The organism is Caulobacter zeae (genome assembly GCF_002858925.1).
In the GTDB taxonomy this organism is placed as follows: domain Bacteria; phylum Pseudomonadota; class Alphaproteobacteria; order Caulobacterales; family Caulobacteraceae; genus Caulobacter; species Caulobacter zeae.
In genome coordinates this window covers 164,296-219,222 of record NZ_PJRS01000049.1, presented here as the reverse complement: position 1 = coordinate 219,222, position 54,927 = coordinate 164,296, and the positions used below count along the sequence as shown (strand labels likewise).

At 69.5% G+C, this 54,927-nt stretch carries 54 protein-coding genes, 2 tRNA genes and 1 pseudogene (2 of these 57 cut by a window edge); 21 read left to right on the top strand and 36 right to left on the bottom strand.

All coding sequences use genetic code 11. The annotated features are described in order from the left end of the window. Positions 1-1,091 carry the 3' end of a PAS domain S-box protein gene (locus SGCZBJ_RS24405; RefSeq protein ID WP_101720500.1) on the top strand. Its footprint begins 1,579 nt before the window's first position, so the window shows 1,091 of its 2,670 coding nt (coding positions 1,580-2,670); its start codon lies beyond the left edge, outside the window; its stop codon occupies positions 1,089-1,091. Positions 1,092-1,164: 73 nt separating this feature from the next. Further along, positions 1,165-2,832, top strand: coding sequence for an MFS transporter (locus tag SGCZBJ_RS24400; protein ID WP_101720499.1), 1,668 nt, complete (start codon positions 1,165-1,167; stop codon positions 2,830-2,832). Between the two features lie 139 nt (positions 2,833-2,971). Here SGCZBJ_RS24400 and SGCZBJ_RS24395 read toward each other — a convergent pair whose 3' ends face one another. From SGCZBJ_RS24395 to SGCZBJ_RS24385, 3 genes are all read right to left on the bottom strand, one after another. Continuing rightward, positions 2,972-4,708: a heparinase II/III family protein gene (locus tag SGCZBJ_RS24395; RefSeq protein WP_101720498.1), complete on the bottom strand. Its 1,737-nt coding sequence runs from the start codon at positions 4,706-4,708 to the stop codon at positions 2,972-2,974. Positions 4,709-4,717: 9 nt separating this feature from the next. Then, positions 4,718-5,377, bottom strand: coding sequence for a ribulose-phosphate 3-epimerase (gene rpe, locus SGCZBJ_RS24390; protein ID WP_101720497.1), 660 nt, complete (start codon positions 5,375-5,377; stop codon positions 4,718-4,720). Positions 5,378-5,446: 69 nt separating this feature from the next. After that, positions 5,447-6,730, bottom strand: coding sequence for an RsmB/NOP family class I SAM-dependent RNA methyltransferase (locus SGCZBJ_RS24385; protein WP_101720496.1), 1,284 nt, complete (start codon positions 6,728-6,730; stop codon positions 5,447-5,449). 191 nt (positions 6,731-6,921) lie between these two features. Here SGCZBJ_RS24385 and SGCZBJ_RS24380 point away from each other — a divergent pair, with 191 nt between their 5' ends. After that, positions 6,922-7,158, top strand: coding sequence for a DUF1674 domain-containing protein (locus tag SGCZBJ_RS24380; RefSeq protein WP_101720495.1), 237 nt, complete (start codon positions 6,922-6,924; stop codon positions 7,156-7,158). A 263-nt stretch (positions 7,159-7,421) separates the two neighbouring features. On the opposite strand, the pseudogene mscL reads toward SGCZBJ_RS24380, so the two are convergent. The 6 genes and pseudogenes from mscL to aroA all read right to left on the bottom strand — a co-directional run. Beyond that, positions 7,422-7,832, bottom strand: a pseudogene (gene mscL, locus SGCZBJ_RS24375) (large-conductance mechanosensitive channel protein MscL); the annotation flags it as partial. Positions 7,833-7,913: 81 nt separating this feature from the next. After that, entirely contained in the window at positions 7,914-8,195 is a 282-nt protein-coding gene (locus SGCZBJ_RS24370; RefSeq protein WP_058348974.1) for an integration host factor subunit beta, read from the bottom strand. 87 nt (positions 8,196-8,282) lie between these two features. Next, positions 8,283-10,247 carry a DUF3857 domain-containing protein gene (locus SGCZBJ_RS24365; RefSeq protein ID WP_101720494.1) on the bottom strand — a complete coding sequence of 655 codons (1,965 nt, stop codon included), beginning with the start codon at positions 10,245-10,247 and terminating at the stop codon, positions 8,283-8,285. 141 nt (positions 10,248-10,388) lie between these two features. Continuing rightward, positions 10,389-12,098, bottom strand: a complete 1,710-nt coding sequence (rpsA, locus tag SGCZBJ_RS24360) for a 30S ribosomal protein S1 (RefSeq protein ID WP_101720493.1) — start codon at positions 12,096-12,098, stop codon at positions 10,389-10,391. 150 nt (positions 12,099-12,248) lie between these two features. Then, the gene (gene cmk / locus SGCZBJ_RS24355) at positions 12,249-12,881 is read right to left on the bottom strand and encodes a (d)CMP kinase (protein ID WP_101720492.1); all 633 of its coding nucleotides are present in this window, start codon (positions 12,879-12,881) and stop codon (positions 12,249-12,251) included. Between the two features lie 3 nt (positions 12,882-12,884). After that, the gene (gene aroA / locus SGCZBJ_RS24350) at positions 12,885-14,213 is read right to left on the bottom strand and encodes a 3-phosphoshikimate 1-carboxyvinyltransferase (protein ID WP_101720491.1); all 1,329 of its coding nucleotides are present in this window, start codon (positions 14,211-14,213) and stop codon (positions 12,885-12,887) included. Between the two features lie 117 nt (positions 14,214-14,330). On the opposite strand from aroA, the gene SGCZBJ_RS24345 reads away from it, so the two are divergent. From SGCZBJ_RS24345 to SGCZBJ_RS24335, 3 genes are all read left to right on the top strand, one after another. Beyond that, the gene (locus SGCZBJ_RS24345; protein WP_101720490.1) at positions 14,331-14,801 is read left to right on the top strand and encodes a TIGR02300 family protein; all 471 of its coding nucleotides are present in this window, start codon (positions 14,331-14,333) and stop codon (positions 14,799-14,801) included. 210 nt (positions 14,802-15,011) lie between these two features. Then, a tRNA-Ala gene (locus SGCZBJ_RS24340) sits at positions 15,012-15,087 on the top strand. A gap of 170 nt (positions 15,088-15,257) precedes the next feature. Next, positions 15,258-15,333 (top strand) — tRNA-Ala (locus tag SGCZBJ_RS24335). A 159-nt stretch (positions 15,334-15,492) separates the two neighbouring features. Here SGCZBJ_RS24335 and SGCZBJ_RS24330 read toward each other — a convergent pair. The 8 genes from SGCZBJ_RS24330 to rimP all read right to left on the bottom strand — a co-directional run bounded on the left by SGCZBJ_RS24330 (position 15,493) and on the right by rimP (position 25,066). Then, positions 15,493-16,725 carry an aminotransferase-like domain-containing protein gene (locus tag SGCZBJ_RS24330; protein ID WP_101720489.1) on the bottom strand — a complete coding sequence of 411 codons (1,233 nt, stop codon included), beginning with the start codon at positions 16,723-16,725 and terminating at the stop codon, positions 15,493-15,495. Positions 16,726-16,994: 269 nt separating this feature from the next. Then, positions 16,995-17,555: a hypothetical protein gene (locus SGCZBJ_RS24325; RefSeq protein WP_101720488.1), complete on the bottom strand. Its 561-nt coding sequence runs from the start codon at positions 17,553-17,555 to the stop codon at positions 16,995-16,997. Then, positions 17,552-18,064 (bottom strand): DUF2939 domain-containing protein, encoded by a 513-nt coding sequence (locus SGCZBJ_RS24320; RefSeq protein ID WP_101720487.1) that lies wholly within the window; start codon positions 18,062-18,064, stop codon positions 17,552-17,554. The genes SGCZBJ_RS24325 and SGCZBJ_RS24320 overlap by 4 nt, the downstream gene beginning before the upstream one ends. A gap of 55 nt (positions 18,065-18,119) precedes the next feature. Continuing rightward, positions 18,120-18,659 carry a YcxB family protein gene (locus tag SGCZBJ_RS24315; RefSeq protein WP_101720486.1) on the bottom strand — a complete coding sequence of 180 codons (540 nt, stop codon included), beginning with the start codon at positions 18,657-18,659 and terminating at the stop codon, positions 18,120-18,122. A gap of 77 nt (positions 18,660-18,736) precedes the next feature. Continuing rightward, positions 18,737-21,829, bottom strand: a complete 3,093-nt coding sequence (gene infB, locus SGCZBJ_RS24310; protein ID WP_101720485.1) for a translation initiation factor IF-2 — start codon at positions 21,827-21,829, stop codon at positions 18,737-18,739. A gap of 206 nt (positions 21,830-22,035) precedes the next feature. Then, on the bottom strand, positions 22,036-22,686 hold the full coding sequence (locus SGCZBJ_RS24305) for an RNA-binding protein (RefSeq protein ID WP_101720484.1): 651 nt from the start codon (positions 22,684-22,686) through the stop codon (positions 22,036-22,038). Between the two features lie 53 nt (positions 22,687-22,739). Further along, positions 22,740-24,419 (bottom strand): transcription termination factor NusA, encoded by a 1,680-nt coding sequence (nusA, locus tag SGCZBJ_RS24300; protein ID WP_101720483.1) that lies wholly within the window; start codon positions 24,417-24,419, stop codon positions 22,740-22,742. A gap of 2 nt (positions 24,420-24,421) precedes the next feature. Next, positions 24,422-25,066 (bottom strand): ribosome maturation factor RimP, encoded by a 645-nt coding sequence (gene rimP / locus SGCZBJ_RS24295; RefSeq protein ID WP_101720659.1) that lies wholly within the window; start codon positions 25,064-25,066, stop codon positions 24,422-24,424. A gap of 354 nt (positions 25,067-25,420) precedes the next feature. On the opposite strand from rimP, the gene ppa reads away from it, so the two are divergent. From ppa to trmB, 9 genes are all read left to right on the top strand, one after another. After that, positions 25,421-25,954 carry an inorganic diphosphatase gene (gene ppa, locus SGCZBJ_RS24290; RefSeq protein ID WP_058347149.1) on the top strand — a complete coding sequence of 178 codons (534 nt, stop codon included), beginning with the start codon at positions 25,421-25,423 and terminating at the stop codon, positions 25,952-25,954. 124 nt (positions 25,955-26,078) lie between these two features. Continuing rightward, positions 26,079-27,431, top strand: coding sequence for a tRNA (N6-isopentenyl adenosine(37)-C2)-methylthiotransferase MiaB (miaB, locus tag SGCZBJ_RS24285; RefSeq protein WP_101720482.1), 1,353 nt, complete (start codon positions 26,079-26,081; stop codon positions 27,429-27,431). Then, complete coding sequence (locus SGCZBJ_RS24280) at positions 27,428-28,375, top strand: PhoH family protein (protein WP_101720481.1); 948 nt, start codon at positions 27,428-27,430, stop codon at positions 28,373-28,375. Before miaB ends, SGCZBJ_RS24280 begins: the two co-directional genes overlap by 4 nt. 11 nt (positions 28,376-28,386) lie before the next feature. Next, a complete protein-coding gene (gene ybeY, locus SGCZBJ_RS24275) occupies positions 28,387-28,845 on the top strand; it encodes an rRNA maturation RNase YbeY (protein ID WP_101720658.1) in 459 nt (152 codons plus the stop codon). Positions 28,846-28,857: 12 nt separating this feature from the next. Further along, positions 28,858-29,760, top strand: a complete 903-nt coding sequence (locus tag SGCZBJ_RS24270; protein ID WP_101720480.1) for a hemolysin family protein — start codon at positions 28,858-28,860, stop codon at positions 29,758-29,760. Between the two features lie 74 nt (positions 29,761-29,834). Next, entirely contained in the window at positions 29,835-31,355 is a 1,521-nt protein-coding gene (lnt, locus tag SGCZBJ_RS24265) for an apolipoprotein N-acyltransferase (RefSeq protein ID WP_101720657.1), read from the top strand. A gap of 33 nt (positions 31,356-31,388) precedes the next feature. Further along, positions 31,389-31,814, top strand: a complete 426-nt coding sequence (locus tag SGCZBJ_RS24260; RefSeq protein ID WP_101720479.1) for a helix-turn-helix domain-containing protein — start codon at positions 31,389-31,391, stop codon at positions 31,812-31,814. Between the two features lie 151 nt (positions 31,815-31,965). Continuing rightward, the gene (gene metK, locus SGCZBJ_RS24255) at positions 31,966-33,189 is read left to right on the top strand and encodes a methionine adenosyltransferase (protein ID WP_101720478.1); all 1,224 of its coding nucleotides are present in this window, start codon (positions 31,966-31,968) and stop codon (positions 33,187-33,189) included. Positions 33,190-33,314: 125 nt separating this feature from the next. Next, a complete protein-coding gene (gene trmB, locus SGCZBJ_RS24250; protein ID WP_101720477.1) occupies positions 33,315-33,995 on the top strand; it encodes a tRNA (guanosine(46)-N7)-methyltransferase TrmB in 681 nt (226 codons plus the stop codon). 68 nt (positions 33,996-34,063) lie between these two features. Here trmB and SGCZBJ_RS24245 read toward each other — a convergent pair whose 3' ends face one another. The 12 genes from SGCZBJ_RS24245 to SGCZBJ_RS24190 all read right to left on the bottom strand — a co-directional run bounded on the left by SGCZBJ_RS24245 (position 34,064) and on the right by SGCZBJ_RS24190 (position 45,907). Next, on the bottom strand, positions 34,064-34,471 hold the full coding sequence (locus SGCZBJ_RS24245) for a Fur family transcriptional regulator (RefSeq protein ID WP_101720476.1): 408 nt from the start codon (positions 34,469-34,471) through the stop codon (positions 34,064-34,066). A gap of 47 nt (positions 34,472-34,518) precedes the next feature. Further along, complete coding sequence (rimI, locus tag SGCZBJ_RS24240; RefSeq protein WP_101720475.1) at positions 34,519-34,971, bottom strand: ribosomal protein S18-alanine N-acetyltransferase; 453 nt, start codon at positions 34,969-34,971, stop codon at positions 34,519-34,521. Beyond that, complete coding sequence (gene tsaB, locus SGCZBJ_RS24235; protein WP_101720474.1) at positions 34,968-35,612, bottom strand: tRNA (adenosine(37)-N6)-threonylcarbamoyltransferase complex dimerization subunit type 1 TsaB; 645 nt, start codon at positions 35,610-35,612, stop codon at positions 34,968-34,970. The genes rimI and tsaB overlap by 4 nt, the downstream gene beginning before the upstream one ends. 2 nt (positions 35,613-35,614) lie before the next feature. Further along, the gene (locus tag SGCZBJ_RS24230; protein WP_101720473.1) at positions 35,615-36,286 is read right to left on the bottom strand and encodes a DUF1131 family protein; all 672 of its coding nucleotides are present in this window, start codon (positions 36,284-36,286) and stop codon (positions 35,615-35,617) included. 72 nt (positions 36,287-36,358) lie between these two features. After that, entirely contained in the window at positions 36,359-36,946 is a 588-nt protein-coding gene (locus SGCZBJ_RS24225) for a malonic semialdehyde reductase (RefSeq protein ID WP_101720472.1), read from the bottom strand. A 193-nt stretch (positions 36,947-37,139) separates the two neighbouring features. Then, positions 37,140-37,712 carry a NifU family protein gene (locus SGCZBJ_RS24220; protein ID WP_101720656.1) on the bottom strand — a complete coding sequence of 191 codons (573 nt, stop codon included), beginning with the start codon at positions 37,710-37,712 and terminating at the stop codon, positions 37,140-37,142. A gap of 218 nt (positions 37,713-37,930) precedes the next feature. Beyond that, positions 37,931-38,974, bottom strand: a complete 1,044-nt coding sequence (gene trpS, locus SGCZBJ_RS24215; protein WP_101720471.1) for a tryptophan--tRNA ligase — start codon at positions 38,972-38,974, stop codon at positions 37,931-37,933. A gap of 173 nt (positions 38,975-39,147) precedes the next feature. Beyond that, complete coding sequence (gene murJ, locus SGCZBJ_RS24210) at positions 39,148-40,785, bottom strand: murein biosynthesis integral membrane protein MurJ (protein ID WP_420808195.1); 1,638 nt, start codon at positions 40,783-40,785, stop codon at positions 39,148-39,150. 230 nt (positions 40,786-41,015) lie between these two features. Continuing rightward, the gene (holA, locus tag SGCZBJ_RS24205; protein ID WP_101720654.1) at positions 41,016-42,065 is read right to left on the bottom strand and encodes a DNA polymerase III subunit delta; all 1,050 of its coding nucleotides are present in this window, start codon (positions 42,063-42,065) and stop codon (positions 41,016-41,018) included. A 10-nt stretch (positions 42,066-42,075) separates the two neighbouring features. Continuing rightward, positions 42,076-42,570 (bottom strand): LPS assembly lipoprotein LptE, encoded by a 495-nt coding sequence (gene lptE, locus SGCZBJ_RS24200; RefSeq protein WP_101720470.1) that lies wholly within the window; start codon positions 42,568-42,570, stop codon positions 42,076-42,078. Positions 42,571-42,573: 3 nt separating this feature from the next. Then, positions 42,574-45,165: a leucine--tRNA ligase gene (gene leuS / locus SGCZBJ_RS24195; protein ID WP_101720469.1), complete on the bottom strand. Its 2,592-nt coding sequence runs from the start codon at positions 45,163-45,165 to the stop codon at positions 42,574-42,576. 214 nt (positions 45,166-45,379) lie between these two features. Then, on the bottom strand, positions 45,380-45,907 hold the full coding sequence (locus tag SGCZBJ_RS24190) for a DUF3576 domain-containing protein (RefSeq protein ID WP_101720468.1): 528 nt from the start codon (positions 45,905-45,907) through the stop codon (positions 45,380-45,382). A 251-nt stretch (positions 45,908-46,158) separates the two neighbouring features. Between SGCZBJ_RS24190 and SGCZBJ_RS24185 the strand changes: the two genes are divergently transcribed. Continuing rightward, positions 46,159-46,581, top strand: coding sequence for an NtrZ family periplasmic regulatory protein (locus tag SGCZBJ_RS24185; RefSeq protein ID WP_240621631.1), 423 nt, complete (start codon positions 46,159-46,161; stop codon positions 46,579-46,581). Positions 46,582-46,591: 10 nt separating this feature from the next. On the opposite strand, the gene SGCZBJ_RS24180 is transcribed toward SGCZBJ_RS24185, so the two are convergent. Beyond that, positions 46,592-47,218: a thiamine phosphate synthase gene (locus tag SGCZBJ_RS24180; RefSeq protein ID WP_101720466.1), complete on the bottom strand. Its 627-nt coding sequence runs from the start codon at positions 47,216-47,218 to the stop codon at positions 46,592-46,594. On the opposite strand from SGCZBJ_RS24180, the gene SGCZBJ_RS24175 reads away from it, so the two are divergent. Continuing rightward, a complete protein-coding gene (locus tag SGCZBJ_RS24175) occupies positions 47,217-47,861 on the top strand; it encodes a YggS family pyridoxal phosphate-dependent enzyme (protein WP_101720465.1) in 645 nt (214 codons plus the stop codon). The two genes, SGCZBJ_RS24180 and SGCZBJ_RS24175, sit on opposite strands and share 2 nt — an antisense overlap. A 147-nt stretch (positions 47,862-48,008) precedes the next feature. Here SGCZBJ_RS24175 and SGCZBJ_RS24170 read toward each other — a convergent pair whose 3' ends face one another. Continuing rightward, positions 48,009-48,530 carry a L,D-transpeptidase family protein gene (locus SGCZBJ_RS24170; RefSeq protein WP_101720464.1) on the bottom strand — a complete coding sequence of 174 codons (522 nt, stop codon included), beginning with the start codon at positions 48,528-48,530 and terminating at the stop codon, positions 48,009-48,011. Between the two features lie 67 nt (positions 48,531-48,597). Here SGCZBJ_RS24170 and SGCZBJ_RS24165 point away from each other — a divergent pair, with 67 nt between their 5' ends. After that, a complete protein-coding gene (locus SGCZBJ_RS24165) occupies positions 48,598-49,284 on the top strand; it encodes a response regulator transcription factor (protein ID WP_058347127.1) in 687 nt (228 codons plus the stop codon). Between the two features lie 81 nt (positions 49,285-49,365). Here the strand turns inward: SGCZBJ_RS24165 and secB are convergent, their stop codons facing one another. Then, positions 49,366-49,860, bottom strand: coding sequence for a protein-export chaperone SecB (gene secB / locus SGCZBJ_RS24160; RefSeq protein ID WP_101720463.1), 495 nt, complete (start codon positions 49,858-49,860; stop codon positions 49,366-49,368). A 165-nt stretch (positions 49,861-50,025) separates the two neighbouring features. On the opposite strand from secB, the gene timA reads away from it, so the two are divergent. The 3 genes from timA to SGCZBJ_RS24145 are packed head-to-tail and all read left to right on the top strand — an operon-like array spanning position 50,026 to position 52,368. Continuing rightward, positions 50,026-50,628, top strand: coding sequence for a TIM44-related membrane protein TimA (gene timA / locus SGCZBJ_RS24155; RefSeq protein ID WP_101720462.1), 603 nt, complete (start codon positions 50,026-50,028; stop codon positions 50,626-50,628). Beyond that, positions 50,628-51,788 (top strand): murein transglycosylase A, encoded by a 1,161-nt coding sequence (gene mltA, locus SGCZBJ_RS24150; protein ID WP_101720461.1) that lies wholly within the window; start codon positions 50,628-50,630, stop codon positions 51,786-51,788. Before timA ends, mltA begins: the two co-directional genes overlap by 1 nt. Before the next feature lie 4 nt (positions 51,789-51,792). Further along, positions 51,793-52,368 (top strand): Smr/MutS family protein, encoded by a 576-nt coding sequence (locus SGCZBJ_RS24145; protein WP_101720460.1) that lies wholly within the window; start codon positions 51,793-51,795, stop codon positions 52,366-52,368. Positions 52,369-52,476: 108 nt separating this feature from the next. On the opposite strand, the gene SGCZBJ_RS24140 is transcribed toward SGCZBJ_RS24145, so the two are convergent. The 4 genes in view from SGCZBJ_RS24140 to hisH are tightly spaced (each overlapping or abutting the next) and all read right to left on the bottom strand, a layout consistent with a single transcriptional unit that may run on beyond the window. Then, positions 52,477-52,800, bottom strand: a complete 324-nt coding sequence (locus SGCZBJ_RS24140; RefSeq protein WP_101720459.1) for a phosphoribosyl-ATP diphosphatase — start codon at positions 52,798-52,800, stop codon at positions 52,477-52,479. Beyond that, complete coding sequence (gene hisF, locus SGCZBJ_RS24135) at positions 52,797-53,579, bottom strand: imidazole glycerol phosphate synthase subunit HisF (RefSeq protein ID WP_101720458.1); 783 nt, start codon at positions 53,577-53,579, stop codon at positions 52,797-52,799. The genes SGCZBJ_RS24140 and hisF overlap by 4 nt, the downstream gene beginning before the upstream one ends. Further along, positions 53,579-54,313 carry a 1-(5-phosphoribosyl)-5-[(5-phosphoribosylamino)methylideneamino]imidazole-4-carboxamide isomerase gene (gene hisA / locus SGCZBJ_RS24130; protein ID WP_165799427.1) on the bottom strand — a complete coding sequence of 245 codons (735 nt, stop codon included), beginning with the start codon at positions 54,311-54,313 and terminating at the stop codon, positions 53,579-53,581. The genes hisF and hisA overlap by 1 nt, the downstream gene beginning before the upstream one ends. Then, a protein-coding gene (gene hisH / locus SGCZBJ_RS24125) for an imidazole glycerol phosphate synthase subunit HisH (RefSeq protein ID WP_101720457.1) crosses the window boundary here: on the bottom strand, positions 54,301-54,927 show its 3' portion. The gene runs 15 nt beyond the window's last position; only the last 627 of its 642 coding nucleotides appear in the window; the start codon falls outside the window, past its right edge; the stop codon is at positions 54,301-54,303. Before hisH ends, hisA begins: the two co-directional genes overlap by 13 nt.

The window sequence follows — 54,927 nt, the reverse complement described above, 5'->3', positions numbered from 1 at the left end:
CCAATATGAGCCACGAGATCCGCACGCCGATGAACGGGGTGCTGGGGGTCATCCACCTGCTCAAGCGCCAGGGCCTGTCGGCCGAGGCCGACCACCTGCTGGGCGAGGCCCTGGCCTGCGGGCGCATGCTGTCGACCCTGCTGGACGACATCATCGACTTCTCGCGCATCGAGGCCGGACGCCTGGACGTCGCTCCCGAGCCCATCGACCCGGCCGACCTGGCGCACAGCGTCGCGCGCCTGCTGCGCGCCCAGGCCGAGCACAAGGGCCTGGCCCTGGTGGTCGACGCGCCCGACCACGGCGTCGTGCTGGCCGACCCCACCCGCCTGCGCCAGGCCCTGTTCAACCTGGTGGGCAACGCCGTGAAGTTCACCCTGTCGGGCTCGGTGTCGCTGCGCCTGCGCCGGACGGAGGAAGACAGGCTGGTGTTCGAGGTTTCCGACACCGGCGTGGGCATTCCGCAGGAAGCCCAGCAGCGCCTGTTCCAGCGCTTCCAGCAAGCCGACGCCAGCACCACCCGACGGTTCGGCGGCTCGGGCCTGGGCCTGGCCATCACCCGGCGCCTGGCCCAGATGATGGGCGGCGAGGTCGAGTTCAGCTCGGTCGAAGGCGAGGGCTCGACCTTCAGCCTGTCGATCAGCGCCCCGCCGGTGCAGACCGCGCCGCGCGACGAGGCCGCCGGCGACAAGATGCTGGAGGGCCTCAAGGTCCTGGTGGTCGAGGACAACCCCACCAACCGCATGGTCGCCCGCCGAATCCTGGAGATGCTGGGCGCCGACGTCGAGACGGCCGAGGACGGCCTGTCGGGGGTCGAGGCGGCGATGCGCGGCTTCGACCTGATCCTAATGGACGTGCAGATGCCCGGCGTCGACGGCCTGGAGGCCGCCCGCCGCATCCGCGCCCTGCCCGGCCCGATCGGCGCCACCCCGATCGTGGCCCTCACCGCCAACGTCCTGGCCCACCAGCGCGCCACCTACCTGGCCGCCGGCATGAACGGCGTGGCGGCCAAGCCGATCTCGCCCACCGCCCTGCTGGCCGAGATCGTCCGGGTGGCCGAGGCCGCCGGCGCCGCCGAGACCGCCGCCGCCTGACGAGCCCGCAATCGGCGCCCTTTTCAGAGAGCGGCGTTACGGGCTAATCCTCCTGGCGATTAGGGGGATCCGCATGACGGACACGACAGCCGGCGCCGATCAGAAGAAGGGCGCCTCGATGCGCACCGTGGTGGCGGCCTCGTCGGCCGGCACGGCCTTCGAGTGGTACGACTTCTTCATCTTCGGCAGCCTGGCCCAGGTCATTTCCAAGACCTTCTTCACCGGCCTGTCCGACACCGCCGGCTACATCGCCGCCCTGGCCCTGTTCGGGGTCGGCTTCGCCTTCCGGCCGCTGGGCGCCCTGGTGTTCGGCAAGATCGGCGACCAGGCCGGCCGCAAGGGCGCGTTCCTGGCCACGGTGCTGTTGATGGGCGGCACCACCTTCGCCATCGCCCTCCTGCCCACCTTCCAGCAGGCGGGGATCATCGCGCCGATCCTGCTGATCATCCTGCGGTGCGTGCAGGGCTTCGCCCTGGGCGGCGAGTACGGCGGGGCGGCGATCTACGTGGCCGAGCACTCGCCGCCGGGCCAGCGCGGTCGGGCGACCTCGTGGGTGCAGAGCTCGGCGTCGCTGGGCCTGTTCGCGGCGCTGCTCGTCATCCTGGCGACCCGCTGGCTGCTGGGCGCCCTGGTGGGTCCGGAGGCCTTCGACGCCTGGGGCTGGCGGATCCCCTTCGCCGTCTCGATCGGCCTCTTGGCGGTCTCGGTCTGGATGCGACTGAAGCTCAGCGAAAGCCCGACCTTCGCCAAGATGAAGGAGGAGGGCGCGGCGTCCAAGGCGCCCTATGCCGAGGCCTTCGGCCAGTGGAAGAACCTCAAGCTGGTGCTGCTGGCCTTCTTCGCCGTCATGTCGGCGCAAGGCGCGGTCTGGTACACCACCTTCTTCTACATCCAGACCTTCATGGAGAAGTTCCTCAAGGTCGCCCCCGGCACGATCAACGCCCTGATGATGGCGGCCGCGGCGGTCAGCGCGGTGCTCTACGTCGTGTTCGGGGCCCTGTCGGACAGGATCGGCCGCAAGCCGGTGATGCTGGGCGGCATGACCCTGGTCCTAATCTTCTACTTTCCCGGCTTCCACTTGCTGGAAAAGGCCGCCAACCCGGCCCTCGCCGAAGCCTCGGCAAGGGCGCCGGTCAGCGTCACCGCCGACCCGGCCGACTGCGCCTTGCAGTTCGACCCCATCGGCAAGGCCGCCTTCGTCTCGTCCTGCGACATCGCCAAGAGCGCCCTGGCCAATGCGGGCGTCTCCTACGACAACCACGCCGGTCCGGCCGGCTCGCCCGCCATCGTCCAGATCGGCGAGACCCGCATCGTCTCCAGGAGCGCCACGGGCCTGCCGCCCGCCGAGGCCAAGGCCGTGAAGACCGCCGGCGAGGCCGCCATCAAGGCGGCGCTGGCCAAGGCCGGCTATCCGACCGCCGCCGATCCTGCCCGCATGAACCTGCTGGGCGTGTTCGGCGTGCTGCTGGTGTTCGTGATCGGGGCCACGGCCCTCTACGGGCCGCTGGCCGCGGCCCTGGTCGAGCTCTTCCCCACGCGGGTGCGCTACACGGCCCTGTCGCTGCCCTACCACATCGGCACGGGATGGATCGGCGGCTTCGTGCCGTTCAGCGCCTTCGCCATCGTGGCGGCGGTAGGGGATATCTACGCCGGGCTCTGGTACCCGGTGCTCTTCACCCTGATCAGCGTGCTGGTGACGGCGTTCCTGCTGCCCGAGACGAAGGACAGGTCGCTGGACTAACCCTCCCCCTGAAGGGGGAGGCGTCGGCGAAGCCGACGGAGGGGAATGTGAATGCTGAACCAGCAGCCCCCTCGACCTCAGCAGAAACTTCCCCGCCGACCCTGCTGGCCACCTCCCCCTTCGGGGGGGAGGATCTGGGTCAATGATCCGCCGCTCTCGCCAGCTTCCACCTGATCTTGGCGCCCTTCTCGGCGCGGACCTGGCTCTTCAGCACGATCACCCCGGCCTGGCGGGCGTGACCGTGGTCGAAGTGCGGAGCGGCCAGGACGGCGACGTCGGGCGCGTCGTTTCGCAGCCACCAGCCGACATTGGACGGCCCCTTGATCAACACGCTCTTGCCGTCGCGCGCCAGCGAGGCGCGGGCGTTGGGGTGCAGGTGGAAGCTGATCTTGAACGGGTGGTAGCGGCGCGGGCCGTCAAGCTTGGCCTCGGCCATCGGGATCAGGCTGTCCTCGCCGCGTAGTTCGTCGGCGGCCAGATCCAGGAACAGGCGACGGGCGTGCTTGAGGCCCAGCCGTCGCCAGCCGTCGTGGACGATGTCGAGCCAGACGCCCTGCTCGCCGTCATGGCGGCGGGATTCGACGCTGGCGGCCCCGTCGACCAGCCAGGGGCCCAGCGCAGCCGCACGGAAGCCTGACAGCGGCCGCCCGGCAGACCCCTCGCCCACCGACACCGTCGAGGCCGCGTCGGACAGGCGGAAGGCCTGGGCGTTGGCCGCCTCGGGACTCCAGCCGCTGGAGGTGATCAGCCGGTCCTTGCCGCAGACGATCTCCAGCGCCGCCGGCTGGGCGCAGGCCGCCCGGCTGAGCGCGCCGATCGGCGGCGCGCCGGCGTCGGCCAGCACCTGGATCGTGCCGCCCTGCATCTTCTGGAAGCCGGCGTGCGGCATGTCCATCGGCGGACGGGGGCCGTGATCGTCATGGGCCAGGGCGGCGGCGATACGGGTCGGCTCGACGGTCTCGCCGCCGTGGAAGGCCGCCAGCTTGCCGTCGGCCAGGGTGAAGAAGCGCAGGCCCGACGACAGCCGATCGATGGCCCGGCTGACCCCTTCGGGCGTCGGCCGGCCGCGCTGGCCCAGGGCGTCGTCGAGGGTCAGCAGGTCGAACAAGAGCTCCAGACCGGCCTCGGGCGAACGCGAGGCGTGGCCGCCGTCGGCCAGCACGATGGCGTCGATCTCGCGGGTGACGCGGCGCAGGCCCTCGGCCATCAGCCGGTCGGCGGCCTTGCCCACCAGCGCCGCGCCGGCCACGGCGACCACGGTCGCCCTTTCCAGGGCGCGGTCGGGAGCGTCGGAGGCCTTCATCAGCTGGCGGGCGCCGCGGGCGATGTCCAGCGCCAGGGCGGCGCTCTCGGCGTCGGAGGCGCCCGGCGACAGGGTCTTGGCGGCGCAGGCCAGGTGGAACGTGCGGCGCTCCAGGCACTCGCCCGACCACGAGAAGCCGTTCCAGGTTCCGAACACCCGCCGCCAGTCCTGGATCAGGCGCAGGGCCCGGCGCGCGCCCTCGGGGCCATGCACCAGCAGGCCCGGCAGCCAATCGAAGCGGTGCAGCGCCACGGCGAAGGCGCGCGAGGGGCTGGGGGTGTCGAAGGGGTCGCCCTCGGCGCCGACCTTCAGGCTCTCTTCGTGCAGGGTCAGCACGCCGTCCAGCAGCTGGCGGCCGCGCTGGGCGTCGACGGGACGAGGGTCGTGCGGCCGGCCCGACAGGCCCACGGGGCGCGGGTTCGAGATCACGGCGCGGTGTGGCGGCGAGCCGAACCACTCGCGCTCGACGGCCGCGCGGGCCGAGGCGGCGATCGACCGCGACAACACGACTCCGCGCCGCAGGGGACGCCCGGCGGGCCTGGAGGCGGAGGGCGAGGCGGGCGCGCCGTTCATGCGGTGGCGTCAGTCCCCTTTGAGCGCGCGGATGTTGGCGACGTAGGCGTCCGGGCCGCCCTTGAACACCGCCGAGCCGGCCACCAGGGCCGTGGCGCCGGCGGCCACGCATTGCGGCGCGGTGACCGGAGTCACGCCGCCGTCGACTTCCAGGATGATGTCCAACCCTTGCGCGTCGATCAGCTTGCGCAGGGCTTCCACCTTGCGCAGTTGGCCCGGAATGAAGCTCTGGCCGCCGAAGCCGGGGTTCACCGACATGACCAGCACCAGGTCGACGTCCTCGAGGATCCATTCGACATGGTCGAGGCTGGTCGAGGGGTTGAACACCACCCCGGCCTTGGCGCCCAGCTGGCGGATGCGCTTGAGCGAGCGGTGCAGGTGCGGGCCGGCTTCCGGGTGGATGCTGATGATGTCGGCCCCGGCCTCGCGGAAGGCTTCCAGATAGGGATCGGCCGGGCTGATCATCAGGTGCACGTCGAACGGGATCTTGGCGTGCGGCCGGATCGCCCGAACGATATCGGGACCGAGCGTGATGTTCGGCACGAAATGGCCGTCCATGACATCGACATGCACCCAGTCGGCGCCGGCCGCCTCGATGGCGGCCACTTCGGCGCCCAACTTGGCGAAGTCGGAGGCGAGGATCGACGGGGCGATGATCGGCGCGGTCATAGTATCCCTGAATTACCGGTCAAAGGCTCAAGCTACAAGCGAGTGAAAGCCAGGTTTGGCTCCCGCGCTCTACTTCGCCTTCACGAAACGGGCCACGAAGAAGCCGTCCTGGCCGCCCTCGCGGTGATGGGGCAGCAGGCGCAGCGTCCCGCGAGCGGTCAGGCTGGCCTCCGGGGCGCCGCCCTCGCCGGCCGCGATCGGGGCCAGCGAGACGTCCGGATGGCGCGCGAGGAAGGCCTCGACCTGGGCCTCGCCCTCCTCCGGCTCCAGCGAGCAGACGCAGTAGACGAGGCGGCCGCCGGGCGCGGTGCGCTTGGCCGCGCTGTCCAGTAGGGCCGACTGCACGGTCGCCAGGCTGGCCACGTCGCCCGGGCGCGCAGCCCACAGCACGTCGGGGTGACGGCGGAAGGTGCCGGTGGCCGAGCACGGCGCGTCCAGCAGCACGGCGTCGAAGGTGCGCTCGTCGGCCCACGTCGAGGCGTCGGCGGCCACGACCTCGGCGTCCAGGCCCATGCGAGCGAGGTTCTCGCCCACGCGCTTGAGGCGGGCGGCCGAACGGTCGACGGCCACGACCCTGGCGCCGGCGGCGGCCAGCTGCAGGGTCTTGCCGCCCGGGGCGGCGCAGAGGTCGACGGCGGTCTCGCCCGGCCTCACGTCCAGCAGGCGCGCTGGGATGGCGGCGGCGGCGTCCTGCACCCACCAGGAGCCGGCCTCGAACTCGGGCCAGCCGGCGACATCGCCGCGACGGCGGGTGCGCAGGGTGTCGCCCGGCAGCACCTCGGCTTCCATGGCCTCGGCCAGCGCCGCCAGGTCGGTCCCGGGCTTCACGGAAAGGTCGGTGGCCGGCTCCTCGGCCACGACGGCGGCCAGGGCCCGGGCGTCGTCCTGGCCCCAGGCGGCGGTCCAGCGGGCGAACAGCCACGGCGGCACCAGGGCGGCGGGATCGTCGGCCGGCGCGCCATCACGCAGCAGGCCGCGCAGCACGGCGTTGACCAGGCCCTTGAACGGACGGCTGGCCTTGTTGGCGCCGGCCAGCTCGACGCTGGTGGCCACGGCCGCGAAGGCGGGCACGTCGAGGAAGAAGGCCTGGGTCGCGCCCAGGCGCAGCAGATTGCGCACGCGCGGCGGCGGCTCCTTGCTGAGCTTGGCGGCCAGGGCCCGGTCGACGGGCCCCAGGCGGCGCAGGGCGGCCATGGCGAGGGCGCGCGCGAAGGCGCGCTCACGCGGCTCCAGGGCGCGGAACGCGTTGGTCGTCGCGGCCTCGTCGAGGCCGCCGCGGCGCGAAAGAGCCGCGTCGAGTAGGGCGAGGGCCGCTTCCCGAGCGGGAAGGCCGTCGTTAAGTTCCTGAGTCACCGCCCCGCCGTGCCCCGCAATGCGCCAAAGCGCAAGCCCCTAGAGCCTTTTAGCTTCAGGCGAAATCGCCTGAAGCGTTCAAAAAGGCTCTATTTTCTGGGAGCGAGAGCGCGTCAGGCGGCGAAACCGCCTGCACTTTCGCCTGACGCGCTCTTGGATGCCCCAACGACGCTTGCGTGCTATGAAACACCATGTCCGACGATCTTTCTCCCCCGTTTTCCGAGGTTCAGGACCCTGAACTGGCCCGCCTGGGCGCCGCGCCCGGCAAGGATCTGAGCCCCGCCGCCCGCCGCGCGCTGGAAGAGGCCGCCGCCCGCCGCGAGGCCGAGGCGGCCGGCGCCCTGCCCGCCGAAAAGGGCGGCCGCGACGGCCCCGAGCCCACCCGCTTCGGCGACTGGGAGCGCAAGGGCGTGGCGGTGGATTTCTGAGCCGACGCTCAAGAACCTCCCCCTGTGGGGGAGGTGATCGCGAAGCGATCGGTGGGGGGCGTAACTGCCAGGCCTGCCAGAGTAGCGGCGGCTGAAAACTTCCCCCCGCCGGCCTTCGGCCGCTTCCCACAGGGAGGTTCTTTAGATCACCCCTACGGCTTGCGCGGGGCGGCCGGCTTCTTGGCCGGAGCCTTGGGCGCAGCGGCGGCCTTGGCGGCCGGCGCAGGCTTTTCAGCGGCCGGTACAACCGCGGCCACGGCCGGCTTGGCCAGCAGGTCGCGGATCTCGGTCAGCAGCTTTTCTTCCGGCGTCGGGGCGGCTGGCGCCTCGGGGGCCGGTTCGGCGGCGTCGGCGCGGCGGATCTGGTTGACCAGCTTGACCAGCAGGAACACCACGGCCGCGACGATGAAGAACTGGATCAGGGTGTTGATGAAGGCGCCGTACTGGATCGCGACCTTCTCGATCGCCTCGGTGGCCGGATCCTCGGCCCGCAGCACCCATTCCAGCTTGGAGAAGTCGAGGCCGCCGGTCAGCAGGCCGATCGGGGGCATGATCACCTGATCGACCAGGCTCTTGACGATGCCGTTGAAGGCCGCGCCGATGATGACGCCGACGGCCAGGTCGATGACATTGCCGCGAGCGATGAACTCGCGGAATTCCTTGACGATGCTCATGCGCAAAACCCCTCGTGGCTAACCGGAACGCCGAAAGGCTGAGCCGGTTCGCCTAAAGGGGCAAGAGAGTCGCCCGGCCGACTACTCGGCGTTCAGGCGAGCGCGCAGTTCCTTGCCGCTCTTGAAGAACGGCACGTGCTTGGCGCGGACGTCGACGGTTTCACCCGTGCGCGGGTTGCGACCGGCGCGAGCAGGACGCGAACGCACCGACAGGGCCCCGAAGCCGCGCAGCTCGACGCGGCCGCCGGCTTCCAGCGCGTTGATCATCCGTTCGAGGATGACGCCGACCACGCGCTCGACGTCCTTCTGCGTCAGGTGCGGGTTTTCGTTCGCGAGCCTGGCGATGAGTTCGGACTTGATCATCGATATCCCCTGCGCCGAGGGAGCGGCGCGCCGCGACCTTTGCCCAAGCAGGCCGCAATCTTCAAGGAAAAGGTTGCGAGCCGTTATCTAAAGGCCCTTCGGCGCCCTGACGATCTCCACGTCGTAGGCGGCCTTGCGAATGGCGGCGTTGGCCGCCTCGACCTGGGCGAACGGCAGCTCGCGCGCTTCGCTGCGGCTGACCGTCTCGAAGCGGGCGACGCCGTCGGTCACCTTGGCCGACTTGGTCACGCGGTAGCCGGTGGCGGCGTCCTCGCCGTTGACGCCCTTGACGGTGAAGCCCTCGCCCTTGCCCGGCAGCACCACCTCCATCGTCGTCCGGGCATAGGACGGGTAGCGCAGGACGAAGGGCGCGTCGGCGTTGGGGCCCGGCTCGCGACGCGGGAAGGTCGTTCCGCGGCCCTCGCCCCCGCCCAGCTTCAGCTCGCGCACGCCAAGGTCGTCGTTCAGGCGCCATTCCGGCGTGCTGGTCCCGCTCATCACGACCTTCAGCTCGCCATCCTCGGCCTTCGTCCAGTCGACCGTCTCCAGCGTGATCCAGCTGGAGCTCTTGGAGATGCTCTGCTTGAGGGCGCGCTCGACATCGGCCTTGGGCGCGGTTTCCAGCGATCGGCTGAAGGCCCGGGCCGCGTCGCCGCGCATCAGCATCTCGACCCGCACCGGCGCGGGCTTGTCGAGCCCGGCCGAGGCGTCGATGTGCAGCTTGGTCTCGGTCAGGGCCTGGCCCAGCGGCGGCTGCTCGATCGGCTCCAGGCCCGCGCCCTTGGCGCGCACCGGCAGGGCCCAGCGGAAGCTCGGCGGACGCATCTGATCCAGGCCGCCCTTGTCGCCCGAGCGGGTGCCGTCCAGCCAGTAGCTTTTCCCATCGATGCGGGCGCGCACGATGATGTGGTTGAACTGGCCGGCGGCGGCCACGCGCTCGTCCATGCCGTCTCCGCTGGTGGTCGAGACGATGGCCGGCTCGGCCTCGACGCCCAGGCCGCGCAGCAGGGCCAGCAGCAGCACCGTCTTGCCCTTGCAGTCGCCGAAGCGCCGCGCCCAGGTCTCGTCGGCCGGCGCGGGACGATAGCCGCCGTCGCCCATGCTGAGCGCCAGGTAGCGGGTCTTGTCCTCGACCAGTTGCAGGGCGGCGAAGGTCCGCTCCTTGGGATCCTTGGTCTGGGCGGCGATGCGGGCGATCTCGGCCCGCACCGGCGAATCCGGCGCCAGCTCGGCAGCCTTGTCATAGAGCGGGTACATGCGCCGCGAGATCTCGGCCCAGTCGGCATAGGTCGAGGCCTGCAGCTCGCCCACCCGCAGGAAGCGCAGCGGCGCGCCGGCCGGGGCCTTGGGCGCCTCGGCGCCGGTCAGGTCGACGCTCAGCCGCGTGAAGCCGCCCGCCTTTGCGACGGTCGGCTGCGGAAAGCCGGTCGTGGCCTTCCAGATCACCGGGTTGTCCTGCGGCCACTCGATGCGCACCCGATAACGGCCGATCTTGTCGCCCCAGCCCATGCGCTCGAAGGCCTGGCCCCGGTTGTCGAGCAGCGGCTCGGTGCGGTGGACGGTGTAGGCCCAGTCGACCACGTCGCCGACCTGCAGGTCCTTGATCTGGACGCTGGCGGTCAGGCGGCCGTCGAGCATGGCGCGTTCGAGATTGGTCTCGCGGCGGATGACCAGCACGTCCTTGCCGCCCTGCAGGAGGTCGATGACCTGGTCGCCGCGGCAGATGGCCAGGGTGTGCAGGGTGACGGTCTCGGCGGTCGGGTTCCATGACACCGCGCGCGAGCCCGAGCCCGACAGGCCCTCGGTCTTCACGATGCGCACGACCCGGCGGTTGTAGAAGGTTCCGCCCGAGCGCTCGAGCCGGGTCTGGCTGTCGTCGAGCAGCACCTGGGTGGCGGGGGTCTCGGGTCCGGGCTGAAAAGCGGGGATGGCCGCGACGTCCACCCAGGCCGCGGGCGCGGCGTAGACGGGCTTGTCGGCGGCGGCGGCGTGCCCGGCCCACATGGCGGCCATGGCGGCGGCCGGAAGCACCAGCGCGGAAGACTTGAACATGGGGCGCCCCTGCCAACTACTCAGACAAGCGGGACCATACAATCCCAGGGCGCAGGGCCAAGAGTACGCGCAAAAGAAAAACGGCGGTCGGATTGCTCCGACCGCCGCCTGTCTTCAGCTTAAACCCGTGAGGGAGAAAGCTTAGTCCTTCGTGGCGCGCTCGCGCAGAGCGGCGCCCAGGATGTCGCCCAGCGAAGCGCCGGAGTCCGACGAGCCGAACTGCTCGATGGCTTCCTTTTCTTCGGCCATTTCCAGCGACTTGATCGACAGCGAGACGCGGCGAGCAGCCTTGTCCACGTTGGTGATCTGAGCGTCGACGCGGTCACCCACGGCGAAGCGCTCGGGGCGCTGTTCCTGACGATCGCGCGACAGGTCCGACTTGCGGATGAAGGCGGTCATCGGGGCGTCGTCTTCACCGAAGCGGACTTCGATGCCGCCCGAGGTGACTTCCGTGACGGTGACGGTCACGGTCTGGTTCTTGCGGAAGGTGTCGCCCGACATCGGGTCGCCGGCCAGCTGCTTGATGCCCAGCGAGATGCGTTCCTTCTCGATGTCGACATCGAGAACCTTCGCCTTGACCACGTCGCCCTTCTTGTAGCGAGCCATGGCTTCTTCGCCGGCGACGCTCCAGTCGATGTCCGACAGGTGCACCATGCCGTCGATGTCGTTGTCGAGGCCGACGAACAGACCGAATTCGGTCGCGTTCTTGACTTCGCCTTCGACGGTCGAACCGATCGGGTGAGCCTCGACGAAGGCTTCCCACGGGTTGGCCAGGGCTTGCTTCAGGCCCAGCGAGACGCGGCGCTTGGACGGATCGACGTCCAGGACCACGACGTCGACTTCCTGCGAGGTCGACACGATCTTGCCGGGGTGGACGTTCTTCTTGGTCCACGACATTTCCGACACGTGCACCAGGCCTTCAACGCCGGCTTCCAGCTCCACGAAGGCGCCGTAGTCGGTGATGTTGGTGATGCGGCCGGTGAACTTGGCGCCGACCGGGTACTTGGCTTCCACGCCGTCCCACGGATCCGACTGCAGCTGCTTCATGCCGAGCGAGATGCGCTGGGTGTCCGGGTTGATCTTGACGATCTGGACCTTCACGGTGTCGCCCACGGCGAGCACTTGGCTCGGGTGGTTGACGCGCTTCCAGCTCATGTCGGTGACGTGCAGCAGGCCGTCGATGCCGCCCAGGTCGACGAACGCACCGTAGTCGGTGATGTTCTTGACGACGCCTTCGCGGATTTCACCCTCTTGCAGCTGCGACACCAGTTCGGTGCGCTGCTCGGCGCGGGCTTCTTCCAGGATGGCGCGACGCGAGACGACGATGTTGCCGCGCGGACGGTCCATCTTCAGGATGGCGAAGGGCTGTTCCTTGCCCATCAGCGGGCCGACGTCGCGGACCGGACGGATGTCGACTTGCGAGCCCGGCAGGAAGGCCGAGGCGCCGCCGAGGTCGACGGTGAAGCCACCCTTCACGCGGCCGACGATCGCGCCCATGACGGGTTCGTTCTTGGCGTAGACGCCTTCCAGGCGGGTCCAGGCTTCTTCGCGCTTGGCCTTTTCGCGGCTGATCACCGCTTCGCCCATGGCGTTTTCGAGGCGTTCCAGGAACACTTCGACGGTGTCGCCGACCTTGATGGTCGCCTTGCCGGCTTCGTCGACGCCGAATTCCTTCAGCTGGACGCGGCCTTCGGTCTTCAGACCGACGTCGATGATCGCGAAGTCCTTCTCGATCCCAACGACCTTGCCCTTGACCACGGAGCCTTCCGCGAAGTCGCGGCCGCCCATGGAGTCGTTGAGGAGCGCTTCGAAATCGTCGCGCGTGGGGTTGAAGCTCATATCGTCAGCCATGCTGATCTAAGGTCTCTGGGTTGTGGGAAGCCCTGCGATGAGCGCCGTCGGATGACGGTTCTCGGGATTCCGGGTGAAGTGATTTTTGATGCGATCCGGCGCTTCCAAAGCGGCGGCGAGGCGGGCGTTAGATTAGCCCTTGGAGTTTCCTCACCGGGCGCGCGCCGTCTCGACGATGCGGAGAGCCGCATCGAAGGCCTGGGATATAGTCATTTCCGACGTATCAAGCAAGACAGCGTCCACAGCCTGGGCCATGGGCGCGTCCTTGCGGCCGCCGTCGCGCTCGTCGCGCTTGCGGATATCGGCCAGGATCTCGTCGAAGGTGACGTTCTCGCCCTGTCCGGTCAGCTGTTTCCAGCGGCGGTCGGCCCGCACCTCCGCGCTGGCGGTGACATAGAGCTTGGCCGGCGCCTCGGGGGCGATGACCGTGCCGATGTCGCGCCCGTCGAGCACCGCGCCCGGCTCCTGGGCCGCGAAGGTCCGCTGCAGTTCGAACAAGGCCGCGCGCACGCCCGGATGCACGGCCACGCGGCTAGCGGCCTCGCCGGCCGCGCGGGTGCGCACCTCGGGCTTTTCCAGTTCCGACAGGTCCAGGCCGCGGGCCGAGGCCTCGGCCGCCGCGGCGTCGTCCAGGTCGCCGCCGACGTCCAGCAGGCGCACGCCTACGGCCCTATAGAGCAGGCCGGTGTCGAGCATCGGCAAGCCGTAATGGGCCGCCAGGCGCGAGGCGATGGTGCCCTTGCCCGAGGCTGCGGGGCCGTCGACGGCGATCACGAAACCCATGGATCAGGCCTCGACGATCGAGCCGCCCAGGCCCGTCATCAGCGACACGAAGCCGGGGAAGCTGGTGGCGATCATGCCCGGCTCGTCGATCTCGACGGGCTCCTGCGCGGCCAGGCCCAGGATCAGGTGGCTCATGGCGATGCGGTGATCGCCGTGGGTGATCACCTTGCCGCCGCCCCGCACCGGATGGTTGCCGCCCTTCGTGCCGACCACGGTCATGCCTTCGGGCTCTTCCTCGACCATCACGCCGCAGGCCTGGAGGCCCGCCGCCGTCAGGGCGATGCGGTCGCTTTCCTTGACCCGCATCTCGCCGATGCCGCGCATGACGGTCGGACCGTCGGCGAAGGCGGCGGCGACGGCCAGGATCGGATACTCGTCGATCATCGCCGGCGCCCGCTCGGGCGGCACGACGACGCCCTTCAGCTGCGAATGGCGGGCGGTGATGTCGCCGACGTCCTCGCCGCTCTCGACGCGGACGTTCGAGATGGTCAGGTCCGCGCCCATTTCCTGCAAGGTGGTGAAGAGGCCGGTGCGCAGCACGTTGAGCATCACGCCCTCGACGGTCACTTCCGAGCCGGGGACGATCAGGGCCGCGACCAGCGGGAAGGCGGCCGACGACGGGTCGCCCGGCACCTGCACATGCGTGCCCTTCAGCTTCTGGCCTTCCGGCAGGCGCACATGGCGCACACCGTTCTTGTCCTCGACCAGAACCTCGGCGCCGAAGGCGCGCAGCATGCGCTCGGTGTGGTCGCGGGTGGCTTCCGGCTCGATCACCTCGACGCCGCCCTCGGCGTGCAGACCGGCCAGCAGCACAGCCGACTTCACCTGAGCCGAGGCCATCGGCAGGGTATAGACGAGGCCGCGCAGGGCGCCGCCCTTCAGGGTCAGGGGCAGGCGGCCCTTGTCGCGGCCGAACCAGGTCGCGCCCATGCGGGCCAGCGGATCGAGCACGCGACCCATGGGGCGGCCGCGCAGGCTGGCGTCGCCGGTGAAGGTGGAGCACATGGCGAAGCCTGCCGCCGCGCCCATGATCAACCGCACGCCAGTGCCGGCGTTGCCGCAGTCGATGACGTCCGAGGGTTCGGAAAAGCCGCCCTTGCCCTCGACGCGCCAGCGGCCGACGCCTTCCTTTTCGACGCGCGCGCCGAAGGCCTGCATGGCTCGCGCGGTGGCCAGGACGTCGTCGCCTTCCAGCAGCCCCTCGATGGTGGTCGTGCCGCTCGCCAGAGCGCCCAGGATCATCGAACGGTGCGAAATGGACTTGTCGCCAGGCGCCCGAACCGTACCGCGAAGGGCTCCGCCCGGAGCGCTCTTCAATCCAGCCGTGGTCATGCCGAAACCGGCTCCTTGCAACATAGGTGTTTCGCGAAGGGGTTTGCTTTTGACAGCGGCCTCCCGTCATGGCAAGTCAGCCGCCGCTTTTCCCATCAGGATCAAAGGGTCGCCGCCTTGGCTAATCCCGACTTGGGCGCAAAACAAATCTGCCCCAACTGCCAATCGAAGTTCTACGACCTCAACCGTCGTCCGGCTGTCTGCCCAAAGTGCGGCGAACAGTTCGACCCGGAAGAGGCGTTGAAGTCCCGCCGCGTGCGCGCCCGCGCCATTACGCCGGACTATGACGCCGAGGACGAGAAGGAAGCCCCCGCTCCCAAGGAGCAGGACGGCTACGAGGACGAGGTCGACGAGACCCCGGAAATCGACGAGGCCGCCGAGGCTGACGTCACCGAAGGCGACGACGAGGACGGTGATCCGACCGCCGAACCGTCTCCGGCCGGCGACGACCTGGGCGTCGACTTCGCCGAGGACGAGGATCTGGCCGACGAAGACGGCGATGACGTCCCCTTCCTCGAGGACGAGGACGAAGACGACCTCGGCGACGAGATCGAAGGCCTGCCGGACGGCGAGGACGACGACCGGTAAGACGAATGCGCCGGGGTCGGAGCGATCCGACCCCGGTTTTTCGGGTTCTCCACAGCGTTTCGTCGCACCCTGAAAAAAAGTGCGTCGAGGGGCTTGATCCCGGAAAAACCTCGGCATAGGTTCCGCGCCTCTTCGGGGGACAGCCACTCGGAACCGCCGGAGAGACTAAGGAATTCGACAGGAAGTCTTCGTGATTTCCCAGAGAGCCTTGGGGCTATAGCTCAGCTGGTAGAGCGCTTGAATGGCATTCAAGAGGTCAGCGGTTCGACTCCGCTTAGCTCCACCAAAACGGCCGCTTCCCTAAAGGGAGCGGCCGTTTCCATTTTTGGAACCTGCCGAAGACTTGTCGGAAAACTTGCTCCCCGCCTGACGGAGGGGCTTGATCCCGGAAAGGCCTCGACATAGTTTCCGCCCTCCTCGGGCGACCAACCGGGGAAACCAAGGCTTTGAAGCCTCGGGGCTATAGCTCAGCTGGTAGAGCGCTTGAATGGCATTCAAGAGGTCAGCGGTTCGACTCCGCTTAGCTCCACCAAAACGGCCGCTTCCCTAAAGGGAGCGGCCGTTTCCATTTGGGGACCCTCCCCCTGAACGGGGAGGTGTCGGCGGAGCCGACGGAGGGGGATGTGGCCTGTGGGCCGGCAACCGCCTCGACGCCAGCAATAACTTCCCCCCCCTTTCAGGGGGAGTATCGCTATTCACCGATCAACCCCGCCAGCCGGCGCACGCCCTCCTCGATCTGCTCAGGCGGCAGGAGGGAGTAGCTGAGGCGCAGGGTGTTGGCGGCGGGGGCTTCGGCGAAGAACGGCGCGCCGGGCACGAAGGCGACGCGGGCGTCGACCAGGGCGCGCTCCAGCAGGGCCTTGCCGTCGATGCCTCCCGGCAGGGTCAGCCAGACGAACATGCCGCCCTCCGGCGAGATCCACGACACCCCGGCGGGCATGTGCCGTTCCAGCGCCGCCAGCATCGCCCGCGCCTGGCCGCCATAGACGGCCCGCAGGTTGCCCAGGTGCTGGTCGTAGCCCTCGGATACCACGCGGTGGGCGACCATCTGGTTGATGGTCGAGACATGCAGGTCGCCGCCCTGCTTGAGCAAAACGAGCTTTTCGATCGCCGCCTTGGGGCCGCAGATCCAGCCGATCCGCAGGGCCGGCGACAGAGTCTTCGACAGGGTGCCGCAGAACAGGGTGCGCGCGGCCTCGATCGAGCCGTTGCGGGCGATGTCCAGCGCCAGCAGCGAGGGGATGGCCTCGCCGCCGAAGCGCAGCTCGCGATAGGCGCCGTCCTCGACCAGCGGGAAGTCGAGGCTCTCGGCCAGGTCCAGCAGCGCCTCGCGCTCGGCCAGGGTCAGGCTGACGCCGGTCGGATTGGCGAAGTCGGGGACGAAGTAGCCAAGGCGGGGCTTGCGGGCCTCCACGGCCGCCTGGGCGGCCTTGTCGCCGGTCAGGGCGCCCTCGGGCAGGTCGAGATAGGCCGGCTGGTAGGCGTTGAAAGCCTGCAGCGCGCCCAGATAGGTCGGCCGGGCCACCATGACGGCCGCGCCGGGATCGAGGAACAGCTTGCCCAGCAGGTCGAGCGCCTGCTGCGAGCCGGCGGTCAGCAGCACGTTCTCGGGCTCGCACGGCATGCCGTCGCGGGTCATGCGCTCGGCGATCCAGCGGCGCAGCGGGCCGTGCCCCTCGCTGACGGTGTATTGCAGGGCCTGGGCGGCCTGGGCGCCGTCGCCGAGGATCTCGGCATAGGCCTGGCGGATCGGCCCGGCCGGGAACAGCGCCGGATCAGGAATGCCGCCGGCGAACGACAGGATGTCGGGCTGCTCCAGCAGCTTCAGCAGTTCGCGGATCTCGCTGGCGCGGATGCCAGCCATGCGCGCGGAAAAGCGCGCGGCCCAGTCCTGCGGGGCCAAGTCTTGGGTGTCGATGATCATGAGGTCTTCTTCGTCGAGACTGTCGCGGGGCGGCCCTGGCCGCCGGTCTTCTGAGTTCGACGGCGGCCTGGTCGTCCGTCGCCTGGGCGCAGATAAGCGCCACGCCTGATCCCTAGCGGTCAGGCGCTGCGTACGAGTCCGTTGGTGCCCAGGGAGCGGCGGCGCTGGAAGCGCCGGGTCCCGCGTTCGCTCGCGATCATGGGCGCGACTCTAGCGGCGCGGACGACGGAAGGAAACCCGGCTTTTCCTGAAGGGAGAGGCAGGAACCCTCAGCGCGGGCCGTTGAGGCTGTCGGTCCAGTCTTCGTTCGGGTCGGGCGGGCCGTCGGTGGGCAGGCGCCATTCGCCGCGATAGGAGAAGTCCAGCGTGCCGCACAGCCGGGCCTGGCCGGCGGCCTTGGGATCGTCGCCGAAGGCCTGGATGCGCAGGTCGTGACGCAGGGCGATGCGGCTGAAGCTCAGCCACAGGCGCTTGGAGCCCGGACAGAAGGCGCGGACGTAGATCTTGCCCTGCTCGGCCGTCCCGTTGACCTCGTACAGCGCCGCATCGGCGTCGACGCCGGACATGGCTCCGAGCCCGCCCTTGCCGAGGTCCTTCTGGCTGCCCTTGCGCAGCAGGGCCTGGGCCGGGACGCCGGTGGCCAGCACCTTGATCGGCCGGGCGCCCAACAGGCCCTGCTCGAACAGCACCGTCACCCCCGCCCCCGTCAGCCGCCTGGCGTCGGGCGAGATGGGGTCGTAGGAAAACATCCGCCGCTCGGCCGCGGCCGGGGTCGCCAGGGCGCTCAGCAGCGCCGTGGCGGCGAGCAACAGGGGCGGGCCGGCCCTCATCGCTTGAGCTGCAGGTTCACGGCCTGGGCGTCGAAGCCCGACAGCCGCCAGCTGCCGCCCTCGCGAGTAAAGGTCAGCATGCAGGGGCCGTCCTTCTTGGCCGCGCAGACCCGGCCGTCGCCGACGGGCCGCAGGGCCGAGGCGATGGCGATGCGGCCAGGGATCGGCTTGTCGGGCGTGTAGCCGTAGTAGTTGGCGGCGGCGCGGAACACCTCGGGGCGGATCAGGGCCGCGCCGGCGACATCGGCGGCCGGGCCGGCCAGGGCGATCATCGCCGCCTGCCAGCCGCCCTTCGCGCCCGAGCGGCGGGCTTCATCGACCAGGCGCGCCTCGACCGCGCCGGTCAGGGCCCGGTGGTCGACAAGACTGTCGAAGGTCGCGCGGTCGTTGTTGCGGATCGCCGTCAGCAACGCGTGCACGTCGCCGGCGGCGTCGTAGCGATCAGCGGTGGCGCAGGCGCTCAAGGATGCGGCGATGGCGGTCAGGGCGAGGAGGGCTCGAATGCGCATGGACAACGGCTAGCGCTCAATTCCGGCGAATTCCAGTCGCTCGTGTCGCGGCGGGTCAGCCCAGCCGCGCGGCGAGGTCCTTGCTCCGGGTCTTGGCGGCCGGATCGAGACGGTCGAAGCATGCCCTCAGGAACGCCGTTTCGGCCGCCGGGTCGGCGAAGAAGCGCACCGGCAGGAAGAAGGCCTGCACCGGCCCGATGAACAGCCAGGACTTGTGGCCGGGCGCGATCTGGGAAACCCCGGCCCAGGCCAGGCGGGTCTCATAGTGGGGCCAGACGATCGTCAGGCCAGTCTCGTCGGCGCGGTAGGTGGTCATCGCCTGCATCGGCACGCCGCGGGCCATCCAGGCCTTCGGCGCCATCCGCCCACAAATCTTCCCCCAAAGCAGCACGGCGGGGATCGCCACGACCAGCAGCCCCAGGAGCCCAGTTCCAGGAACCAGCCAATCGGCGAGGGACGACCCAGCCAAAAGGGCGGCCATGTAGACCAGCACCAGCAGCCAGGGCAGGAACCGCCTCGCGCCGAACAGGTGCTTGCGCAGCGGCGCGCAGGCCTTCTGGCTCTCGAAGATCCCGATTTCCCCCGCGACTTCCATCGACACACACCCCAAAACGCAAGAAAGGCGCGAACCGGAGTTCGCGCCTTCCTCTAAGCTGAGTTCAGGTCAAACGCCTAGTCCAGCTGGCGCTTGATCTCCTCGACGGTGAAGCACTCGATGGTGTCGCCGACCTTGATGTCCTGGAAGCCCGCGAACATCATGCCGCACTCCTGACCGACGGGGACCTCGTTGACCTCGTCCTTGAAGCGCTTGAGCGTCTGCAGGGTGCCCAGTTCGAGCACGACGATGTCCTGACGGATGATCCGGACCTTCGCGCCCTTGCGGACCACGCCTTCGGTGACCTTACAACCCGCGACCTTGCCGATCTTGGTGATGTCGAAGGCCTGCAGGACTTCGGCGTTACCGAGGAAGGTTTCGCGCTGGATCGGGGCCAGCATGCCCGAGAGCACGCCTTTGATGTCGTCCAGCAGGTCGTAGATGATCGCGTAGTAGCGGATCTCGACGCCTTCGCGTTCGGCCAGGGCTCGCGCCTGGGCCGAGGCCCGGACGTTGAAGCCGATGACCGGCGCGCCGGCGCCCTTGGCCAGCATGACGTCGCTTTCGCTGATCGCGCCGGCGCCCGACAGGATGATCCGCGCGCGGACCTCGTCGGTGGCCATCTTGTCCAGCGAACCGATGATCGCCTCGGCCGAACCTTGCACGTCGGCCTTGATGATCAGCGGAAGCTCTTTCAGCTTCTTGTCCTGCAGCTTGGCCATCATGTCGGCCATCGAAGCGCCGGCGCCCACGGGAGCCAGAGTCTTCTCGCGCTTCTGTCGGATGCGGTACTCGGTCAGCTCGCGAGCGCGGGCCTCGTTCTCGACCACGGCGAAAGCTTCGCCGGGCGAGGGAACGCCGTCCAGGCCGAGGATCTCGACCGGCGTGGCCGGACCCGCTTCGGTCAGCTGCTCGTTGCGCTCGTTCAGCAGGGCGCGAACCCGGCCGAACTGGCTGCCGGCGACGACGATGTCGCCGCGCTTAAGCGTGCCGCGGTTGACCAGGACGGTCGAAACGGCGCCGCGACCCTTGTCCAGCTTGGCCTCGATCACCACGCCGTCGGCGGTGCGGTCGGGGTTGGCCTTCAGGTCGAGCACTTCGGCCTGCAGCAGGATGGCGTCGAGCAGGTCGTCCAGGCCCGTGCGGGCCTTGGCCGAGACCTCGATGATCTGGGTGTCGCCACCCAGGCTTTCGACGACGATCTCGTGCTGCAGCAGCTCGTTGACCACGCGGGTCGGATCCGAGCCCGGCTTGTCCATCTTGTTCACGGCCACGATGATCGGCACTTCGGCCGCCTTGGCGTGCTTGATGGCCTCGATCGTCTGCGGCATCACGCCGTCGTCACCGGCCACTACCAGCACGACGATGTCGGTGATGTTGGCGCCGCGAGCGCGCATCGCCGAGAAGGCGGCGTGGCCCGGGGTGTCCAGGAAGGTGACGCGCTGGCCGTCCTTCAGGCGAACCTGATAGGCGCCGATGTGCTGGGTGATCCCGCCATGTTCGCCGGCCGCCACGTCGGTGGAGCGCAGGGCGTCGAGCAGCGAGGTCTTGCCGTGGTCGACGTGGCCCATGATGGTCACGACCGGAGGACGGGCTTCCAGGTGATCGTCGTGGTCCTCGGCGCCGATGAAGCCCTCTTCGACGTCGGCTTCCGACACGCGCTTGACGGTGTGGCCGAATTCGGTGGCCACCAGCTCGGCGGTGTCGTTGTCGATGACGTCGTTGATCTTCAGCATCACGCCCTGACGCATCAGGAACTTGATGATCTCGACGCCGCGCACGGCCATCCGGTTGGACAGCTCCTGCACGGTGATGACGTCGGGGATCACGACCTCGCGGGCGACGCGCGCCTGCTCGACCGCGCCGCCACGGCGCTTTTCCTTTTCGCGTTCACGGGCCCGGCGAACCGAAGCCAGCGAGCGCATGCGATCGGCGGAATCCCCATCACCGGCCACGGCCTGGATGGTCAGACGGCCTTCGCGGCGTTGCGGAGCGCCCTTGACGCGCGACACGGCCTTGTTCGGCGCGTTCGCGGTCTTGCGACGATCGTCGTCCTCGTCGGGACGGCGGCCGATTTCGCCACCGGGACGCGGGGCCGAACGCATGGCGCGCTGGATTTCCGGGGTCGCCGGAGCCGAAGCGGGCACACCCGGACGCGGACCGCGCGGACCACCGGGGCCGCCAGGGCCACGAGCGCCGCCAGGCGCCGGGCGCGGGGCCAGGGCCGAGTAGCGGACGGTCTGCTGCGGACGGTCGCCTTGCGGACGATCACCCTGCGGGCGGTCGCCGCCCGAGCGGTAACCACCGCCGCCAGCGCCGCCTTCCGGACGCGGGCCGCGCGGACGGTCGCCGTCCGGACGCGGAGCGCGCTGGTTGTAGGGTCCGTCCTGACGGGGGGCGCGTTGATTGTACGGCCCGTCCTGGCGCGGAGCGCGCTGGTTGAACGGACGGTCGCCCTGCGGGCGGTCACCCTGGGGACGATCGCCTTGAGGGCGGTCGCCGCCCGGCGTCGGCCGGTAGGTCGTGGTGGTCGGACGGTCGTCGCGACGCTCACGGCTGGGTTCGTAGGTGCGGGTCTGGCCCGGAGCGCGCGGCGCGGCGGGAGCCTCGGCGCGGGGCGCTTCGACACGCGGCGCGGCCGGGGCCGGAGCGGGCGTCGGCGCGGGCGCGACCGGAGCAGCGGCGGCCGGGGTCGGCGCGGCGGGCGCGGCCGGAGCCGGCTTGGCGGCGGCGGCTTCAGCGGCGGCCTTGGCGGCTGCGGCCTTGGCTGCGGCTTCGCGAGCCGCGGCGGCCTCGGCGGCGGCGCGGGCGTCAGCGGCGCGACGCTCGGCGGCCTGGCGCTCCTGAGCTTCGCGAGCGGCCTCGATGGCGCGCTGGCGAGCGCGCATCTCGTCCTGCGACAGACCGCCAGCGGCCCCGCCGCCACCGCCGCCCTGCGGGCGCGGCGCGTCGTGGCGACGCTCGGCCTGGGACGGCGCGGCGAGGTTGCCGGAAGCCGGCGCGTGCGGACGCGTGCGCTTCGTCTCGACAACCACCGTCTTGGTCCTGCCGTGGCTGAAGCTCTGCTTCACAACGCCGGCGCTCACCGAGCCCTGGCGGGGCTTCAGGGTGATGGGCGCGCGCCCACCGGGGTTGGAACCAGGCCGACCGTTATCGTTCTCGTCGCTCATGCGCTCGCTTGTACTTCCGCCGGGCGGGTTCCCGGCCCAAAAAACCGATCAATCCATACGAGAAAGGGGCCCGGACGTACCTCCAATAGGAAGCGCGTTTCCCGGCCCTTCGCTCAAGAGCGCGACGCCTTAGGCGGCTTGCTCCAACATTCAGGTTCTAGGCTCTTTTCGCCATCGAATGAAGCCATCCGAGAACGCATCGAAGCCTAGGGCTCCTCGTTCTGACGCACCACCCAGTCCGGCGGCGTGAAAGAACGGAAGCCTGATAACCGCTCGACGTCCAAAGTCCAGCGATCCGTGCCTCGCCCCGCGAGGAGCGCCGTGTGTATCACATTCTCCCCGCCCAAGGCCAAACCCAATTCGTCGGATGTGAACATACCGAGGATTCTCGGGGTGTTCGGCGCTTTGCGGACCGCTGAAAAGACCTTGCGGCGGCCGTCATCGGCGCCGTCGGCGGCTTCGATCAGCCAGGCGGTCTTGCCCGAGGCCAGGGCCGCCAGAACCTTTTCGAACCCCGAGATAATGCTCCCGGAGCGTCGCGCAAGGCCCAGGCCGTCCAGAACCCGCTTGGCCAGCAGGCGTTCCACCTGATCGGCCAGGTCGGCCGGGGCGGTCAGCTTGGCCTTCGCCGAGCGCGAGAAGGCGTTCTTCTTGGCGGCGGCGGCGATCGACTCGCGGTCGGCCGCCACCCACATGCCACGGCCCGGCAGCTTGCGGGCCAAGTCGGGGATGACGACGCCGTCGGGCCCGGCCACGAACCGCACCAGGCGCGCCTCGTCGACAACCTCGCCCAGGACGATGTCCTTGCGCGCGCGGCTGGCTTCGGCGTGGGTCTTGGGAGCGGTCTGGTCGATCATGCGTCTTCAAAGGAAGCGGCCCCTCCGAAGATCGGAAGGGCCGGTTCTGTCTCTTACTGCTCTTCGGCGGCTTCTTCGGCGGCGGGGGCTTCCTCGCCTTCGACCGGGGCGGCGTCTTCGACCTCGCCCTCGATCTCCTCGCCCTCGACTTCTTCGTACTCCGGCTCCGGCGGGGCCTCGACCCAGCCCATGGCGATACGAGCGCGCATGATCAGGGCCTCGGCGTCGTCGGGCGACAGGTTGAAGCTTTCGAGGATGCCCGGCTCGCGCACGCGCTCGCCGCCCTTGCTCTCGAACCAGCCGCGCATGTCATCGGGGACGAGGCCGGCCAGGTCTTCGATCGTCTTCACGTCGCCTTCGCCCAGGGCCACGGCCATGGCCAGGGTCACGCCCTCGACGCCCAGCAGTTCGTCCTGGACGCCCAGCTCGACGCGCTTGGCGTCCAGGGCGGCGGCTTCCTTCTCGAGGAATTCGCGGGCGCGAGCCTGCAGTTCCTCGGCGGTCTCGTCGTCGAAGCCTTCGATCGAACCGATCTCGTGGGTGTCGACATAGGCGACGTCTTCCACCGCGGCGAAGCCTTCAGTGACCAGCAGCTGGGCGATGACTTCGTCGACGTCCAGGGCTTCCTGGAACAGGGCCGTGCGCTCGGTGAACTCGCGCTGACGGCGCTCGCTCTCCTGGCTTTCGGTCATGATGTCGATCTGCCAGCCGGTCAGCTGCGAGGCCAGGCGGACGTTCTGGCCGCGGCGGCCAATGGCCAGCGACAGCTGCTCGTCCGGCACCACGACTTCGACGCGCTCGTCTTCCTCGTCCATGACGACCTTGGAGACTTCGGCCGGGGCCAGGGCGTTGACGATGAAGGTGGCTTCGTCTTCCGACCACTGGATGATGTCGATCTTCTCGCCTTGCAGCTCGGCGACCACCGCCTGCACGCGCGAGCCGCGCATGCCGACGCAGGCGCCGACCGGGTCGATCGAGCTGTCGTTGGAGATGACGGCCATCTTGGCGCGCGAACCCGGGTCACGGGCCACGGCGCGGATCTCGATGACGCCGTCGTAGACTTCCGGCACCTCCTGCGCGAACAGCTTGGCCATGAAGCCGCCGTGGGCGCGGCTCAGCATGATCTGCGGGCCCTTGGTCTCGCGACGGACGTCGTAGATGTAAGCGCGGATGCGGTCGCCGACGTTGAAGTTCTCGCGCGGGATCGACTGGTCGCGGCGCATGATGCCTTCGCCACGGCCCAGGTCGACGATGACGTTGCCGTACTCGACGCGCTTGACGCTGCCGTTGACGATCTCGCCCGAGCGATCCTTGTACTCTTCGTACTGGCGCTCGCGCTCGGCTTCGCGAACCTTGTGCATGACGACCTGGCGGGCCATCTGGGTCTGCACGCGGCCGATCTCGAACGGCGGCAGGGCTTCTTCGTAGATCTTGCCGATCTCGGCGTCGCGCCAGGTACGCTTGGCCGAGGTCAGGTGGACCTTGCCGATCTCGCCTTCCAGGTCGGCGTCGTCGGCGACGATCTCGATCACGCGCTTCTGCGTCGTCTCGCCCGTGCGCGGGTCGATCTTGACGCGGATGTCGTGCTCGGCGCCGTAGCGGGCCCGGGCGGCCTTCTGCAGGGCGTCCTCGATGGCCTCGATGACGACTTCCTTCTCGATGCCCTTTTCGCGGGCGACCGCGTCGGCGATCTGGAGCAGTTCAAGCCGGTTGGCGGCGATGCCGATGGCCATGGTCAGTCCTCTTCACTTTCGGACAAATCGTTGTCGTTCTCGGCGTCGACGCCGTCCTGGTCGATCCTGGCGGCGCGCGCATCGGCGCCCCGCTTCATCAGCTGGTCGGTCAGGACGAGCTTGGCGTCGACGATCCAGGCGAACGGGAAATAGACGGTGACGTCGTCCTCGCCCTCGATGTTGAGGCCGACCTGGTCGTCCTCGACACCGGCGAGCTCGCCCTTGAAGCGCTTGCGGCCCTCGGCCACGCGGTCGAGCTCGATGCGCACCTCGAGACCGGCATAGGTCTCGAAGTCCTTCAGGCGGGTCAGCGGGCGGTCGACGCCCGGGCTGGAGACCTCCAGGGTGTATTCGCCGGCGATCGGGTCGGCGGCGTCCATCACCTCGGAGATGGCGCGCGACAGCTTGGCGCAGTCCTCGACGTTCATGTCGCCGCCGCTGCCGTCTTCCTGCAGGGGGCGTTCGGCCATGATCTGCAGGCGGCGCTGTTCAGCCCCGCCCATCAGGCGCAGGCGGACGATCTCGTAGCCGACGGTCTCGGCGACAGGATCGAGCATCTCGATCAGGTCCAGGTCTTCTCGCGTCTTGCCGCGCACGGTTCTCTTCTCGGTTTCGTGGGTCGCCCGCCGAGGCCTCGAAAGGCCCAGCTGGCGAGCGACCAAAGAAAAAGCGGCAGCCTTTCGGGCCGCCGCTCGAAAGCGCCAATCAGCGCTAACGGACGATGTAGGAGCTATATAGCGCGATAGGCGAGCGTGTGGAAGCCCCCTCCTGGCCCCGGCTCACGCAGCGCGCGAGAGACCTTTGCAAGGGCGCAAGGCCAAGCGGCAAAAGCTGTTCTGGCGGTCACTCGACAAGCTGGACCACACATCGAAGTTGCTTTTGGAGGCGCAAGTCGAGGGGCGGACACGCCCCCTCTTTCGCATCGCAACACTTGTGGCCTATACAGACGGCCGCTTGAGGCCCGCCTCCCCGCGGGAACCTTCCCACAACGAAGAGTCACTATGGACCTCTCCAAGATCGCGGTGGGCGTGAACCCGCCCTACGACCTGAACGCCGTCATCGAGATCCCGCAGGGCGGCGAGCCGGTGAAGTACGAGATCGACAAGGAAAGCGGCGCCCTGATGGTGGACCGCTTCCTGCACACGGCGATGTTCTACCCGGCCAACTACGGCTTCATCCCGCACACCCTGGCCGACGACGGCGACCCGGCCGACATCATGGTCGTGGGCCCGACCCCGGTGGTGCCTGGCGCGATCATCCGCTGCCGCCCGATCGGCGCCCTGATGATGGTCGACGAAGCCGGGTCTGACGAAAAGATCCTGGCCGTGCCGGTCGACAAGCTGCACCCCTTCTACACGGGCGTGAACAGCTGGCGCGACCTGCCAACCATCCTGACCGAGCAGATCGCCCACTTCTTCCAGCACTACAAGGACCTGGAAAAGGGCAAGTCGACCAAGATCACCGGCTGGGCCGACCCGGACGAGACCGCCGAGCTGATCCGCGCGGCGATCAAGCGTCACGACGAGAACTACTGATCCATCGAGATCGAGACGCGGCGTCGGGGACCTCTCCGACGCCGTTTTCTTTTGCGGCTTCAAGCCCCGGGTGTGACCTTCGCGACCTTGCGCGCGGGGCCGCTCGACCCCATAACCTCGCCGGATGAGCGAGACCCCGCAAAAGCGCCTCTATATCAAGACCTACGGCTGTCAGATGAACGTCTACGACAGCGAGCGCATGACCGATGTCCTGCGTCCGCTGGGCTATGGCGTGGTCGATGATCCAGAGGGCGCGGATCTCGTGGTGCTCAACACCTGCCACATCCGCGAGAAGGCCACCGAGAAGGTCTATTCCGAGCTTGGCCTGATCAAGCAGATGAAGGACCGCAAGGCCCAGTCCGGCGGCAAGATGACCATCGCCGTGGCCGGCTGCGTGGCCCAGGCCGAAGGCCAGGAGATCATGAACCGCCAGCGGGCGGTGGACCTGGTCGTCGGCCCGCAGGCCTATCACCAGCTGCCTGAGCTGATCGCCCGCGCCCACCGGGCCTCGGGTGAACGCCTGGCCGCCGACTTCGCCGCCGACGAGAAGTTCGACGCCCTGCCGGCCGAACGCCACGTCACCGGCGTCACCGCCTTCCTGACCGTGCAGGAGGGCTGCGACAAGTTCTGCACCTTCTGCGTGGTGCCCTATACGCGCGGCGGCGAGTGGTCGCGGCCGGTGAACGACATCGTCGAAGAAGCCAAGCGCCTGGCCGGCGCCGGCGTGCGCGAGGTCACGCTGCTGGGCCAGAACGTCAACGCCTATGACGGCGACGGCTCGACCCTGGCCAAGCTGGTGCGCAAGCTGGCCACGATCGATGGCCTGGACCGCATCCGCTACACCACCAGCCACCCGCGCGACATGGGCGAGGACCTGATCGAGGCTCACGGCGAGCTGCCGCAGCTGATGCCGTACCTGCACCTGCCGGTGCAGGCCGGCAGCGACAAGATCCTCAAGGCCATGAACCGCGACCACACGGCCGAAAGCTATGTGAAGCTGATCGAGCGCATCCGCGCCGCCCGGCCCGACATCGCCATGAGCGGCGACTTCATCGTCGGCTTCCCCGGCGAGCGCGACGGCGACTTCGAGAAGACGATGGAGCTGGTGCGCGAGGTCGGCTTCGCCAGCGCCTTCTCGTTCAAGTATTCGCGCCGTCCGGGCACGCCTGCGTCTGCAATGCCCGGCCAGGTCGACGACGCCGTGAAGGCCGAACGCCTGGACCGCCTGAACCAGCTGCTCGACGAACAGCAACGGGCCTTCAACGCCAGCCAGACCGGCAAGACCCTGCCGGTGCTGTTCGAGAAGGCCGGCCGCCACCCCGGCCAGATCGTCGGCCGCAGCCCCTACCTGCAAGCCGTCCACGTTTCGGGCGGGGAGCACCTGATCGGGACGATCGTTCCGGTCCGCATCGAGAGCGCCGCCAAGATGAGCCTGGCCGGCGTGCTCGCCAACGAACCCGCTTTGGAGACCGCGTGAGCCGCACGCCCGAGTTCCTGCCGCTTTCCGACGACGCCGTCGTCGCCGTCACCGGCCCGTCCGGCCGCCATGCCGCCCTGATCGAGGACGCCTTCAAGGTCCTGCTCGAGACGCCCGGCGGCGGCGTCAAGATTACCGGCGACGTCAAGGGCCGCTCGGCGGCCAAGCGCGCCCTGCTGGCCCTGGCCGAGCGCGCCGACGCCGGCCATGAAGTGGTCGAGGCCGACATCCGCGTGGCCGTGGGCGAAGCCCACAGCGCCGGCGGCCAGGCCTCGCCCCGCGCCGTGCGCCGCGGCGCGGTCTCGCCCAAGACCAAGAACCAGGCCGCCTACATGGAGCAGATGGCCCGGCATCCGCTGGTCTTCGGCCTCGGGCCCGCCGGCACCGGCAAGACCTTCCTGGCGGTGGCCCAGGGCGCGGGCATGTTGCTGCGCGGCGAGGTCGACCGCCTGATCGTCACCCGCCCCGCCGTCGAGGCCGGCGAGAAGCTGGGCTTCCTTCCGGGCGACCTGAACGAGAAGGTCGACCCCTACATGGCGCCGGTCTGGGAAGCCCTGACCGACATCATGGGCGCCGAGCAGCTGCGCCGCCGCCGAGACAAGGGCGAGATCGAGGTCGCCCCGATCGCCTTCATGCGCGGCCGCACGCTTGCCCATGCGTTCGTCATCGTCGACGAGGCCCAGAACTGCTCGCGCCTGCAGATGAAGATGGTGCTGACCCGCCTGGGCGAGGGCGCGCGCATGGTGGTGACCGGCGATCCAACCCAGATCGACCTGCTGAACCCCCGCGACTCCGGCCTGGCCCACGCCGTCTCTATCCTCGACGGCGTCGAGGGCGTGGCCGTGGCCCGCTTTACCTCGACCGACGTCGTGCGCCACCCGCTGGTGGAGCGCATCGTCAAGGCCTACGACGCCGACGCGGCCCTGGTGGCGACTCCCCGATGATCACCGTCGATATCGAAATCGAAGACGAGGCCTGGACCAAGGCCGAACCCGAGGCCGAGGCCCTGGTCTGGCGCGCCGCCCAGGCCGTGCTGGACGCCCACGAGGACGTCGAGGGCCAGGGGATCGTCATCCTGCTGGCCGACGACGACAGCGTTCAGGCCCTGAACCGCGACTTCCGCCAGAAGGACTACGCCACCAACGTGCTGTCCTTCCCCTCGCCCCAGGACCCGGCGACCAACCCCGAAGGCCAGATCGGCGACATCGCCCTGGCCTACGGCGTCTGCGCCCGCGAGGCGGCCGAGCAGGGCAAGCCCCTGAGCCACCACCTGCAACATCTTGTGGCGCATGGGGTGCTGCATCTCTTAGGATACGACCACGAGGGCGACGACGAGGCCGAGGCCATGGAAGCGCTTGAACGCGAGATCCTGGCGGGACTGGACGTTCCCGATCCCTACGCCGACGAGAGGTGAAAGCCCAAAGGCATGCCTGACGACGACCAGAGTTCCACGCCCGCCGGTCCGGCCAGATTCAGCCGGGGCCTGCGGGCGTTCTTCCGTGAGCTGCGGCGGGCCGCGCCGGTCAAGCGCGCCCGTACGGTCGATTCCGACGACGCCGCCGCGCCCGACCTCGTCGACCAGGCCGAGGCGTTCAAGACCCTGAAGGTCGGCGACCTGATGACCCCCCGCCCCGACGTGGTGGCGGTCGAGCTCGACACCCCGTTCGCCGTGGTCGTGGCCCAGTTCGTCGAGTCCGGCCACTCGCGCATGCCCATCTACCGCGAGGCCCTGGACCAGCCGATCGGCGTCGTCCACGTCAAGGACGTGTTCCGCCTGCTGGCCGACGGCGACCTGCGCCCCGAGCCGGAGGCCCGCGTCCTCGAACAATTGCGCCGCGACATGTTCCTGGTGCCCGCCTCGATGCGGGCCGCCGACCTGTTGCAGCGCATGCGCACCAAGCGCGTTCACATGGCCATGCTCATCGACGAATTCGGCGGGGTCGACGGCCTGGTGACCATCGAGGACCTGATCGAGAGCGTGGTCGGCGACATCGACGACGAGCACGACGACGCCCAGGTGGCCACCGTGATCGCCCGTCCCGGCGGCGTCTTCGAGACCGAGGGCCGCACGCCGCTGGAAGACCTGGAGGCCGCCCTGGGCGAGACCCTGGACCCGCCCGAGCACGAGGAGGAGGTCGACACCGTCGGCGGCCTCGTCGCCGCCCTGGCCGGCCAGGTGCCCGAACAGGGGCAGATGGTGCGCCACCCCGCCGGCTTCGAGCTGGAAGTGCTGGAGGCCGACTCCCGTCGCGTGCTCAAGGTGCGCGTGCGCCGCGCGCCGGAGACGGTCGAGGCCGAGACCTCGCTCGCCCCGGTGGACGCTCCTTGAACCTGCGCGCCCTGACCGCCGCCTCACCCTGGCGCGACCGCGTGCTGGCGCTGGTCGCGGGCCTGGCCGCGGCCATGGCCCACCCGCCGTTCGGGTTCCTGCCCGGCCTGCTGGGCTACGCCCTGCTGCTGTGGCTGCTGGATGCGATCGGCGGCCCCCGGCCCTTGCGCTCGGCCTTCCTGCGCGGCTGGCTGGCCGGCCTCTCCTATTTCGGCCTGGGCACCTGGTGGATCGGCGAGGCCTTCCTGGTCGACGCCGCCAACCAGGGCTGGATGGCCCCGTTCGCGGTGACCGCCATGGCCGCGGGCCTGGCGCTGTTCTGGGGTCTGGCCGCTCTCCTCTATCGCCGCCTGCGCCCAGCCGGCGCGGTGCGCGTGCTGGCCTTCGCCACCGCCCTGTCGGCGCTGGAGTGGGTGCGCGGCCACGTGCTGACCGGCTTTCCCTGGAACCTGCCGGGCGAGACCTGGCGGGCCGGTTCGGCGCCGTCCCAGGCCGCCGCCCTGCTGGGCGCCTACGGCCTGACCTTCGTGACCCTGGCCATCGCCGCCGCCCCCGCCGTCTGGCGGCAAGGCAGGACGGGCAAGATCGCCGTCGGCGCGGCCGCCCTGGCGCTGGCCGGCCTCTATGGCGGCGGCGCCCTGGCGCTGAAGACCGCGCCGAGCCCCGTGACATCGGCCGCCCCCAAGGTCCGCATCGTCCAGGCCAACGTCCAGCAGTCGGCCAAGTGGGACGCCGCCAGCTTCCAGGCCATCGTCAACGACTATGCCGCCCTGACCGCCACGGCCTATGCCGACGGCAAGCCGGCCGACATCGTGGTCTGGCCCGAAGGCGCCCTGCCCGCCGCCATCAACGACTACCTCGCCCTCGGAACCTGGGTGCGCCAGGCGATCATGGACTCGCTTCAGCCGGGCCAGCTACTGCTGATCGGCGGCTATCGCTACGAGGGCTCGATCGAGGCGCCGGTCTACTACAACAGCCTGGTGGCCCTGCGCCGCGAACCGGGCGACCTGGTCATGGTCGGGGTCTACGACAAGCACCGGCTCGTGCCGTTCGGCGAGTACCTGCCCGCCGAGGGCTTCCTGACCGCCATCGGCTTCAAGAGCATGGCCCACCTGGGCGACGGCTTCGCCACCGGTCCGCGTCCGGCGCCCCTGAGCGTAGGGGCGGACCTGAAGGTGCAGCCGCTGATCTGCTACGAAAGCCTGTTCCCGGGCCTGGCCCGCCCCGACGCCGGCGTGCGGGCGTTGGTCAACGTCTCCAACGACGCCTGGTTCGGGGTGACCTCCGGCCCCCTGCAGCACCTGAACCTGGCCAGCTACCGCGCCATCGAGGCCGGCCGGCCGATGATCCGCGCCACCCCGACCGGCGTTTCCGCCATGGTCGACGCCCAGGGCCGCGTGATCGCCGGCCAGCGCCTGGACCTGGGCGCGCGCGGGGTCATCGACGCCCCCCTGCCCGCCGTCGGCCACGACACGCCGGCCTCGCGCCTGGGCGACTGGCCGTTGGCGATCCTGCTGCTCGCCTCGGTGGCGATCTGTATCGGCATCTCACGTATCGGCGGTCAGAAGTTTGCCGCTGCGAAAGATATGGGCTGAACTAAAGCCGTAATCTTAGGTCTATGCCTAAGCATGACCGTCGCCCCCGAATCCACCGCCGAAATCGAGCGTTCGCCCAACCCCGTCGACCTGCACGTCGGGGCTCGTATCCGCATGCGCCGCAAGATCCTCGGCGTCAGCCAGGAGAAGCTGGCCGAGAGCCTGGGCCTGACCTTCCAGCAGGTGCAGAAGTACGAGCGCGGCGCCAATCGCGTCAGCGCCAGCAAGCTCTACGAGATCGCCCGCAGCCTCCAGGCCCCGGTCGCCTACTTCTTCGAGGGCCTGGCCGATCCGTCCGAACCGGCCGACGGCGAAGCGCGCAACGACCACCAGGTGCACGAGTTCCTGATGACGCCCGAGGGCCTGGAGCTGGCCTCGCTGTTCCCGCGCCTGAACCGCGCCCCGGTGCGCCGTCGCATCCTCGACCTCGTCCGGTCGATGGCCGAGGAAGAAGCCTAGCCACTCGCGGCCGGGCGCCCTCGCCCGGCCCGTCGTCCCCGGAAAGGCGACCAGCCGCCTTGCGGACATAAACTTATCTTTATATGGTTCTCGCTAAGCTCGCGAGGCCGGTTGCCACGTGGGCGCTGGACTATAAGCCGGAGCCGTCCACTTGAGCCGTTCGTCCTACATCTTCACCAGCGAAAGCGTCTCCGAAGGCCACCCCGACAAGGTCGCCGACCGCATCAGCGACACCGTGGTCGACGCTTTCCTCAGCGCCGATCCGGAAGCTCGGGTGGCTTGCGAAACCCTGGTCACGACCAACCGCGTCGTCCTGGCGGGCGAAGTCCGCGCAGGCAAGCCGGGCGGCGACAAGAAGGCCAACAAGGAGCTGACCAAGGACATCATCAAGTCCCTGGAGCCCAAGGTCCGCGCGGCCATCAAGGACATCGGCTACGCCCAGAAGGGCTTCCACTGGGAAAAGGCCAAGTACGCCTGCTACCTGCACGGCCAGTCGGCGCACATCGCCCAGGGCGTGGACGCCACCGACAAGAAGGACGAAGGCGCCGGCGACCAGGGCATCATGTTCGGCTACGCCAGCACGGAGACCCCGGAGCTGATGCCGGCCACGCTGCAATATAGCCACAACATCCTCAAGCGCCTGGCCGAACTGCGCCACTCGGGCGAGCTGCACGAGCTGGAGCCCGACGCCAAGAGCCAGGTGACGCTGGAATACGACGGTAACGGCGTGCCGCAGCGCGTCGTCTCGATCGTCGTGTCGCACCAGCACAAGAAGAAGATCGACGGCAAGACCCCGACCTCCAAGCGCGTGCTCGACCTGATCAAGCCGCACATCCTGCCGATCTTCCCCGAAGGCCTGATCACCAAGAAGACCCAGTGGCTGATCAACCCGACCGGCCGCTTCGAGATCGGCGGCCCGGACGGCGACGCCGGGATCACCGGCCGCAAGATCATCGTCGACACCTACGGCGGCGCGGCCCCGCACGGCGGCGGCGCCTTCTCGGGCAAGGACCCGACCAAGGTCGACCGCTCGGCCGCCTATGCCTGCCGCTATCTGGCCAAGAACGTCGTGGCCTCGGGCCTGGCCGAACGCTGCACGATCCAGATCGCCTATGCGATCGGCGTGGCCCAGCCGGTCTCGTTCCACGTCGACCTGCACGGCACCGGCAAGGTCGACCCGGCCGTCCTGGAAAAGGTCCTGCCGCAGCTGATCGGCGGCGCCACGCCGCGTTCGATCCGCGAGCACCTGCAGCTGAACCGCCCGATCTACGCCCGCACCGCCGCCTACGGCCACTTCGGCCGCACGCCGGACAACGAAGGCGGCTTCTCGTGGGAGAAGACCGACCTGGTGTCGGAACTGAAGGGCCTGGCGTAAGCCTCGCATCCTTCTGGAATTCGGAAGGGCCTCGGCGCGAGCCGGGGCCCTTTCCTTTTGGGCCTCGCAGGACGGGCCGTCGAGCCGCTGGCCTCCGCCCCTCTTCACCGCTAAAGACCCGCCCCATGACCAATCCTCAACAGCCCCACGGCCCGCTGCGCTCGTTCGGCCGCCTGAAGTCGCGGCCGGTGAAGCCGCGCCAGCAGGCCCTGCTCGACAGCCTGCTGCCGACCATCGCCGTGCCGCACGAGGCCTTCCAGCCGCGCGACCTGATGCCGGACGCCAAGGAGACCTGGCTGGAGATCGGCTTCGGCGGCGGCGAGCACATGGCCGCCCAGGCCGGCCGCCGTCCCGACGTGCTGGTGATCGGGGCCGAGCCCTTCGTCAACGGCGTGGCCAGCGCCGTGCGCCACGTCGAGGAACAGGCCCTCTCGAACGTCCGCATCCACGAGGGCGACGCCCGCGACGTGGTCGGCTGGCTGCCCGACGCCAGCATCGACCGCCTCTTCGTGATGTTCCCCGACCCCTGGCACAAGGCCCGGCACAACAAGCGCCGGATCATCCAGCCGGAGTTCGTGGCCGACCTGGCTCGCGTGCTGAAACCCGGCGCGGCCTTCCGCTTCGCCACCGACTGGGCCGACTACGCCGAGTGGACGATCGAGCGGATGCTGGCCAGCCCCGCCTTCCGCTTCGCCGAGGACGGGATCGATCGCCAGGCCATCCCGGCCGACCACGTCACCACCCGTTACGAGGAAAAGAAGCTGGGCGACTGCGCCCCGGTGTTCCTCGACTTCGTGCGGGCCTGAGCCGCACCCTGGGACCAAAAGAAAAGGGCGCGGGTTGAACCCGCGCCCCTTTCCTTGATCAGGATCAATCACTCTTCGATCGGCACGCCGTAGAGTTCCAGGCGGTGATCGATCAGCTTGTAGCCGAGCTTCTTGGCGATCGCGTGCTGCAGGGCCTCGATCTCCTCGTCCACGAACTCGACGACCTTGCCGGTCTTCATGTCGATCAGGTGGTCGTGGTGATGGGTCGGGGTCTCTTCGTAACGCGAGCGGCCGTCACGGAAGTCGTGGCGCTCGATGATGCCGCTCTCCTCGAACAGGCGCACGGTGCGATAGACCGTGGCGATCGAGATGTGCGGGTCGATGGCGTGGGCCCGGCGGTGCAGCTCCTCGACGTCCGGATGGTCGTCGGCCGACGACAGAACGCGCGCGATGACCCGACGCTGGTCGGTCATGCGCATGCCTTTTTCGATGCAGAGCTTTTCGAGGCGGTCCAAGGCGGCGTCTCCGTCGGGGATTCGCGGGCACAATAGGCAATCGATTCCTAAGTGTTAAGCGCCCGCCGCATGACGACGGCGTCCTTGGCGCCGTCTGGATGGGGATAATAGGCCTTCCTGAGACCCACTTGCGAAAAGCCGGCAGCCCCATAGAGGGCGATGGCGGCGACATTGTCGGCCGCCACCTCCAGGAAGAGGTCGAAGGCCTTGGCCTCCGCGGCGATCCCGACCGCCATCTCGACCAGGGCGGCGCCCCAGCCGCGCCGACGGGCGGCCGGGTCGACGGCGATGGTCAGGATCTCGGCCTCGCCGGCGATGGCGCGGCACAGGATGAAACCCCGCGCCTCGTCGGGTTCGCCCGAGGAGCCGAGCACGGCGAAGACGCCGGGCGAGTTGAGCAGGGCCTCGAACTCGGTCGGAGCCCAGGGGCGGTCGAAGGCCCGCTCGTGCAGGTCGGCCAGGTCCCAGCACGCTTCCAATCCGACAGGACGCAGGTTCATGGCGTCGGCATCGTGGCGTAGGGCGCGCGCAGATAGAGCGGCCGGGGCGAGTGGGTCGGGGCGGGCCTCGCCGCCGCCAGGCGGGCGATGGCGACCGGATCAGCGGCGGCCAGGTCCAGTCTGGCCGCGCCGGGCAGCACGCCCTCCAGCAGGGCCGTGCCGGAACCCACCAGGGTCGCGGGGCCGCCGGAATAGAGCTCGGCCAGGCGGGCGGTCGCCGAACCGATGTCGAGGGCGTCAGGGGCCATCAGGGCCGCCCCGCCGTCGAAGACCTGGAGGTAGACCTGGGCCATCTTGGCGTCGAGCACGGCGGCGACGAAGCCCGACGCTCCCGAAGAGGCCGCCAGGGCCTCCAGGCTGTTGATCCCGACGCAGGGGATGGAAAGCGCCTCGGCCAGTCCCTTGGCGAAGGACAGACCTACGCGCAGGCCGGTGAACGAACCGGGGCCGACGGTGACGGCGATGCGGTCGAGATCGGCGAAGGCGATGCCGGCCTCGGCCGCGACTTCCCTGGCCAGGGGCGCGATACGCTCCTGGTGGCCGCGGGTCATGGGCTCGGTGCGGGCGGCGAGAACGCGCTCGCCCTCGATCACGGCGACCGACGAGGCCGCCAGGCAGGTGTCGACGGAAAGAACGCGCAAGATCAGGCGGCCCCGACCTGGGCGGTCTCGGCCGGACGCCAGACGAACTCGTTGAGCTGGCCCTTGGCCTTCAGCGTCGCCTCGTCGGGCACGCCGCCCTTGGTCCAGCCGGGCACGCCGAAGACGTAGGACACGGTCGGGGCCTCGGGGCGCACGCAGATCGTCTGGTTGACGGTGCGGCCCTCGCCGGCGCGGCACTGGTCGCGGGTGAAGCCCAGGGCGGCCCACTTGGCCAGCAGGCTCTCGCCCTTGGGTCCGCGCACGTCGCCGGCCGCCAGGCGGATCTCGGCGATGCCGCCGTCGGCGCTCTTGCCGATCTCCAGCAGCGGCGCATTGTCCTGCTCGACGGTGATGATCGGCCCGGGCGGGCCGTCGCCCACGTGGATGAAGGCGGCCTTGACCACGGCCTTGGGGAACAGGGCCTGGATCGTCGGCTGGTCGAAGGCTGTGGCGGCGGTGATGGGGCCGACGCCCGCGGCGGCCACCTGCAGCGGACCGCCGACATAGGGCGTGATCTTGATCACGGCCGAACCGTCGGCCGGCCTGGCCGCTTCCGGGGCGGCCTGGGCGGTCGCATCCGGCTTGGCCGAGGACGTGGCGGGGGTCTTTTCGGCGGGGCCGCAGGCGGCCAGCAGGGCCAGCGGCGCGGCGAGGAGCGCGAGACGGAGGGTCATGCCGTGGTTCTAGCGCGCCCTCCCCTCGCCGTCATCGCCCGGCTTGCCAGGCGATGACGATGGGAAGCCCGATCAGAGGATCTGGGCGGCTTCCTCGAAGTCCAGGCGCGGGTTGCGCGGGAACAGGCCCTCGTCGGTGCCGTAGCCGATCGAGGCGATGAAGTTCGACTTGATGTTCGTGCCTTCGAAGAAGGCCGCATCGACGCCGGCGTTGTCGAAGCCCGACATCGGACCGACGTCCAGGCCCAGCGCCCGGGCCGCCAGGATGAAGTAGCCGCCCTGCAGAGAGCTGTTGCGCAGCGCGCCCCACTCCTTGGCGACCGGATCGCTGAACCAGTTCTTGGCGCCCGGGGCGTGCGGGAACAGCTTGTCGAGGGTTTCGGGGAAGTCGAGGTCGTAGCCGACGATGACCGTGACCGGCGCGGCCAGGATCTTCGGAGCGTTGGAGCCCGACGACAGGGCGGCCAGCTTTTCCTTGGCTTCCTGGCTGGTGACGAAGATGAAGCGGGCCGGGCTGGCGTTGGCGGCGGTCGGGCCGAACTTCACCAGGTCGTACAGCTCACGCAGCACCGCTTCCGGCACGGGGTCGGACTTCCAGCCGTTGCGCGTGCGCGCCTCGGTGAACAGCTGGGCGAGAGCGGCGGTGTCGAGCTTGGACATCAGCGATCCTTTTAGGAAACCATAATCGCAACTTATGTAGTTACAGTATGGGGATCCCTGTAGATCGCGCAAGGCGCCCAGCAGCTGCTGGACGCGAAAACCTCGTCCTTCGACAAGCTCAGGATGAGGTTTTCGACAGCGACTCCGGCAAGAGCCCTCTTCCTGAGCCTGTCGAAGGACGAGGGCGGTCGCTTCAGAGCGTCTGCTCGACCCGGGTCACTTCCGGCACATAGTGCTTGAGCATGTTCTCGACGCCCGACTTCAGCGTCGCCGACGAGGACGGGCAGCCCGAGCAGGCGCCGCGCATGTGCAGCCAGACAACGCCCGTGGCCGGCTCGAAGCGGCTGAAGACGATGTCGCCGCCGTCCTGGGCCACGGCCGGACGGATGCGGGTGTCGAGCAGTTCCTTGATCTCGGAGACGATCTGGGCGGTCTCCTCGTCGTAGACGCCGTCCTCGTCGTGGCCGCCGGCGGCCTCCTCGCTCAGCAGCAGCGGGCGGCCGCTGGTGAAGTGATCCATGATCGCCGCCAGGATCGGCGCCTTCAGGTGCGGCCACTGGGCGTCCTCGCCCTTGGTCACCGTCAGGAAGTCCGGACCGAAGAACACCCGCGTCACGTCGCCGAGGCGGAACAGGGCGTCGGCCAGCGGCGAGGCCTCGCCCTCCTCGGGGGTGCGGAACTCCCGCGCGCCGTCCACCAGGACCTCGCGGCCGGGGAGGAACTTCAGCACGTCGGGATTGGGCGTGGTTTCGGTCTGGATGAACATGCCGGACATGTGGCCCTTGCGAGGGCGGAGGGCAAGGCCCTGAAGAACCTCTCCCGGAGGGAGAGGGAGGGGCTCGCCGCACAGCGGTGGGAGGGTGAGGGGTTTCGCCCTCACCAATTGCCCCAGGATCGTACCGGCCCGCCGGCCGACGCCTTAATCCCTCATCCTCCCACACCTGCGGCGCGGGCCCCTCCTTCTCCCTATGGGAGAAGGGTTTTCTAGGCCCCCCAGAAACCGACGAGCTTCTTGGTCTCGGCCACGACCGGGTCGGCCACGGCGCGGGCGCGCTCGGCGCCGTCCTTGAGGATGGCGTCGATCTGGGCGGGATCGCCGGTCAGTTCGCGCATGCGCGCGCCGATCGGGCTCATGACCTCGACCGCAAGCTCGGCCAGGGCCGGCTTGAACGTGCCGAAGCCCTTGCCGCCGAACTCCTCGATGACCTCGGCGCGGGTGCTGCTCGAAAGCGCCGCGTAGATGTCCACGAGATTGCGGGCTTCCGGACGCTCGGCCAGGCCTTCGATGGTTTCCGGCAGCGGCTCGGGATCGGTCTTGGCCTTGCGGATCTTGGCGGCGATGGCGTCGGCGTCGTCCATCAGGTTGATGCGCGAGGCGTCCGACGGATCGGACTTGCTCATCTTGGCCGTGCCGTCGCGCAGGCTCATGACGCGGGTCGCCGGGCCCTCGATCACCGGCTCGGTGACCGGGAAGAAGGCCGGCTGGCCGCCCGGGGCGCCGAAGTCGTTGTTGAACTTCTGGGCGATGTCGCGGGTCAGTTCCAGGTGCTGCTTCTGGTCCTCGCCCACCGGCACGTGGGTGGCCTTGTAGAGCAGGATGTCGGCCGCCTGCAGCACCGGGTAGGTGTAGAGGCCCACCGAGCTGCGCTCCTTGTGCTTGCCGCTCTTTTCCTTGAACTGGGTCATGCGGTCGAGCCAGCCCAGGCGCGCCACGCAGTTGAAGATCCAGGCCAGTTCCGCATGGGCCGGCACGGCCGACTGCGGGAAGATCGTCGCCTTCTTGGGATCCAGACCCGCGGCGATGTAGGCGCAGGCGATCTCGCGGGTCTGCTGGGCCAGCACGGCCGGGTCCTGCCAGACAGTGATGGCGTGCATGTCGGCGACGAAGATGAAGGGCTCTTCGTCCTGGATGTCGACGAAGCGCTTGAGGGCGCCGAGATAGTTGCCCAGGTGCAGAGCGCCGGAGGCCTGGATCCCGGACAGGATGCGCTTGGGACCCGCGTACGGAACGGGAGCTTGGTCGGTCATGGCTTCAGCCTTGGATGTCGGAAACGGTCAGAATGGCGGCGCGCACGGGGGCGCGGGCCGCGTCCGAGGACGCGGCGATCGAGTTCAGCGGAAGCTGCGCCATCGCGGCGCGAGGGAACCGATCGGAGCCATGGGCATGCTCGTTACCGTCCCCGCGCGCGCCGGACAAGGCTCTAGGTTGCTTTGCCGCGCCGCAGGGCGGCCTTCAGTTCGCTCGGCTTGACGCCGCCGAACAGGAACAGCAGCGGGAAATAAAGGCCGCCGCCGACCAGAACGGTCAGGACAAGGGCCACTTCCTTGGCGCCGATCACATGGCCGCGCAGGCCCAGCGCCTCCAGCGGCGCCTCGATCAGCGGCCGCCAGTGCGAGGCCGCGGCCAGGACAAGGCCCATGCCGACGCTGGCCAGCAGGATCCGGGTCACCCGAGACCAGGTCTGCCCCGACGGGCCGTAGTGGCCCTTGCGCCAGAGGGTGAAGGCCATCTGGCCGACATTGAGCCACGAGGCGATGGCGGTCGCCGCGGCGATGCCCTTCACGCCCACCAGGTTGAACAGCACGATGCCGAAGGCGATGTTCACCGCCACCGAGATCAGGGCGAAACGCATCGGCATCTTGGTGTCGCCGCGCGCGAAAAAAGCTCGCGAATAGAGCTGCTGCAACACGAAGGCCGGGGTGCCCAGGCCGTAGAAGAACAGCGCCGAGGCCGTCTGGCTGGCGTCGAAGGCGGTGAACTCGCCGCGCGTATAAAGGCCGTCCGACAGGAAGCCGGGCATGGCCACCAGGGCCGCCGCGGCCGGCAAGGTGAACGCCAGCGCCAGGGCGATGGCCTGGTCCATGGCGCTCTGGGCGTCGTCGCCGTCGCCGGTGTTCACCGCACGCGCCAGGCGGGGCAGGAGGGCGACGCCAATGGCCACGCCCACCAGGCCCAGAGGCAGCTGGTAGAGGCGGTCGGCGGTGGCCAGCCAGGTGCGGCCGCCGGGAACGTGGCTGGCCAGGTTGCCGGAGATGAAGATGTTGACCTGGGTGGCGCTGGCCGCCAGGGCGCCGGGGATGGCCTTGCTGATCAGGGCCTTCACCTCGGGCGTCAGGCGCGGCAGCCGCCAGTGGACCTTGGCGCCGGACTTGTTGACGCCCCAGACCAGAAGGGCCGCCTGGGCGACGCCGGCGACGATCACGCCCACCGAGCCCCAGGTGGCGGCCGAAACGGCGTCGGCCTGCGGCAGGATGAAGATCAGGGTGGCGATGTTCAGCAGCACCGGCGCGCCCGCCGACAGGATGAACTTGTCACGGGCGTTCAGCACGCCCGACAGGTGCGCCACGATGGCCATGCACGGCAGGTACGGCATGGTGATCTGGGTCAGCAGCACGGCCAGCTTGTACTTGGCCGGATCGGCGGCGAAGCCGGGGCTGATCAGCATCATCAGCCAGGGCATGGCCAGTTGGCATATCACGGTGATGATGATGGTGGCCGCCGCCAGGGTGGCCATGGCGTCGGCGGCCATGACGTCGGCCTTGTCCTCGCCGTCCTCCTGCAGCGACTTGGCGTAGGCCGGCACGAAGGCGGCCGCGAAGGCGCCCTCGGCGAAGAAGCGGCGGAAGAGGTTGGGGAAGGCCAGGGCCGTGTTGAAGGCGTCGGCGGCCGGCGTGGCGCTGGCCCCCATGCGATAGGAGATCGCCAGGTCGCGCACGAAGCCCATCAGCCGGCTGACCAGGGTCAGGCCGGAATAGATCATCGACGACTTGAGCAGGCCTCCGCCCTTCTTGGCGGGCGGAGCGGACGTCGGTTCGGGCGCGGCGGAGGTGTCGGTCACGTCCGGCTTCTGGGCGCTGCGCGTGAGGGCGTCAAGCGGGGGCGCGCGGCCTGCACCGAGGTTTGACGGAAAGTGCATTGGAGGTCTGAGAACCTCCCCCTGTGGGGGAGGCGATCGCGCAGCGATCGGTGGGGGGAGTCGATGATAAACTTCCGACGCTTCGAAAGCTGAGAACGTCCCCCCTCCGGCCCTCTGGGCCACCTCCCCCAGAGGGGGAGGATCTTAGCCCCCTACAGCCCCAGCCGCCTCGCCCGCCCCGCGATCTGAAGCGCCAGGCGCTCAGCGATCAACTGGTCGGGAGACCCGGAGGTCTTGCAGGCCTTGTCGGCGATCAGGATGTCCTGCTGCACCGTCAGAAGATGTTCGAGCGTCCAGGCGCGGGCCTGGCGCAGGAACTCGCGTTCGGTCTTCCAGAACACGCCCGAGGCCTTGGCCGCAGCGCCCAGGTCGACACCGTTCTTGTGCAGGGTCAGGGTGCGGCGCAGGCGTCCCAGATAGTAGCCCATGGCCCGCACGGCGGCCGGGCCGCCCTCGCCTTCCTGGGCGGCGCGACGCAGGCCCGCCTGGGCCGCGGCGATCTTGCCGCCGAAAGCGTCCGCCGCCGCGTCGCTGAGCGAGGCCTCGGGCTCGACGCCGAGGAAGTCGGTCAGGTCGGCGGGCGTGGCGACGATGCCGCTGTTCGGACCCAGATAGAGGGCCAGCCGCTCGATCTCGGCGCGGGCGACGCCGCGCTCCTTGGGCAGGCGGTTAACGAACAGGTCCAGCGCCTCGCCGTTCAGGCTGACGCCATCGCGCGAGAGGGCGTCGCGGGTCAGGCGCGCCATGTCGCCGACCTCGTCCTCGTAGCAGGGGATGACGTAGCAGCCGCCGGCCTTCTCGGCCGTCTTGCGCAGGGTGGAGTCGCGGCCCAGGGCCCCGGCCTCGACCAGGAAGAAGGCTTCGGGGTTCAGCCGCCCCTCGACATGGGCGGTCAGGGCTTCAGCGGCCTGCTTGTCGGGACCGGCCTTCTCGCCCATCAGCCGCAGGCGCACCAGGCGCTTGCCGCCCATCATCGACAGGGCGGCCAGCTCGTCTTCCAGACGGCCCGGCTGGCTGTCGAGGTCGCCCTCGGTGAGGAGGGCGGTGTCGAAGGGGTCGTCAGGCCGCTCGACCACCTTGTGGGCGAGCTGGGTGGCGCGGTCGCGCACCACGCCGCGGTCCTTGCCGTAGATGACGACGGCGCGGATATCGGGCGTCGGCTCCTTCAGGAACCGCTCGACCTCCTGCCGCTTGGAAAGAATGGCCACGTGATCAGGCGGGCGCCTTGCCGGCCAGCCAGGCGGCCAGTTCCAGCTGGATCTTGCGGGCCACTTCGGCGGCGGCGCGTTCCTGGCCGTCCTGCTGGGCGGCGATGGCGGCGTAGGGCTGGTCGGCGGAGTCGTAGGTGACCACCGCCGTCGTCGTTCCCTTGCGCACGTCCGAGCCCGTCGTCGTGTCGGTGAGCTTCCACTCGACCTTCATGTTGAGCTCGTAGCGGTTGGCCACGTTGTCGACGCGCACGCCGCGGGCGTAGCGCTTCTCCTCGACCTTGTAGGTCAGGCGGTGCGAGGCCAGCACGTTGGGGTTACGCGCCAGCGCGTCTTCCAGCTGCTCGCGCAGCATGTAGCCGGCGCGGCCCTCGGCCGCGACCACCTCGATCGCGCCCAGGCCGCCCGTGACGCCCTGCTGGCCATAGAGCGGCGTGAAGCCGCAGGCCGACAGGGCCAGGGACGAGAGAAGGGCGGCGGCCGCCAGGAGACGCTTCATGGATCAGTTCGCCACGATGTTGACGATGCGGTCTTTGACCACGATCACCTTGCGGACCGTGACGCCCTCAAGGTGGGCCATGACGGCGGGATCCGCCAGAGCGATTTTCTGCACCTCGTCGTCCGGGGCGCCGGCCTTGACCTTGATCTCGCCGCGGCGCTTGCCGTTGATCTGGATCGGCAGCACGCGCTCGTCGTCGGCGGCCAGGGCCGGATCGGCCTTGGGCCACGGCGCATCGACCACCATGCCGGTGCGACCCAGGCGCGCCCAGGCCTCCTCGGCCAGGTGAGGCGTGAACGGCGCCACCAGGCGGGCCAGGATGTCCAGCGCCTCGACGCGGGCGGCCAGCACGGCGTTCGAGCCGCCTTCAGCCGGAGCGGCCTTCAGGGCGTTCAGGAACTCGTACAGGCGCGCCACGCCGCTGTTGAAGCGGAAGCCCTCGATGCTGTCGGTGACGAAGCCGATCAGCTTGTGGGCCGCCTTGCGCAGGGCCAGGGCCGTCTCGTCGGCGTCGTCGTGGGCGAAGTCGCCGGCCGGCTGGCTGTCGAACTCGTTCCACAGGCGGTGGGTGAAGCGCCACGAGCCCTCGACGCCCGAATTGCTCCACTGCACGTCGCGCTCGGGCGGGCTGTCGCTCATCACGAACAGGCGCGCGGCGTCGACGCCGTAGGCCTCGAAGATGTCTTCGGGCGCGACGACGTTCTTCTTGGACTTCGACATCTTCTCGATGTCGCCGATGACGATCGGCGCGCCGGTCTTGGCGTGCTTGGCGGTGCGGACGTTGCCTTCGGCCGTGATCACCACGTCCGACGGCTCGACCCAGTCGCCGGCCTCGTCCTTGTAGGCCTCGTGGGTGACCATGCCTTGGGTGAACAGGCCCGCGAACGGCTCGTCCACCGACAGCAGACCCTCGTCCTTCAGCGCCTTGGTGATGAAGCGGGCGTACAGCAGGTGCAGCACGGCGTGCTCGACGCCGCCGATATACTGGTCGACCGGCATCCAGTGGTCGGCGCAGGCCTTGTCGATCGGCTCGGCCGCAGTCGGGTCGGTGAAGCGGGCGAAGTACCAGCTGCTGTCGACGAAGGTGTCCAGCGTGTCGGTCTCGCGCTCGGCCGGGGCGCCGCACGACGGGCAATTGACGTGCTTCCAGGTCGGGTGCCGCACCAGAGGGTTGCCCGGCTTGTTGGGATCGAAGGTGACGTCCTCGGGCAGGGTGACCGGCAGCTGGTCTTCCGGCACGGCCACCGGGCCGCAGGCCTCGCAGTGGATGACCGGGATCGGGCAGCCCCAGTAGCGCTGGCGGCTAACGCCCCAGTCGCGCAGGCGATAGACGGTCGCGCCCTGGCCCTGGCCGGCGGCTTCGATCCGCGAGACGGCCTCGGTCTTGGCGGCCTCGACCTCCATCCCGTCCAGGAACTCGGAGTTGAAGATCCTGCCGGGGCCGACATAGGCCTCCTTGCCGACCGTGAAGGTCGCCGGATCCTCGCCGTTGGGCAGCACCACCGGCAGCACCGGCAGGTCGTACTTGCGGGCGAAGTCCAGGTCGCGCTGATCGTGGGCCGGGCAGGCGAAGATCGCGCCTGTGCCGTAGTCCATCAGGATGAAGTTGGCGATCCACACCGGCAGGGTGATCGACGGGTCCAGCGGGTGCTTCACGCGCAGGCCGGTGTCGCGACCCAGCTTCTCGGCGCCCTCGATATCGGCCTCCGAGGTGCCGCCCTTGCGGCACTCGGCGATGAACGCCTGCAGGTCGGGGTTCTCGACCGCCAGCTGCTCGGCCAGCGGGTGCTCGGGGGCGATGCCCACGAAGCTGGCGCCGAACAGGGTGTCGGGACGGGTGGTGTAGACTTCCAGGCCCTCGGCCAGGCCGTCCGGCGCCTCGCCGTCGAACTGGAACTTGAAGCGCAGGCCCGTGGACCGGCCGATCCAGTTCTCCTGCATGATGCGGACCTTCTCGGGCCAGCGATCCAGGGTCTTCAGGCCGTCGATCAGGGCGTCGGCGTAGTCGGTGATGCGCAGGAACCACTGGGTCAGCTTGCGCTTCTCGACCGTCGCGCCCGAGCGCCAGCCCTTGCCGTCGATGACCTGCTCGTTGGCCAGCACGGTCATGTCGACCGGATCCCAGTTGACCGAGGCTTCCTTGCGGTAGACCAGGCCGCGCTTCAGCAGGCGCAGGAACCAGGCCTGCTGCTTGCCGTAGTATTCCGGGTCGCAGGTGGCGAATTCGCGCGACCAGTCGACCGACAGGCCCAGGGCCTTCAGCTGCTCGCGCATCGAGGCGATGTTGTCGTAGGTCCAGCCCTTGGGGTGGACGCCGCGCTCCATGGCCGCGTTCTCGGCGGGCATGCCAAAAGCGTCCCAGCCCATCGGGTGCAGCACGTTGAAGCCCTGGGCGCGCTTGTAGCGGGCCACGACGTCGCCCATGGCGTAGTTGCGCACATGGCCCATGTGGATGCGCCCCGATGGATAGGGGAACATCTCGAGCACGTAGTACTTCGGACGCGCGTCGGGGGCGATCGGCGTCAGGAAGGTGTTGGCGTTCGCCCAGGCGGCGCGCCACTTCGGCTCGGTGTCTTTGGGATTGTAGCGGGCCATGGAAACCAGACAGTGCTTGCGGTCGATGCGCGAGAGCGCGCCAGGGTTAAGTGTGGGCGGTTAACCCGCCCAGGCGCGCTCCAACAAAATGGACGCGTTCCGCAATGCTCATAAGCGGTTTCGCGGCCGGGGCGCGCCTAAATATGCGAACGGGAGCCCCTTGTCGCCAGACGAGGGGCTCCCGCGCGGATCCTTCGGGACTTTAAAAGAGCCCTTAGTTCCGGATGTTCGAGAGGCGAAGCTGACGCGCGCGGGTCAGGATGGCGTTCTCGATGTCGGTCGCCGTCTGGTCGGAGGCGGCCGTGTCGACCCAGGCGCCCGAGGCGTCCTTGGCCTGCTTGAAGATCGTGACGTTCAGGCCGTCGGCGCGCAGGCGGGTGTCCAGGATGTAGACAGTGGCCTTGAAGCGCTCGTCGGGCTTTTCCGGATTGATGTACCAGTCGGTGACGATCACGCCGCCGTACGGGTCGGCCGAGGCCAGCGGCATGAAGGCCAGGGTGTCCAGCGACGCGCGCCACAGGAAGCCGTTGACGCCGATCGAGCCTTCGCTCGTGGCGGCCTTGGGGCTCTTCTTGAACAGGCCGAAGGGCTGGAAACCGGACTCTTCGCTCTGGCTGGTGAAGGTCTTGGGCGGCTTGTTGCTGCTGCACGCGCCCACGCCGAGAACCGACAGCGCCAGCACGCCGGCGGCGACGCCGCGCAACATGGACCCACGCTCAAACGCCATAGTACCTCGCTCCAAAAATCTGCCGGCGCGTGCGCGCAGCCCAGGCGCGCCCCCGCAGCCGGAACGCGTCTATAGCATGGCCGCGCCGCGTCAAAACAGGAATCGCGTGACATGACCGCCACAGGCGCCGCTTGAATCGTAACCTGCGACGATCAGCGTGATCCAAGCCCTGTTGACCGCGTTGTACCAAGGCCTTTATTCGGCTTTCAGGGTGTCCGTACCTATATGAGGTTCGGGCAGGGGTTATTTTGGGGAATGGGTGTCGAGTGACGAAGGTCGCGACGCAATTCGTCTTGGCGGGCGCCGCCGCGCTGATCCTCACGGGATCGGCTTCGCTGGCTCATGCCCAGACCAAGACCCGTACCGCGCCGGCCACCGCCGACTTCACCGTCAAGAACGACTTCACCGCCTCGCAAGGCGCGCCGTTCAGCCCGCAGAACCCCAAGAAGACCCTCGAATTCGACGCCCGCAAGGGCAAGTGGGGCCTCAAGCTCGACCTCGACCAGCCCGTGGGCCGCGAGATGGAGCTGAAGGACGTCCAGGCCGGGGCCTACTACAAGGTCACGCCGTCGATCCGCGTCGGCGGCGCCGTGGCCCTGGGCGAGAACAACCCCGTGGCCGCCGCCCGCAAGAACGAAACCCGCGAGCCCGCGCCGCGCGTGAAGCTGGAAACGGCCTTCAAGTTCTGATCTTCGGCGCTCAGGCGCCGAACCCTTCGACTCCCGCCAAGCCGTAGACGCCCGCGCCGACCAGCGCGCCGGCGGTTTTCGCGTTGACGCCGCCCAGGGCGTAGACCGGCAGGGCCGCGCTCGCCGTGATCGCCGCCAGGCCCGCGACGCCCAGCGGCGCGCCGGCCGAGGGGCTGTTGCTGGGTAACACCGGCGAGACCACCACCGCCTCGGCTCCGGCCTGCTGCGCCGCCCGCACGGCCGGGGCGTCGTGCGCCGCCGCCGTGATCCGCCATGAGGGATGGCCCCTGCGAATATAGGCCGCGCTGTCCGCGAGGCGCTGAGGCAGATGCACGCCTTGCGCGCCGATCGCCTGCGCCAGGGCCGGATCCGCGCCCGCCAACAGCAGCAAGCCGCCCGCACGGGCGATCGCCGCTAGGCGCAGGCCGCGCTCGATGGCGTCCGGCGCATCGAAAGGCCGATAGACGATCCCCGCGCCCGCCGGCAGGCGCTCGGCGACGGCTTCCGGATCGGGAACCCGCACCGGATCGGTGAAAAACAACAGGCGCGGCAGGGGATCGCCCGGCCAGACCCATGGGCGAAGCCGCGCGGCCGTTCTAGAGAGGATTTCCAGACTGCCTGTTTCCTGGTCCGACATGTCGCAAGCCCTGAACGCCATCCGATCCCGCATCGCCGCCGCCGCCCTCGCGGCCGGCCGGCCCGCCGACGCCGTCCAGCTGGTGGCGGTGTCGAAGCTACAGCCGTGGGACCATATCGCCCCTGTGTTCGACGGGGGCCAGCGGGTTTTCGGCGAGAACCGCGTGCAGGAGGCCAGGGAGCGCTGGACGCCGCTGCGCGAGCAGATCGAGCTGCGGCTGATCGGGCCGCTGCAGACCAACAAGGCCCGCGACGCCGTGGCCTTCTTCGACGTCATCGAGACGCTCGACCGCGAGAAGCTGGCCCGGGTGCTGGCCGACGAGGTCCAGGCGCAGGGGACGGCCCCGCGCCTCTACGTCCAGGTCAATACGGGCGAGGAGCCGCAGAAGGCCGGCGTGACGCCGGTCGAGGCCGACGCCTTTATCGCCGCCTGCCGGGGCGTCTACGGGCTCTCCGTGGAAGGCCTGATGTGCATCCCGCCGGCCGAAGACGACCCCGTGCCGCATTTCCGGATGCTCGCCGACATCGCCGCCCGCAACGGGCTTGCGAAGCTGTCGATGGGCATGAGCGACGACTTCGAGACGGCGATCGCGTGTGGCGCAACCTCGGTGCGGGTGGGTTCGGCGCTGTTCGGGGCGCGGTGATCCCAGAATCCTCCCCCCTCTGGGGGAGGTGGCCCAGAGGGCCGGAGGGGGCCGTTTTCAGCTGCCGCGATGCCGGCCAGTCATCTCTCGCTTCCCCCTCAGTCCCTCCGCGACAGCTCGCCCTTCAGGGGGAGCGCCTCAAAGGCCTCACCCCTCCGCGATCCCGATCGCGTCCCCCGGCGCGGCCTTCGCGAGCAGCGCCTCGATATCCGCCCGCGCCAGGGCCACGCAGCCCTCGGTGCCGGGATAACCCTCGCGCGCCAGGTGCAGGAAGATCGCCGAGCCCAGGCCCGGAACCGGCGGGTCGTCGTTATGGGCGAGGATCCCCACCAGGTCGTAGACGGGATCGTCGCGCCACATGCGCTCGGCGCTGGCCTGATACGGCAGCTTGACCGGGCGGTTGTAGTTCGGATCGCCGGGCGCGTCGCACCAGCCGTCGTCGGGGGCGATCGGCGCAGTCGGCAGGACCGTCTTCGGGCCGTCCGGATAGACGTCGGGGCGGTAGAGCACCTGGCGGATCGCCCAGGTTCCCAGGGGGCTCCTGTTGTCGCCCTCGCGCTTGTCGGCGGCGGCGATGACGCCGGCCTTGCCCAGGGCGCAGCGCACGATCCGGCCGTCGCCGAGGTCGATGGTCGCGCCGTTTTGGGCGGAACGCGCCTGGAAGATCATTGCAAACCCCGCTCCCGCAAGCCCGCGCCCCTTGGCGCCGGGCCTCGTAGCGGTCATGTTCCGCCTCATGGCGCAACGCAAGACCCTGCTTCTCATCGACGACGACGACGACCTGCGCGGCGCCCTGGCCGAACAGCTCGCCCTGCACGAGGAATTCGCCGTGGCCGAGTGCCCGACCGCCGGCGAGGGCGTGCGCCAGGCCCGCGAGATCAAGCCCGACCTGATCCTGCTCGACGTCGACCTGCCCGACATGGACGGCCGCGAGGCCTGCCGGCTGATGCGCAAGAACGGCGTCACCGCGCCGGTGATCATGCTTACCGCCGCCGCCAGCGACAGCGACACGATCCTGGGCCTGGAATCGGGCGCCAACGACTACGTCACCAAGCCCTTCCGCTTCGGCGTGCTCCTGGCCCGCATCCGCGCCCAGCTGCGCAGCTACGAGGCCTCGGAAGACGCCCTATTCCGCATCGGTCCCTACGAGTTCCGCCCCTCGGCCAAGCTGCTGGTCGACGACAAGCAGAAGAAGGTGCGGCTGACCGAGAAGGAAACCAACATCCTGAAGTACCTCTACCGCGCCGGCTCCAAGCCGGTGTCGCGCGAGGAGCTGCTGACCGAGGTCTGGGGCTACAACGCCGGCGTCACCACCCACACGCTGGAAACCCACGTCTACCGCCTGCGCCAGAAGATCGAGCCCGATCCCGCCACCGCACGGATCCTGATCACCGAGGCGGGCGGCTACCGGCTTCAGCCTTAGCCCTCTGAGGAACCCCAAAAAGAAAGGCCCGGAGCATCGCTGCTCCGGGCCTTCTTCGTTTTCGGGGTCGTCAGCCTGAAATCAGGCGTTGCCGACCTGGCCGGCTTCGGCCTGGGCCTTGCGCGCGGCGTAGACGCCGCCGAAGTCGATCGGGTCGATCAGGAAGGGCGGGAAGCCGCCTTCGCTGGTGACGTCGGCGATCAGGCGACGGGCGAACGGGAACAGGAAGCGCGGGCACTCGATCAGCAGGACCTGCTCGAGGGCTTCTTCCGGCACGCCAGCGATCTGGAACAGGCCGCCATAGACAACTTCGACGTGGAACACCGCCTGGCCGTCGCGCTCGGCGCGGGCCGACAGCTTCAGGTCGACTTCGAACAGGCCGTCGGCGCGACCGCGGGCGTTCATCTCGACGCCCATGTCGATGGCCGGCTGGGTGGCCGAGGCGCGCAGCGAGTCCGGCGCGAGCGGGTTTTCGAACGACAGGTCGCGAACGAACTGGGCGACGATGCGGATGCCGGCGGCGGCCGCTTCGTTGTCGTCCTGGGCGGCGGGCGGAGCGCCGTTGGTATCGGTCATGAAGGGTTTTTCCATACTCGGCGCGGCATATCGGCCGTTAGGCGTGAGCGGCGCTGCTAACATGCGGGAGAACGCCGTGCAACGTCAGGCGCCTGACGCGGGCGGTCGCTTGGCCTATATAGGAAGGCTGCCGTCTCAATCGACGGCCCCGATGCGGAACTTGTCGTGCTTGAACTGATCGTCTTCGCGGTGCTCGCCGCCGTCGTCCTCTACCAGCTTTACGCCACGCTCGGTCGCCGGGTGGGGCGTCAGCCCGAGGACACGCCCGCCCCCGTGGCCGCCCCGGCCGCCGGCCGTCCGGCCGACAGCGCCGAGACGGCGATCCCGGTCAACGCCACGGGCCTGGCCGCCCTGCGCGCCCGCCAGCCCGACTTCGATCCCGCCCGCTTCCTGTCGGGCGCCCGCTACGCCTACGAGATGATCCTCAAGGCCTTCGCGGCTGGTGACCGCGAGACGCTGAAGCCGCTGCTGGCCGCCGACGTGATGGCCAATTTCGAAGGCGCCATGGCCGCCCGCGAGGCGGAAGGCCGCACCGAGAGCGTCGAGATCCTGGCTCCGCCGCGCATGGACCTCGACAGCGCCGAGGTGCAGGGCGACACCGCCCGCGCCGTGGTGCGGATCCTGGCCGAGGTGCGCACGCGCTCGACCAGCGCCGCCGGCGAAGCGGTCGACGACCGCCGCACGGCCGACCTGTGGACCTTCGAGCGCGACCTCAAGAGCCGCGACCCCAACTGGACCCTGGTGCGCGTCGCGGTCGCCGAAGCCTGATGCTGCGTTCCGTCCTGACGATCGCGGCGGCCGCCCTGGTGCTGGCCGCCTGTACGACGACCGCGCCGCCGCCTCCGGTCGCCCCGACGCCCCAGGTCCCGACCCCGACCACGCCGCAGCCTTCGCAACCCACCCAGCCCCCGACGCCGTCACCCGCCGCCTTTTCGGCGCTGCAAGGCTGGAACGAGGAGGACCACGCCGCCGCCCTGCAGGCCTTCCGCGAGACCTGCGGCGTCGCCAAGGATCCGGCCACGGCCGAGATCTGCCGTCGCGCCAAGGCCGCCGGTCCGGTCGACGACGCCCGCGCCCGCCAGTTCCTGGAAGCCAATTTCCGCCCCGAGGCCGTCGCTGGCCAGGGCCTGCTGACCGCCTATTTCGCCCCTGAGTACGAAGCGCGCATGTCGCGCTCGGCCGAGTTCAGCGCCCCGATGCGCGGCCGGCCCGCCGACCTGGCCATGCTGGACCTGGGCGCCTTCGACCCGAGCCTGAAGGGCAAGACCGTGGTCGGCCGCGCCGCCGGCGGAACCTTCGTGCCCTATGACGACCGCGCCGTCATCGAGGCCTCGCCGCTGGACCGGCCGCTGGCCTGGATGCGCCCCGAGGACCTCTTCTTCCTGCAGATCCAAGGCTCGGGCGTCCTGACCCTGCCCGACGGCCGCCGCGTGCGCGCCGCCTTCGCCGCCCACAACGGCAAGACCTTCGTCGGCATCGCCACGGCCATGCGCGACCAGGGCCTGCTGGCCGACGGCAATACCTCCGGCGAGGCGATCCGCGGCTGGCTGGCGGCCAATCGCGGCCCCAAGGCCGATGCGATCATGCAGCTGAACCCGCGCTACGTGTTCTTCCAGACCCTGCCCGACGACGGCCGCCAGGCCACGGGCGCGGCCAACGTGCCGCTTCCGGCCGGCCGCGCCATCGCCGTCGACCCCAGCCAGCACGCCATGGGCGGCCTCTACTGGATCGACGCCAGCGCCCCGAAGCTGGCCGGCGCCTTCCCGACCTATCGCCGCGCCGTCGTGGCGCTCGACACCGGCGGGGCGATCAAGGGCCAGGTGCGCGCCGACCTCTACATGGGCACCGGCCAGGCGGCCGGGACCGAGGCCGGCCGCGTACGCCACGACCTGCGCCTGTGGCGACTGGTCCCCCAGATCCAACCCTAGTCCGATGAGCAAGCGGCGGCCGCCGGAAGACGATGGCCAGCGCCTATGGCGGCTGGTGGCCTCGACGGTGACGGGCCGCGCGCCCGAAAAGGCGCTGAAGATGCGCGACAAGGCCCGCATCCGTCCCGGCAAGGCCGACCTGCTGGCCCACGCCGCGGATGTCGAGCCGCCCACGCACCTGGCCTCGGTGGCGCCGCTGCGCATCGATCCGTCCGAGATCAAGGCGCTGAAGCCGAAACCCGCGCCCAAGCCGCCGCCCGAGGGCATCGAGCCCAACCGTCGCCGCCGCATCGTCAAGGCCCACGACCCGATCGGCGCGCGGCTGGACATGCACGGCCTCGACCAGGACCAGGCCCGCGCGACGCTGGAGCGGTTCATCCGCCGCGCCTGGGACGAGGGTCACCGGGCGGTTCTGGTGATCACCGGCAAGGGGAAGGTCGGCCACGGCGTCCTGCGCCAGCGCACCCCCGAATGGCTGGCCGATCCGGCCCTGCGCGAGATGATCGCCGGGGTGTCGCAAGCCGATCAGCGGCACGGCGGCGAGGGCGCGCTCTATGTGGCGCTGAAGCGGAAGGGGTAGGGGCGGAAATCCTCGCCCTTCGACAGGCTCAGGGTGAGGATTTCTACTGATCCTCGGTGCCGGAACTTTCCTCGTCCTGAGCTTGTCGAAGGACGAGGAAACGCAAGGCTACTTCGGCCGGGCAGCCTTCTCGGCATGCCCGGACGTTCCCTCGCGGGCTTCCAGCTTCTCGGCGACGGCGTCCAGCGACACGCCAGCCGCCGCCATAAGCGCCAACCAGTGGTACAGCAGGTCGGCGCTCTCCGAGGCCAGAGCCTCAGGGCCCTGCGCCACGGCGGCGATGACCGTCTCGACGGCTTCCTCGCCCAGCTTCTTGGCGGCCAGGGCCGGGTCGTTGAGCAGCTTGGCGGTGTAGGACGCGGTCGGATCGCCGCCCTTGCGGCTCTCGACCGTGGCGGCCAGGCGCTCCAGGACTTCGAACAGGCGGCTCATGCGACCGCCTTCGCGGGGTCCAGACGCACCGGCACGCCGGCGGCGGCCATGGCCTGCTTGGCTTCGCCGATCGAAATCTCGCCAAAGTGGAAGATCGAGGCGGCCAGCACGGCGGCGGCGTGGCCGTCACGAGCGGCTTCGACCAGGTGCTCGGTCTTGCCCGCGCCGCCCGAGGCGATCACCGGCACGTTGACCGCGCCCGTCACCGCCTGGAGGAGGGGGATGTCGTAGCCGATCTTGGCGCCGTCGCGATCCATCGAGGTCAGCAGGATCTCGCCCGCGCCGCGCTCGACCACCTTGGCGGCCCAGTCGACGACGTCGAGGCCGGTGTCCTTGCGGCCGCCATAGGTCCAGACGTTCCAGCCCGAACCGTCGGGGCGGGCCTTGGCGTCGATGGCCACCACCACGCACTGGGCCCCGAAGGCGTCGGCGCCGGCGGCGATCAGGTCGGGGTTCTCGACGGCGGCGGTGTTGGTCGAGACCTTGTCGGCGCCGGCCAGCAGCAGGCGACGCATGTCGGACACCTGGCGCACGCCTCCGCCCACCGAGACGGGCATGAAGCAGACCTCGGCGGTGCGCGAGATCACGTCCAGGATCAGGCCGCGGCCCTCGCTGGAGGCGGTGATGTCGAGGAACATCAGCTCGTCGGCGCCGGCCGCGTCGTAGGCGGCGGCCTGTTCGACCGGATCACCGGCGTCGCGCAGGTCGACGAAGTTGACGCCCTTGACGACCCGGCCGTCCTTGACGTCGAGGCAAGGGATGATCCGGGTCTTCAGCATCAGGCGGCCGCCGCAACCAGCGCTTCGGCCGGCTTGATCGTGCCGGCGTAGAGCGAGCGGCCCAGAATGGCGCCGGCGATCTCGACGCCCTTGCGGGCCTTGAGGCGCTCGATGTCGGCCACGGCGGCGACGCCGCCGGAAGCGATGACCGGGATCGAGACGGCGTCGGCCAGTTCGCCCACGCCCTCGACATTGACGCCGGTGAGGGCGCCGTCGCGGCTGATGTCGGTGACGATCAGGGCGGCCACGCCCACGTCCTCGAAGCGCTTGCCCAGGCTGATGGCGTCGATGTCCGACAGGCCCGTCCAGCCGTCGATGGCGACCTTGCCGTCACGCACGTCGACGGCGACGGCGATCTGCTCGGGCCAGAGGCGGGCGGCCTTGCGGACCAGGTCCGGGTCGTGGACGGCCACGGTGCCCAGGATGACGCGCGACACGCCGGCCTCGATCCAGGCCTCGATGCCTTCGAGCGTGCGGATGCCGCCGCCCAGCTGCACCGGGATCGAGATCGACTCCAGGATCGACTGCACGGCGGCCGTGTTGACCGACTTGCCCTCGATGGCGCCGTTCAGGTCAACGACGTGCAGCCACGAGAAGCCGTCCTTGACGAAGCGCTGGGCCTGGTCGGCCGGGCTGTTGTTGAAGACCGTGGCCTTGTCCATGTCGCCGTGCAGCAGACGCACGCACTGGCCGTCCTTCAGGTCGATGGCGGGATAGAGGATCATGGGCGCCATTCCAGGAAGTTGGCGAGCAGGGTGAGCCCCGCGGCTTGTGATTTTTCGGGGTGGAATTGTACGCCCGCGACATTCCCCTTGGCCACCGCCGCGACGAACGCGCCGCCGTGGTCGCTGGTCGCCACGACATCGGCGCGATCGGCCGCATCGAGCGCGAAGGAATTGGCGTAGTACATGTGGGCGCCGTCCTCGATGCCCTCAAACAGGGCGTGAGCGCGCGAGAGGGCGATCGCGTTCCAGCCCATGTGCGGGATGGTCAGCGACGGATCGGACGGGGCGAGCTTCTTCACCTGGCCGCCGATCCAGTCGAGGCCCGGCGTGACGCCGAACTCGAGGCCTTCGGTGGCCAGCAGCTGGTGGCCGACGCAGATGCCCATGAACGGCGCGCCGCGCTGGTGCACGGCCTCGTTCATGGCCTCATAGACGCCCGAGGCGTCCAGGCCCGCGCGGCACGAGGCGAAGGCGCCGACGCCGGGCAGGAACACCCGGTCGGCCTTGGCCACGATGGCGGGATCGGCGGTGACGACGATGTCTGCGGCGACGCCGCGACGGCGGGCGGCCTCGTTGAGGGCCTTTTCCGCCGATCGCAGGTTGCCCGACCCGTAGTCGATCAG

Excerpts from the sequence above, each read along its gene's own strand:
- SGCZBJ_RS24400 (WP_101720499.1), top strand. The coding sequence starts at position 1,165 with ATGACGGACACGACAGCCGGCGCCGATCAGAAGAAGGGCGCCTCGATG.
- SGCZBJ_RS24395 (WP_101720498.1), bottom strand. The coding sequence starts at position 4,708 with ATGAACGGCGCGCCCGCCTCGCCCTCCGCCTCCAGGCCCGCCGGGCGT.
- rpe (WP_101720497.1), bottom strand. The coding sequence starts at position 5,377 with ATGACCGCGCCGATCATCGCCCCGTCGATCCTCGCCTCCGACTTCGCC.
- SGCZBJ_RS24380 (WP_101720495.1), top strand. The coding sequence starts at position 6,922 with ATGTCCGACGATCTTTCTCCCCCGTTTTCCGAGGTTCAGGACCCTGAA.
- SGCZBJ_RS24370 (WP_058348974.1), bottom strand. The coding sequence starts at position 8,195 with ATGATCAAGTCCGAACTCATCGCCAGGCTCGCGAACGAAAACCCGCAC.
- SGCZBJ_RS24365 (WP_101720494.1), bottom strand. The coding sequence starts at position 10,247 with ATGTTCAAGTCTTCCGCGCTGGTGCTTCCGGCCGCCGCCATGGCCGCC.
- rpsA (WP_101720493.1), bottom strand. The coding sequence starts at position 12,098 with ATGGCTGACGATATGAGCTTCAACCCCACGCGCGACGATTTCGAAGCG.
- cmk (WP_101720492.1), bottom strand. The coding sequence starts at position 12,881 with ATGGGTTTCGTGATCGCCGTCGACGGCCCCGCAGCCTCGGGCAAGGGC.
- aroA (WP_101720491.1), bottom strand. The coding sequence starts at position 14,213 with ATGACCACGGCTGGATTGAAGAGCGCTCCGGGCGGAGCCCTTCGCGGT.
- SGCZBJ_RS24330 (WP_101720489.1), bottom strand. The coding sequence starts at position 16,725 with ATGATCATCGACACCCAAGACTTGGCCCCGCAGGACTGGGCCGCGCGC.
- SGCZBJ_RS24325 (WP_101720488.1), bottom strand. The coding sequence starts at position 17,555 with ATGAGGGCCGGCCCGCCCCTGTTGCTCGCCGCCACGGCGCTGCTGAGC.
- SGCZBJ_RS24320 (WP_101720487.1), bottom strand. The coding sequence starts at position 18,064 with ATGCGCATTCGAGCCCTCCTCGCCCTGACCGCCATCGCCGCATCCTTG.
- SGCZBJ_RS24315 (WP_101720486.1), bottom strand. The coding sequence starts at position 18,659 with ATGGAAGTCGCGGGGGAAATCGGGATCTTCGAGAGCCAGAAGGCCTGC.
- infB (WP_101720485.1), bottom strand. The coding sequence starts at position 21,829 with ATGAGCGACGAGAACGATAACGGTCGGCCTGGTTCCAACCCCGGTGGG.
- SGCZBJ_RS24305 (WP_101720484.1), bottom strand. The coding sequence starts at position 22,686 with ATGATCGACCAGACCGCTCCCAAGACCCACGCCGAAGCCAGCCGCGCG.
- nusA (WP_101720483.1), bottom strand. The coding sequence starts at position 24,419 with ATGGCCATCGGCATCGCCGCCAACCGGCTTGAACTGCTCCAGATCGCC.
- ppa (WP_058347149.1), top strand. The coding sequence starts at position 25,421 with ATGGACCTCTCCAAGATCGCGGTGGGCGTGAACCCGCCCTACGACCTG.
- miaB (WP_101720482.1), top strand. The coding sequence starts at position 26,079 with ATGAGCGAGACCCCGCAAAAGCGCCTCTATATCAAGACCTACGGCTGT.
- SGCZBJ_RS24270 (WP_101720480.1), top strand. The coding sequence starts at position 28,858 with ATGCCTGACGACGACCAGAGTTCCACGCCCGCCGGTCCGGCCAGATTC.
- lnt (WP_101720657.1), top strand. The coding sequence starts at position 29,835 with ATGGCCCACCCGCCGTTCGGGTTCCTGCCCGGCCTGCTGGGCTACGCC.
- SGCZBJ_RS24260 (WP_101720479.1), top strand. The coding sequence starts at position 31,389 with ATGACCGTCGCCCCCGAATCCACCGCCGAAATCGAGCGTTCGCCCAAC.
- trmB (WP_101720477.1), top strand. The coding sequence starts at position 33,315 with ATGACCAATCCTCAACAGCCCCACGGCCCGCTGCGCTCGTTCGGCCGC.
- rimI (WP_101720475.1), bottom strand. The coding sequence starts at position 34,971 with ATGAACCTGCGTCCTGTCGGATTGGAAGCGTGCTGGGACCTGGCCGAC.
- SGCZBJ_RS24230 (WP_101720473.1), bottom strand. The coding sequence starts at position 36,286 with ATGACCCTCCGTCTCGCGCTCCTCGCCGCGCCGCTGGCCCTGCTGGCC.
- SGCZBJ_RS24225 (WP_101720472.1), bottom strand. The coding sequence starts at position 36,946 with ATGTCCAAGCTCGACACCGCCGCTCTCGCCCAGCTGTTCACCGAGGCG.
- SGCZBJ_RS24220 (WP_101720656.1), bottom strand. The coding sequence starts at position 37,712 with ATGTTCATCCAGACCGAAACCACGCCCAATCCCGACGTGCTGAAGTTC.
- trpS (WP_101720471.1), bottom strand. The coding sequence starts at position 38,974 with ATGACCGACCAAGCTCCCGTTCCGTACGCGGGTCCCAAGCGCATCCTG.
- lptE (WP_101720470.1), bottom strand. The coding sequence starts at position 42,570 with ATGAAGCGTCTCCTGGCGGCCGCCGCCCTTCTCTCGTCCCTGGCCCTG.
- leuS (WP_101720469.1), bottom strand. The coding sequence starts at position 45,165 with ATGGCCCGCTACAATCCCAAAGACACCGAGCCGAAGTGGCGCGCCGCC.
- SGCZBJ_RS24175 (WP_101720465.1), top strand. The coding sequence starts at position 47,217 with ATGTCGCAAGCCCTGAACGCCATCCGATCCCGCATCGCCGCCGCCGCC.
- SGCZBJ_RS24180 (WP_101720466.1), bottom strand. The coding sequence starts at position 47,218 with ATGTCGGACCAGGAAACAGGCAGTCTGGAAATCCTCTCTAGAACGGCC.
- SGCZBJ_RS24170 (WP_101720464.1), bottom strand. The coding sequence starts at position 48,530 with ATGATCTTCCAGGCGCGTTCCGCCCAAAACGGCGCGACCATCGACCTC.
- SGCZBJ_RS24165 (WP_058347127.1), top strand. The coding sequence starts at position 48,598 with ATGGCGCAACGCAAGACCCTGCTTCTCATCGACGACGACGACGACCTG.
- secB (WP_101720463.1), bottom strand. The coding sequence starts at position 49,860 with ATGACCGATACCAACGGCGCTCCGCCCGCCGCCCAGGACGACAACGAA.
- mltA (WP_101720461.1), top strand. The coding sequence starts at position 50,628 with ATGCTGCGTTCCGTCCTGACGATCGCGGCGGCCGCCCTGGTGCTGGCC.
- SGCZBJ_RS24145 (WP_101720460.1), top strand. The coding sequence starts at position 51,793 with ATGAGCAAGCGGCGGCCGCCGGAAGACGATGGCCAGCGCCTATGGCGG.
- SGCZBJ_RS24140 (WP_101720459.1), bottom strand. The coding sequence starts at position 52,800 with ATGAGCCGCCTGTTCGAAGTCCTGGAGCGCCTGGCCGCCACGGTCGAG.
- hisF (WP_101720458.1), bottom strand. The coding sequence starts at position 53,579 with ATGCTGAAGACCCGGATCATCCCTTGCCTCGACGTCAAGGACGGCCGG.
- hisA (WP_165799427.1), bottom strand. The coding sequence starts at position 54,313 with ATGGCGCCCATGATCCTCTATCCCGCCATCGACCTGAAGGACGGCCAG.